Here is a 57,671-nt window from a genome sequence, read left to right as displayed (position 1 = left end):
GCGGCGTGGTGACCGAAGTGTTCTCCACATTGTCCAGCGACACGCGCAGCTGCGCCGTCGGCCCTGCGCCGACGTTGCTGATGAACACCTTGCCGTCCGGCCCGGTCACCGCCGGCCGCTCGGCGCCTTCCACAAGGACGTTGCGGACCGGCTCGTCGCCCGCGTCGAACAGGCCGTTGCCGTTGTGGTCCAGGAAGGCTTCGAACAGCACCGCCCCGCCGGAGCCCGGACCCGGACGCGTCATGGCGTAGCGCCGCCGCGCCGGATCGAAGTTCAGGCCGAAGCTCAGCTGCGCGCCGGCTCGCCAGGACCGGTCGCCGTTGTTGTAGTCGGCGGTCAGCGCCAGATCCGCGAAACGCAGCCTGAAGATGGATGCCGCCGTGAAGTTGACGTTCTTGAAGTCTTCGAGCGATTGGCCGACCCCGAACCGCAGGGACGCGGTTTGCGACAGTTCCCGGTCCACCGTCACCGCCAGGGACTGCGCCACCATCTCCGGCAGCAGCTGGTAGTCCAGGGTCGAGCGGATCTGCCAAGTGTAGCTGCGATAGGTGGATCCGGCGAAGAAGCCGCCCAGCCGCTGGGTCGCATCGCCCGTGCTCGACACGATGCGCGAGTATTCCAGGCCCGTGGACACCAGGATCGCGCCCAGGCTGGCCGAACCGCGAGCCGATCCGGCGTACTCCATCGCCCCGTCCACATAGACGTTGCGCAGCGCACGAAGGGTGATCGGCAGCACCTGGCCAGCGAAGGCGATGTTGCTGTCGAGGGTGGCTTCCGTGCGGCTGGACAGCAGGCGCGTGATGTCCGATCCGGCGCCGTTCTCGTCCACGAAGCCGCCGCGGAAGCCCGCGTGCCGCAGAACGACGGTCGAGCCCAGCAGTTGCCCCGCCATGCCCACCGAATAGCCGCTGCCCCCGGCGTCGTCGTAGGCGCCGTCCAGATTGGTGGCGAAGCCGAAGATCGAGGTGCGCGCGCCCGCCGTGTAGATCTGCCGGGAATCGCCCGCCAGGGTCGGCAGCAGCGCGGCGCCGGCCGAAACCGTCAGGTACTGGGTGACGCCATAGTTCACCTGGGCGACGGCCCGCACGCCCGACGGAATGCGGTCGAACTCGTCGTCGTCGCCGATCGGGCGCAGCCGGATGATCTCTTCGTCCTGGTCCACCACGCCCAACTCGAACGTCGCCTGGCCTCGGCGCAGCAGGCCGGCGCCCACATTGACCACGCGAACGTCTTCGTTGCGCTCGCCGCGCGGCCCGTAGGTGACCACGCGGATCACGTTGACGCCGGGTGTCAGCGGCACCTTCAGGAACTCGTAGCGGCCCTTCACCGGCGTGTTCTGGCCGCCCCGCAGGACGTCGTTCACATAGAGCTCGACGTCGTAGCCGAGCGGCAGCTCGCCGCGCAGGTCGATCTGGTTGAAGACGTTGGTCTCGTCCAGCGGCACGGTGGACAGCGAGATCCCGCGCCCGCTCATGCCCCGCGGCCCGATGGTCATGGCCGGCGTGAACACGTCACCGAGGCTGACCGTCCGCGCCTTCAGCGGCCCCAGCAGCCGCCCCTCGACGGAGGTGCGCTCGAACAGGATGCGCGCCGTGCGCGCCCGGCCGGTCTCATCGGATCCGACATAGCCCTGGAAGCCCGAGTAGAGCAGGTCGCCGGCCGCCCGGATGTCATAACGGAACGGAACGGAGGGCGACTGGCCGGTCTGGTAGCCGGCGCCCAGCTGGACGTCGAAGGCGGGTAGGGTGAACAGCCGATAGCCGCCCGGCGCGCGCATGACCTCCAGCGCCGCGCCGCCGCCTTGCGTGGCCTCACGCATGCGGGCCATCCGCTCCAGGCGACCTTGGATGGGCAGGGGCTCCGTCGCCGAAAGCCGGACGCTCAGCGCGTCAGGCTCGACCAGCACCTTCAGCGGCAGCAGTTTCTCAACGGCCGAAGCGCGCAGGTAGATGTCCGTCGGGCCCACCACCAGGTCCTCGGCGGCCAGGGGGACCACGCGCGGCCCATCCCGGGCCGTGCGGCTGGCGGCGTCAACTAGCAGGGCTCGCCGCGCCTCGCCCAGGCGGCCGACAATGCGCCCTTCCTGCGGAGCGACGTCCACGTCCAACTCGAGCAGGCGGGTCAGCTCGCCCATGGGAAGCAGGGGGTCGGATGGATCGCCATAGGCTGAGAGGCCGTCTGTCAGCGTCAGGTCGTCCAGCTGGACCGAAAGCAGCAGCAGATTGACCGGATCGAGCTGCGCCGCTGCATCCAGAGACGCTTCAGCCGCAGGCGGCGCCTGCGGCTGGGCGGTAAGCGCGAAAACTGAGGAAGCGGGAAGAACTGTAAGCGCGGCTGTGGCGTACCACGTCAGGCGCTTACAGCACCTGCTTCGCAAGCACCTTGCCCGGCGACGCATCATCGTCCGTGAACGTGATCTCGAGCTTCTCACCAGCGGAGAGCTCGCGTTGCAGGGGGATCCTGACGACCCGGCGGTCGATCTCGGTGTAGACGCCGACGCCGCGGGCGACGCCGATGACTTGCGACTGCTTGCCGGTTGTCTTCGCTTCGATGTTGCCGAACAGCGAATTGGGGCCGCTGCGCACCAGGTCCATCACCAGTATGGGCGTGCGGCGCGGCGGGGCCGCGCCGTCCGGCGAGATGTCGGCGTGCTCAATGCGGGCGTTCTCGACGCCGGCTTGCACCTGCACCGCACCGGTGCGGACGATCGCCGGAATCGAAAGGCCGAACACCGAGGTGATGTCGAAGCGCAGTTCGTTGGATTGGGCACCGGCGGCCGACTCGGCGGTCACGCCGCTGGTGGCCGGCGGAATGGTGGTGATGGTCAGGTGCGTGCGGAACTCGGACGCATCCGCGCCTTCCGGCAGGTTGGCCATGCGCAGGCGGATGGTCTGGCCCTGGCCGGGCGCCAGGGTGGCGCGGCGCGGGGAGACCAGCACGACCGACTGCGCCGACTTCACCTTGTCGGCGACCGCCTTCTGCTCAGGCTTGGCCTGGGCGTCGCTCACCGCGACGATCTGGCCGTCGGGCAGCATCACCCGGTCGATCATCGAGATGTCGAAGGTGCCGGGACCGTTGCCCTGGTTGTAGATGTAGACTGTCGCGGAGCGCCGGTTACGATCCAGGGTCACCCGCTTGGGCGAGATGTTGAGGTTCGCGCCCACCGTGGTGACGGTGGTGATCGGAGCAGCAGGGGCGGCCGGCTGAGCGGAGGCCTGGCCGGCGAGCGCTGCAAGGGCGGCGACCGCCGCGAAGGTGATGATCCGGTTCAATTGTATTGCACCACGAGCAGGAGCAAGCCCGCGTAGGGCCCCGGGACGAGATTGTCCCCGCCGGCGAGATCGATATCGCCGCCGACATTGATGCTCATGGTGTCGCCGCCCAGGACGCCCCCGGCATCCGAATTGGTCGTCACGATGAAGGCTTCGCTGCCCCCAGCGCGAACCACCGTGAACGTCTCAGGCACGGCCATGGACATCGCGGCGCCAGCTTGGCCGCGAATGGTTAAAGTGGCGTTGCTCGCGGTGACGGAGCGGGCGGAGGCGGCGGTGCGCACCGACTGCGCGGCGCGGGTGCTCACCGCGCGAACCGCCACGCGCGGAATGACGAAGGGGGTGACGAGGTTCACCCCGGCCGAGTCGCGGATCACCGCGGTGATCGTGGCTTCCCCGGTGCGCGTGTCCGCATGCGCGGCGGCGCTGGGCAGCGCAGCGGCGAGCGAAACGGCGAAGAAGGCGGGAAGCAGTCTCATCTCGACCTAGATTGAACGCGGCGATGTTGCGGAGAGGTGAACCGTCACCTCTCCGCCGATCGTCTCTTACTCGTAGTTGACGGTCAGGCTGATCGTACCCGCGTAGACCCCATTGGCGGTCGCATCGCTGACGGTGAACGAACCGCCGTACTTCAGCTGGTGAGTGGCGGCGCTGGTGACGATCTGCGTTCCATTCGGGTTGGCGGAAGCGTCGAAAGCCCAACCGGCGAGGGTGGTGATCGTGCCTTCGACGGTGGTGTTCGGCGTGATCTTCGTGCCGGCCGGCGTCGTAACCGTAAAGACCGCCGGGGTCGGGGTGGCGCTGCCGCTGGCGCGGACCGCGCCGCCCGACAGAGCGCTTGGCCCGGCGGCCGTGATCGCGACGGTGCTGGAGCCGGACTGCGGCTTGATGATCGTGCCAAACACCAGGTTGCTGGTGGTCGCGACCGTAATCGGCGACTGGATGGTCGCGCTGATCGTGGCCGAGCCGGTGGCCGGCGAGGACTGAGCCGCCGCGGCGCCTGCCACGGTCATCGCGATGGTAGCGCTCACAGCGCCGAGAAGCAGGTTGCGGAGGGTGGTCATGGTTGCCCCGGTGGTCTGAAGTGGATTGTGATGGAAACTGACACTTGGTCTTGGCGAAGACTTTGATCTTTCCCAAACCCGTTGTTCGTGTGTCTCGGACACTTACGCGAGTTCAGGTGGTAGTCTTCGTCTTAACCGCTGATTAGCCGCGCCCCTCTAGAACCGTGGTATGCCACTGTCAAGGTTGTTTCCAGTGGGCTAACCATGCTCGTCAAGGTTTGCGGTCGGCCGAACAGTACTGCGGCCTAGGCGTTCAGATCGGTCGATGTTCTCCCAAGTCGATCCTGACCCGGCCTGCTCTGCAACGGCTGTGCCAGTGTTTTCCCTCCGTTGCGCCCTTGAGAGTCCCGGCTTCGAACAGCCGATCCTCTCCGACGCGAGCCGGTTTCCCCTCCCGCTCGGCGGCGCGCCCTCTGTTAACCGAAGCGTCGTCGCCTGTTCCGATCTGGCACACGGCCAAGGTTGCTGGCCACCAGTTCCTGCCGGCGACCGGTGATCTGCGACAATACGCGCGATGAAGACCATCATGAGTATTTGTGAGTAAGACGGCGCTCCCGGGCCGGTTGCGCGAAATTCTTGGCCGGCGCTCGGAATGCGGGTGCTTGGGGGCGGTAGCGGTCACGCTTGCCGGGTCTTTTCTTATCCCCTAACCCTCGCCGTCCTGAATCAACACGAGACGGAGCCGCTCATGAGCCTCGCCTTCATCTTCCCCGGGCAGGGCAGCCAGGCTGTCGGCATGGGCGCCGACCTCGCCGAAGCCTTCGCTCCCGCGCGCGAGGTGTTCCAGGAGGTCGACGACGCCTTGGGCGAGCATCTACTCCGCCTGATGCGTGAAGGACCGGAAGACCAGCTCACCCTGACCGAGAACGCCCAGCCGGCGCTAATGGCCGTGAGCCTTGCGGTCACCCGCACGCTGGAGCGCGAGTTTGGCGTCTCGATCGACAAGGCCGCGTTCGTGGCCGGTCACAGCCTCGGCGAGTACTCGGCTCTGGCCGCTGCCGGCGCCCTGTCCCTGTCCGACACCGCGCGCCTGCTAAAGCTGCGCGGCCAGGCGATGCAGCGCGCCGTTCCGGTCGGGGCAGGGGCGATGGCCTCGCTGATCGGCCCCAAGACCGATGTCGCTCTGGCCGAAGCCGCCGCGGAAGCTGGCGCGGAGCTGGGCGTTTGCGTCGTCGCCAACGACAACAACCAGGGCAACGTGGTCATCTCCGGCGCCAAGGCGGCGGTGGACCGGGCCATCGAAAAGGCCAAGGAGCTCGGCGCCCGCGCCATTCCGCTCAACGTATCCGCGCCCTTCCATTGTCCGCTGATGCAGCCGGCCGCCGACGAAATGGCCGAAGCGCTCGCCGCCGCCGCCATCTCCGCGCCGCGTGCGCCGGTGGTGGCCAACGTCACGGCCCGGCCGACCCACGATCCGGAGGAGATCCGGCGCTTGCTGGTCGAGCAGGTCACCGGCCGGGTGCGCTGGCGCGAAAGCGTCCTCTGGATGGCCGGGGAGGGCGGGGTCACCCGTTTCGCCGAGGCCGGCTCCGGCAAGGTGCTTTCGGGCATGATCAAGCGCATTGCGCCGGACGCCGAGGCCACGCCGCTGAACGCGCCGGCCGACCTCGAAGCCTTCGCCAAGTCTCTCTAAGGAACAAGGAAGCCCAATGTTCGATCTGACCGGCAAGACCGCCCTCGTCACCGGTGCGACCGGCGGCATTGGCGCCGAGATCGCCCGGGCGCTGCATGCGCAAGGCGCGCATGTGGTGCTGTCCGGCACGCGTGAGGCGGTCCTGCAGGAGCTCGCTTCCGAGCTCGGCGAGCGGACCTCCGTGGCCGCCGCCAACCTCTCGGACGCCGCCGCCGTCGACGGCCTGGTGGGAGCCGCCGAGGCCGCCGCCGGGGCGCCTCTGGACATCCTGGTGGCCAACGCCGGCATCACCAAGGACGGCCTGCTTCTTCGCATGAAGGACGAGGACTGGGAGACCGTGATCAAGGTCAACCTGGAGAGCTACTTCCGCCTCTGCCGCGCGGCCACCAAGGGCATGATGCGCCGCCGCTCCGGCCGCATCATCGGCATCACCTCGGTTGTGGGCGTGATGGGCAATCCGGGCCAGGCCAACTACGCCGCTTCCAAGGCCGGCATGATCGGCTTCTCCAAGGCGCTGGCTCAGGAAGTCGCCAGCCGCGGAATCACCGTGAACTGCGTCGCACCCGGCTTCATCGAAAGTCCGATGACCGACAGCCTGAACGAGCAGCAGAAGACCCAGATCATGTCGACCATTCCGATGGGGCGTCTGGGCGCCGGCAAGGAGATCGCTTCCGCCTGCGTGTTCCTCGCCAGCAGCGAGGCCGCCTATGTCACGGGGCAGACCCTGCACGTGAATGGCGGCATGGTGATGATCTGACGCTCGCCTCGCTGGGAGGACTGTGCTACCCGGCGGCCGAACCGCTGCGATGGTTGACTCGAAGGTCGCCGTCGTCGAACTAAAAGCCTGACTAAGCCCTGAGGGACCTACCTAATGTCCGACGTCCTTGAACGCGTCCGTAAGATCGTCATCGAGCACCTCGACGCCGATCCCGAAAAGGTCACCGAGAAGGCCAGCTTCATCGACGACCTGGGCGCCGACAGCCTCGACAACGTCGAGCTGGTGATGGCCTTCGAAGAAGAATTCGACATCGAAATCCCCGACGACGCGGCTGAGCACATTCAGACCGTCGGCGATGCGGTGAAGTTCATCCAGGAGCGCCTGGGCGCCTAAGCCCAACAATTCGCTCAGCAATTTGGCCGCCGCGTCGCTTAGGGAAGTCCCCGAGCCGCGGCGGTCTTCGTTTGAGGATCGTTGATGCGTCGAGTCGTTGTCACCGGCATCGGCCTGCTGACCCCCCTGGGACAGGGCCGCGAGCATAGCTGGAACGAAATCCTGGCCGGCAAGTCCGGCGTGGGCTCCATCACGGCGTTCGACGCCACTGACTACGCCTGCCGCGTGGCGGCTGAGGTGCCGCGGATTGACGGCCGCGGCGGCGGCGGTCCGGACGTTCCGGGCTCCTTCGATCCCGACCAGACCATGAGCGCCAAGGATCGGCGCCGGGTCGACGACTTCATTCTCTACGCCATCGCCGCCGCTGACGAGGCGATCGCCGACTCCGGCTGGAAGCCGGAAGCCGACGAGGATCGCGAGCGCACCGGCGTGATGATCGGCTCCGGCATTGGCGGCCTCGGCCCCATCGCCGAGAACGCGATCGAGCTGAAGGAGAAGGGGCCCCGCCGGATCAGCCCGTTCTTCATCCCTTCGGCCCTGATCAACCTGGCCAGCGGCCAGGTATCCATCAAGCACGGCTTCAAAGGTCCGAACCACGCGGTGGTCACGGCCTGCGCGACCGGCGCCCACGCCATTGGCGATGCGGCTCGCCTCATCAAGTACGGCGACGCCGACGTGATGGTCGCGGGCGGGGCGGAGTCGGCCGTGGTGCCGATCGGCATCGCCGGCTTCATCGCCTGCCGCGCCATGTCCACCGGCTTCAACGACGATCCGCAGAAGGCCAGCCGGCCCTATGACAAGGACCGCGACGGCTTCGTCATGGGCGAGGGCGCGGGCGTTCTGGTGCTCGAGGAGTACGAGCACGCGAAGGCGCGCGGCGCGAAGATTTACGCCGAAGTGGCGGGCTACGGCCTGGCCGGCGACGCCTACCACATCACCGCTCCGGCCGAGGACGGCGACGGCGGCTTCCGCGCCATGAAGGCGGCCATCAAGGACGCCGGCATCGATCCTTCCCAGATCGACTACATCAACGCCCACGGCACCTCGACGCCGCTGGGCGACGAGATCGAGCTGGGCGCCGTGGAGCGCATCCTCGGCAACGCGGCCGGCAAGACGACCATGAGCTCGACCAAGTCGGCCACGGGTCACTTGCTGGGCGCCGCCGGCGCCATCGAGGCGGCCTTCACCTGCCTGGCCATCCGTGATCAGGTCGCCCCGCCGACCATCAACCTCGACAACCCCTCCGTCGAGACCGCCATTGACCTGGTGCCGCACAAGCCCAAGCCGATGGAGATCAACGTCGCCATGTCGAACAGCTTCGGCTTTGGCGGCACCAACGCCTCCGTGGTGTTCAAGAAGGTCTCGTGAGCCCCGCCCGCCGCAAACGCCGCCGCCCCGTCCGCAAGGAGCAAGGCCCGCTGCGTATGGCGGGCGCGGTTGCGACCACTCTGATCGCACTGGCCGTTCTGGCCGGCGGCTGGGTCATCTGGAACTACGGCGGGCCCGGGCCCCGGGCGCGCGAGGGCGAGGTGACGACGGTGGTGCTGGAGCGCGGCTCCGGCCTCGCCGCCATCGCAGGTCAGCTCAAGGACGCCGGCGTCATCCGCAGCCAGGCTCTGTTCGTCGTGGCCGCCAAGCTGACCGGCGCCGCCAGCAGCCTGAAGGCCGGCGAGTACGAAGTCCGCAGCGCCGCCTCCATGGGCCGCATCCTGGCGGATATCCGCGCCGGTCGGGTCGTGCGCCACATGATCACCGTGCCCGAAGGCTGGACCAGCGAAATGGCCGCCGAGGCGGTGAACGCCCAACCCGTGCTCGTCGGGACCGCCGTCGCGCCGCCGGAAGGTTCGCTGCTGCCCGACACCTACCAGGTGCAGCGCGGCGACGACCGCAGCGCCGTGATCGCCCGCATGCGCCGGGCCCAGGAGCAGCTCCTCGCCCAGCTCTGGCCGAACCGCCAGATGGGCTTGCCCTTCACGACCCAGCAGGAGGCCCTGACCTTGGCCTCCATCGTGGAAAAGGAAACCGCCGTCCCGGCCGAGCGGCCCCGCATCGCCGCGGTCTATATCAACCGCCTGCGCCAGGGCATGCCGCTGCAGAGCGACCCCACAGTGATTTACGGTGTATCGAAAGGCCGCGCGCTCGGCCGCGGCATCACCCGCTCCGAACTCGACACGCCGACCCCCTACAACACCTACCGGGTGCCCGGCCTGCCCCCCACGCCCATCGCCAACCCCGGCCGCGCCGCCATCGAGGCCGTGCTCAATCCGCCCAGCACCAATGAACTGTATTTCGTAGCCAGCGGAGACGGCGGCCACGCCTTCGCTGCGACCTACGAACAGCACCAGCGCAACGTCGCTCGCTGGCGCGCCATCGAACGCCAGCAGGCCGCCGCCGCTGCGCCTGCCGCCGGCCGCTGAGGAGGTCCGAGTGCCGATTTCCGGGATGACGGGCTTTGGTCGCGCCGAGGGCGCCCACGGCTCCTGGACTTGGGCGGTGGAAGCCCGCTCGGTCAACGGCCGCAACCTGGAGGTCCGCTTCCGTGGGCCGCCCGGCTTCGACGGGCTCGAGCGTACGGCTCGCGAGGGCGCCCAGGCCCGCTTCCAGCGCGGCCAGCTGACTGTCGGAGTCCAGGCCAAGCGGGCGGAAGGCGCCGGGGCGGTGCGGGTCAACGTCCAGCAGCTGGAAGCCTACCTGAAGGCAGGCGGCCCTTACGTGGCCACCGGCATGGTCCGCGCCCCAAGCCTGGACGGACTGCTGTCGCTGCGCGGCGTCATCGAGGCGGACGAAACGGCCCTGGAGGCTGAGGCTCTCGCCGAACTGGAAGCGGCCATCGGCGCCTCCATTCTGTCTGCGCTGGACGGACTGGCCGCAGCGCGTCGGGAGGAGGGCAGCAGTCTGACGGGCGTGCTCACTGGCCTGCTGGACCGCATCGCCGCCTTGACGGCGCAAGCCGAAGCGGAAGCTGGCGGCCAGCCGGCCATCATCAAGGAACGTTTCGAGCGCCGCCTTACGGAGCTCGCCGGCGAAGCGGCCACGCCTGAGCGCATCGTGCAGGAGGCCGCAGCCCTCGCCGTGAAAGCCGATGTGCGCGAGGAGCTCGACAGGCTGGCCGGTCACATCGAAGCGGCCCGCGCGCTGGTCGGCTCGGATGCGGCGGTCGGCCGGCGGCTGGACTTCCTGACCCAGGAGTTCATGCGCGAAGCCAACACGCTGTGCTCGAAGTCGGCCCTCTCAGCGCTGACTGCTGTCGGCCTGGAACTGAAGGCCACGATCGAGCAGTTCCGCGAACAGGTTCAGAATGTGGAGTAGCAAACGATGAGCGGCGCCGACGATCCGTCAGCCAAGCCTTGGGAGACGGTCCGGCGCGGCCTGCTGATGCTGGTCTCAAGCCCGGCAGGCGCAGGCAAGACCTCGCTGTCGCGCCGCCTGGTCTCGGACTATTCCGACCTTACCCTGTCGATCTCCGCCACCACCCGTGCGCCACGCCCGGGGGAGGAGGAGGGCCGGGAGTACTTCTTCAAGACGCGCGAGCAGTTCGAGGCGATGATCGCCGCGGGCGAATTGCTCGAGTGGGCGACGGTGAACGGCAACCTCTACGGCACGCCCAAGGCGCCCGTCATGGCGGCGCTGGAGGCCGGTCACGACGTCCTGTTCGACATCGACTGGCAGGGCGCGCGTCAGATCGCCGAGAGCGCGCCCGACGACAGCGTGCGCGTGTTCATCCTGCCGCCCTCCTGGCTTGACCTGCAGCGCCGTCTGCGCGCCCGGGCGCAGGACAGTGACGAAGTCATGGAAGCGCGCCTGCGGCTCGGCCACGAGGAAATCAACCACTGGGCCGAGTACGACTACGTCATCGTCAACAAGAACTTCGACCGCGCCTACGCCGACCTCAGCCACATCTACCGGGCTGAACGGATGAAGCCGGGGCGAAATCCCTGGCTGCCAGGCTTCGTCCAGGCGTTGCAGGCCGAAGAGCTCTAGGGATGCCGGCGCGGTTCTCGCGCCGAGCCCTCCTGGCCGCAGCCGCAGGGCTGACGGCCCAGCCGGCATGGGCGCAGTCGCCGGTGAGCAGTCTCACCGCCCGGCCGGCGGCCACCTGGAGCGCCTACTACACGCGCCTGACGGCGCGGCTTGCGGATGCGGGAGGAGGTCGCTTCGATGCGGCGAGCGCCCGTGCGCTGTTGGAACGGTCGAACGCTGCCCGCGCTGCAGCCGGCGCGGGAAGCCTGATCTGGCACGATGAGCTGGCGCGCACCGCACGCGCTCACGCCGCCGACCTGGCCCAGCGCGTCTATGTGGAACATCTCTCGCCCGAACGCTTCGATCCCACAGATCGGCTGAACCTGATCGGCCGCACGACGCTCGGTTCGACGAGCGAGAACATCGCCTACCACCGCGGGGAGCAGCCGGGCACGCCTGATCGGCTCTTCGCGATCTGGCGCCGCAGCCCGCCCCATTGGACCAATCTCCTTCGCCGCAAGCACACGCACGCGGGTTTCGCAGTCGTGCGCAAGGCTGATCGCGTCTATGCCGTCGGCCTCTATGCCCGACCCGACGGGGTGCTCGCCGAGGCCGTTCCCTTCGAGGTTGGGGACGCGGGACTGCTGGCTGGGCCTGTGAGCGGGCTCGCCGTCGGCTTGCGGCCGCAGGTGTTCGACGCTACCCGGTCAGGCGGGCGCGCGTTCCCCCTTGAACGGATCGAAGAAGCGCCAGCGGGCGTCTATCAGCTGCAGGTGGGGCTGCCGCTCGACGCGCGGGTCGTGGAGTATCTGATCGGACCGCTTTTCGCCTGGCGCCCGGCCTAGAGGATCCAGCCCGCAGGCAAGGTCGCCAGCTTCACGCCGGCAAGCACTAGGCGATCGCCGTCTCCGAGGTCTACGACAGTGTCGGTGCCCGAGTCGATCAGGCTGTAGCCCGCGCCGGCCTCGATCCGCACACGGTCGCCTTCGCTGGCGTTGAAGTCCAGCACGCGATCCACACCAGCGCCCTTGAAAATGTTGAACAGGTCGCCGCCCGAGCCGCCGGAGAGCATGTCGCTCCCGCGATCGCCGCTGATCCAGTCCGCGCCGCCGCCGCCATAGATCACGTCGTCATCCTGCCCGCCGCGCAGGATCTCCGACCCCGAGCCGCCGTTCAGCGTGTCCGCGCCCATGTTGCCGTAGAGGATCGCGCCGCCGGCGCGGGCGGTGATGACGTCGGAGCCCTGACCCCCAACCAGCCAGTCGTCCCCGCCAGAGCCGCCGTCTATGCGATCGTCCCCCTTGTTGCCGTGCAGGTCGTCGAACCCGGCGCCGCCCATCAAGGTGTCGTTCCCGTCCTCGCCACGCAGGTAGTTGGAGCCGCCGCCTCCAGAGAGATTGTCGTCGCCTGCGCCGCCGAACAGGCGATCGGCGCCGCCGCCGCCCACGAGGGTGTCAGGGGCGGCATGGCTGAACGAGAAGGGCATGTCGTAGCCGCCGAAGTTCGTAAGGTAGGTCACGACGGTGGTGCCGTAGCCGTCTTGGGGCACGCTGGTCCCGCCGGACTCCAGAAAGGATTTCAGCGCCCACACCCCGACAAGGTGCGTCCCGGCGTAGAGACCGGACCCGGTGATGGCGACCCCATTCAGCGTCTGGCCTTCGTACTTCTCGAGGCCGAGCTGGTGGATGTCGTTCTCGACGTACTTGAACCAGGACTCCAGGGCTGCGTCCTGCGCGGCGGGTGACGCCAGGAAGCTCGCCTTGCTGTTCACCCCGAAGCTTGCCGCGAGCGGCGTCCACGCGCCGATATAGTCCCGAGCGGCGGTCGCATCGCCCTGGTAGAAGCCTGCCGCCTTCAGGCTTTCCTCGCTGAACTGCCAGCGGCCGAGATACTGGAGGCTCGAGACGAAGGCGTAGTTGTTGCCGCTCTCATATTGGCCAAGGGCGGTCCTGAAGGCCGCGTAGTTGCCGACGCTCATGTGCGCTCTCCCGTCTTCGGATTCGGCAAAGCTGGGCCGCTGGGCGGCAATGTGGCGGAGCTTGGCCTTGGGACAGGCGCGCCCTTGGGAACGCTGGCAAGAGCGCGGTTTTGCCGCGCCCGGCGCCGGCTCTTGTCGCCGGTCGAAGGCGGTGCTTTGGTCAGGCCAACAAGCGGGAGGGAATTGGAATGCGGCTGCGCGGAATATGCGCCTTGGCTCTGCTCGCGCTGGCGAGCGCCGTCTCCGCTGCGCCAGCCCGACCGCCCATCACAGGCGTTTCTCACCTGTCCGTCTATGCCGCCGATCTCGCCAAGGCAGAGCACTTCTACGTTCACGATCTCGGCGCAGTGAAGAGAGCGGACCCGGAGAACCCGCGCGGGGCTCGCTACCATTTCAGTCCGACGCAGTTCGTCGAAGTCCTGCCGCTGCCCGATGGCCAGACGTCGATCAACCGCCTGGATCATGCCGCCTTCACGACCACAGACGCTGAAGGTCTGAGGGCCTATCTGGCGTCGAAGAAGATCAGCGTGCCGGCGCGTGTGGAGCAGGGCGCCGATGGAAGCCGCTGGTTCCACGTCACCGATCCGGAAGGCATGCGCATCGAATTCGTGCAGGCGCCCGCTCGCCTGCCGCAGGTCGCTGCGAACCCGCTTTCCAGCCGCATGATCCACGTGGGGTTCATCGTTCATGATCGGGCGCGGCAGGATGCCTTCTACAAGGACGTGCTGGGCTTCCGATCCTATTGGGCCGGCGGCATGCATGAAGACCGTCCCACTTGGGTTTCGCTCCAGGTGCCGGATGGGCGCGACTGGCTGGAGTACATGATCGTCGGCACGCCCGAGGGCCGCGGCATTCCGTCCGACATGAACCAGGCGACGCTGGGCGTGCTCAACCACTTCGCCCTGGGCGTACAGGATATCCGGACCACCTATACGACGCTGTGGAACGAGGATCGGATCCACGACCAGAAAGGGCTGCCGCAGATCGGGCGGGACGCCAAATGGCAGCTCAACCTTCTCGACCCGGATGGGACGCGCGCCGAGTTCATGGAATTCAAAGCGATCGGAAAGCCTTGCTGCTCGCCCTTCATGGCGCCCGATCCCGCGCCTTAACGGCGCCAATCGCAGAACAGACACCATCAGGTCCCGCCAGAGGGCCCAGGAGGATACGTCCATGACCGATCCGATCTCACGCCGGACTCTCTTCGAAATGACCGTGGCGGGCGCCTCCGCAGCCGCGATGGCCAGCTCAGCGACCGCGCAGTCGGCGCAGCGTCCTGCGGCGTCTTCGCAGTCGTGGACCACCTATCCAGAGGGCGAGAAGGTGGGGTACGCGATCGTCGGGCTTGGCAAGCTGGCGCTGGAGGAGATCATCCCGGCGTTCAAGCACGCGCGAGGCTCCAAGCTCGCCGCGGTGGTGAGCGGCGATCCCGCGAAGGCGCGTCGCGTTGCGGCCGAAAACGGCCTGCCTGCGAGCGCCGTCTACAGCTATGCGGACTACGAGCGCATGGCGAATGATCCACGGATCCAGGTCGTCTACATCGTGCTGCCCAACTCGATGCATGCCGAGTACACGATCCGCGCTCTGAAGGCCGGCAAGCACGTGCTGTGCGAGAAACCGATGGCGACCACCATCGCCGACGGTGAGGCGATGATCGCGGCTGCCAAGCAGGCCAACCGCAAGCTGATGATCGCCTATCGGTGCCACTACGAGCCGTTGAACCTGGAGGTTATGCGACGGGTGCGGGCCGGCTCCATCGGCAAGCCGCGCATGGTGGTGACCAACATGGGTCGCCAGGCCGACCCCAACACGCCTTGGGATTCCTGGCGCCTGGACATGGGCATGAGCGGCGGCGGAGCGCTGGCCGACATGGGCGTCTATGGCATCAACGCCGCCCGCTACCTGCTGAACGAAGAGCCGACGGAAGTGACGGCGTGGTCGTACACGGATAGATCTGACCCGCGGTTCAAGACCACCGAAGACCTCATCGCGTGGCAGTTCCGCTTCCCCTCGGGTGCGATCGCCAACGGCTCCACGTCGTTTGCTTACTCGGCGACGGTGTCATTCCAGGTGATCGGCGAGACGGGCCGGCTGGTGGCCGATCCGGGCGCCTTCTACGGCGGCAACCGGCTGACGGTGGAAGGCCAACCCGGCGAGCGAAATCCGCAGATCGTCGAAATCGATCAGTTCGCACGGGAGATGGACTGGATGTCCGACGTCGTGCGCGGCAAAGCCCCGATGGTCGCGCCTGGCGAAGAGGGCCTGCAGGACTTGCGGCTGATGAAAGCCATCATGGACAGCGCAGCACGGGGCGGCGCTCCCATCAGGACCGACTGGGGTTATCGGCGGCCGGTGGACCCGGCTGCGGTCGTGGACGTCCCCCGCCGCGCCTGAACGAGCGCCAAGGTCACGCTTCATCGACCGTTCAGCCAAGCTACACTGATACTGCGAGCCTCAATTGGAGGCTGAAGCCATGACCACGCCGATGATGAAGACCTTGGCCTGCGGACTTCTGGGTCTGGCGCTTGCGGGGGCCGCGGACGCGCAGGGCTACCGTGCCGGCGGTCGGGGCGCCGCCGCCACCTTGTTCGAGGGCCCAAACTTCACGGGCCGCAGCGTCACGATCAGCACCGAGACGGCGAACCTGTCGAACTATGGCTTCAACGATCGGGCGCGCAGCATCCGGCTGCAGGGCCTCTGGCGGCTCTGCGAGCATTCCGACTTCGGCGGACGTTGCGTAGAGCAGCAGGGCGATGTGCCGGAGCTGAACACCATGGGCCTGGCCGAACGCATTACCTCCCTGCAGCCAATCGGTGGGCGGGGCGAGGGCGGTCGCGGTCCCGATCGCGGCGGCGGCGGCGGTTGGGATCGGGATCACCGGGATGCGCGGGGGATCGAAGGCAGCGGCAGCGTCTTCTTCCCGCGCCCGACGGTGCGCGGCATCGATGTGGCGGCGGGCTCCAATGGCGCCAACACCTTCTGCCGCAGTCAGGGGCTCGGGCCGGCTCTCTACTTCGACTCGAGCACGCGCGCCGCTCAAGCGGTGGCCCCGGAAGGACATGTGATCGGTCGGTCGACGGTTCTGCGGGACCTGCTCTGCCGACGCTAGTCAGGCGATCCTGCGGCCGGAGCCGTGCTCCAGCCGCAGAGCCTGATCAGACTAGCGGGTCGTCGGTGGTCAGCGGCTGACCGATGGTCAGCAACACCTCGTCGCCGGCGAAGGTGTCGGTGTCCGGCGCCGGGTCCGCAGCAGGCTCGGGCAGGAGTTCTGGCTCTGGTGCGGCCTGTGCGGCAGCGGGGTGGTGCTGGGTGTAGCCCTCGGCCCGCCCATGGGTGACGTACCAGTACTTGGCGTAGTCCTCGACCGTCTCACCGCCGACCCGGTCGGCCCAGGCGCATGAGTGGCGGTCGTTCTTCTCGCCGTAGTACTGCTCGAAGAAGGCGCGGAAAACATCGGGCCGCTCGTCCAGCAGCTGCTGGACATTGATCCCCTCCGCCGCCTGCTTCTCGGTCTGGGCGTAACCTTCCCAGCGGCCATACTTCTCGTACCAGTAGCGGGCGTAGTCTTCCGGCGTCTCGCCGCCGACCCGCTTAAGGAAGGCGTCCGAGTTCCTGTCGTTCTGGACGTAATAGGCCTCGTAGAAGCCGCGCAGGACGTCCGGACGCTCCTCCAGGATGCGCTGCAGCGAGACGTTGTCCTGCGCCGTCATGGCGCCCTGGTTGTAGCCTTCGTACTTCCCGTAGCGGCCGTACCACCAGGTGGCGTAGGCCTCGGGCGTGGCGGCGCCCACCCGCTCGGCCCAGGCAGGCGAGTCGCGGTCGTTGTTGTTCCCGTGGTAGGCCTCGTAGAAGCTCTTCAGGACGTCGGGGCGGTCGACAAGGATCTGGTCCGGCAAAATGACCCAGTTGTCGCGCACCGGCCCGGCCGCCTCCTTAGGGGCGGAGACGGAGTCGCTGACCGGCGGTGGCGGCGGCGATTCCTGCACCGGCTGGGCGGCCCCGCCAGCTCCGAGTTTGATCAGGTCCTCAAGAACCTCCGGGGAGAGGTCTGGCAGTGCGTAGTCGTCAGCAGCTGTCGGCAAGGTCGTGTTCCAGCATCGGAGGTCCGGGTTGCTGGAATGGCCGCGTCGTGCGCCGACGGGCAATCATAAGGAACTTATAAGCTCAAGTTGCTGACCTATAAGGATTCCATAGGTCAGAGCCGCGCCGGGACGGGCGTATCCTCCCACCGCAGGCGCTTGAGGACGTAGCCAAGCACGCCCGAGACGGCTGCGAACCCGGCCAGGACGTACAGGCCGCCGGAGTAGCTGCCGGTCGCTTCCTGAGCCCACCCGACCACATAAGGGCCGATGAACCCGCCGAGGTTTCCGACGGAGTTGATCGCGGCGAGGGCGGCCGCTGTGCCGGCGCTGGCCAGCATCATCGGGGGCAGGGCGTAGAAGCACGCGGGCTGGGAGTAGAGCCCGATCGCCGCCGCGGAAATCGCAACCAGGGCGATCGTGGACGGCCCGATCAGGCCGGCGGCGAAGAGCCCGGCGGCGGCAAGCACCATGGTCAAGATGGTGTGCCAATGCCGCTCGCCCGTCCGGTCCGAGCTGTAGCCCCACAGCAGGGCGCCGACCGTGGCGACTGCGAACGGGATCACCGACAGGAAGCCGCTCTGCGTGTTCGACAGCCCCATGCCTTTGAGGATCAGCGGCAGGAACAAGCTGATCCCGTACATAGCCGTGGTGCGGCCGATGTAGATAGCCGACAGCAGGGCGACGCGGCGGTTGGCGATCAACTTCAGCTGCTGCTTGGGCGAGGCGTGGACCTCGGCAGGGCCGCACTGCTTGGTCAGCCAGGTGCGTTCTTCCTCGGTAAGCCAGGCCGCGTCGCGCGGCTTATCGGTCATCACCCGCAGAACCACGAAGGCGAGCAGGACCGAGGGCACCGCTTCGAGGATGAACATCCATTGCCAGCCATGCAGGCCCATGAAGCCGTCCATCTTCAGCAGCGGCGCGGAGAGCGCCCCCGCAACCGCGAAGCTGAGCGGCTGGGCGACCAGGAACAGCGCGATGGCTCGCGCGCGGTACCGGGGCGGGAACCAGTAGGTGATGTAGAGGAGGATGCCGGGCACGAATCCCGCCTCCGCCGCGCCGAGGAGGAAGCGGACCACCAGGAAGCTGGTGTGGTCGACCACAAAGGCCGTCGCCCCGGAGATGACGCCCCAGGTGATCATGATTCGCGCCATCCAGAGACGTGCGCCGACCCGCTCCATGATCAGGTTGGAGGGGATCTCGAACAGGAAGTAGCCGACGAAGAAGATCCCTGCGCCCCAGGCGTAGCTCAGCGCGGTCAGGCCGAGGTCCTGGTTCATCGTGAGGGCTGCGAAGCTGACGTTCACCCGGTCCAGGTTGTTCACCAGGAACATGATGGCCATGAGGGGCGCGAGGCGCGTCATGACCTTGCGCATGGTCCGCCGCTCGATCGCGCTCTCGGCGGCGCCGTCCTGCCCGGCGTAACCCGTGGCGAGAGTGTCGGTCATGCTTCCTCCGGCCGTCTTTGCGGCTTCTCGTAGATCTCTGCGACGGCGGTGCCGTCCTTCATCTCGTTCCCCGCCGCGCTCCAGGCGTGGTAGCGGGCGACCACCTGCTCAATCAGCGGCAGCTCCAGGCCAAGCTCCTCGGCGAAGCCGGCGAGGTTCTTCAGATCCTTGTCGAGCTGGCGCGCATAGCCGCGGGGTGGATCCCAGTCGCGTGCCGCCATTTGAGGATAGATGCGCTGAAGAGCCTGGCTGTCAGCAAGCCCGCCTGCCAGAGCGCCTGGCAGCTTGGCGGGGTCGAGGCCTGCAGCCTTGGACAGCGCCAACGTCTCGGCCATGAGCATGTAGGAAGCGCCGACGATCGCTTGGTTGACGATCTTGGCCGTCTGGCCCGCGCCTAGCGGTCCCAAGTGCGTGGCGTTGGCGGCGATGTCGGCGAGCACCGGCCAGGCGGCCTCGACGCTTGCTGTATCCCCTCCGACAAGCGCGGTCAGCTTGCCCGTCCCGGCCAGGGGAGGGCCGCCGGAGAGCGGCGCGTCAACCCAGTCCATGCCGGCTTGCGCCTTGAGCCGCGCCGCGAACTCCCGCGCCTTATCCGGATTGATGGTCGAGGTGTCGATCAGCAGGGTGGCTCCGCCTTCCGCCTGCGCAAGGCCGTCCGGGCCGAAGCAGCAGGCCTCCACCGCCTTGGCGTCGAGGACGCAGAACAGGACGATGTCCGACGCTGCGCGCACTTCGGCAGGGCTGCCAACAACGACAGCGCCAGGGACTTCGGCGTAGCGTTCGGGCTCGAGGTTCCACACTGTGACGGACCAGCCCTGCGCCAGCAGGCGGCGGGTCATGGGCGCGCCCATCAGACCAAGGCCGACGAACCCCAGGCGCTTGCGGTCTGTCATGCGGCGACTCCAGCCTCGATGCGATAGAAGCGGCGGGCGTTACCGGCGAACAGCGCCGCTTGTACACTGTGGCCAAGGTCGTCGGTCGCGGCTGCGAAACCGTCGAAGATGGTGCCCAGCCCGCCCACCAGACTGTCCACCGGATAGTTGCTGGCGAACATGCACCGCTCCGCGCCGAAGATATCGATGGTCTGCCGGATGATGTCGCGATTGCGCGCCAGCGACCAGGGCGTGCCGGGCTCGCCCAGGCCAGAGATCTTGACGGCCACATTGGGCGCGGCCGCGAATTGCGTCATCGCCGCTCGCCAGCCGGAGAGTCCATTGGCGCTGCGATCCGACGGCAGGCCGGTGTGGTTGAGAACGATCAAGGTCTCGGGGAAATCGGCGTTCAGCTGGGCCGCTTCAGTTAAGTGCCACCAGGGCGTCTGAAGGTCGAAGGAAAAGCCATGGGCGGCGAGTTGGGCGTAGCCACGGCGCCAGTCCGGATCGCTCATCGATCCCGGTGCGCCAGGCTCCATGGCGTCAGGCGCGGGGGCAGCAGTTGGCTTGTGCCGCACGCCGCGGACGAGCGGGAACGCCGATTGACGGGCGAGCACGGCGTCTGCATCCGGCGCGTTCAGGGCCGCGTGACAGACCATGACGGTGGGCAGGCCCTCGCGAGCGGCGAGGTCATGCACCCAGCGGGTCTCCCCCACCGGATCGCGCCGGTCCCATTCGGTTTCGACAAACACCGAGCCTGCCAGCGAAAGGGCCGCCGTGTCGCGACGATAGTCGGTGGGGAGATAGTTGCGGCGGATGGCGCTGTAGTCGCCGTAGCGGAACGAGATCTGGGGCTCGTCGGACAGCCACGGGAGGTAATTGCGCTCCAAATCCCAGAAATGCTGGTGCGCGTCGATGACGGGCAAGTCGAGCAGGGCCGTCTCCCGGGAACGTCAGGAGACTCCGGTCCCAATCGTATGCGCGCTTGTCAACGCTCAGGCTGCAGCGGGTTGACGTCCCAGGCGGTCGGCAAGCTTGAACACGAAGGGGTTGAGCACGATCGACAGCAGTGCGGCCGCAAGGATCAGGTCGTGAGTGGGCCGGCTCAGGATCTGGAGCTTCACCCCGACGCTGGCGAGAATGAATGAGAATTCCCCGATCTGCGCGAGGCTCGCGGCGATCATCAGGGATGGGCCTCGCTCCATCTTGGCGACCGACGTGATCGCCAGGGCGGCGACGGACTTGCCGACGACGATGATCGCGAGAACCGCCGCCACTGCGCCCGGCTGCTCGATGAGCACCGTCCAATCGAACAGCATGCCGACCGAAACGAAGAACAGCACGGCGAAAGCGTCGCGCAGGGGCAGGGAACGCTCCGCTGCGTTGTGGCCGAGGGGTGTCCCGTTCAGCACCAGGCCTGCGATGAAGGCCCCAAGAGCAAAGGACGCTCCGAAGACCGCGTAGGCCAGGTAGGCGATGCCCAGCGCGATCGCGAGCACGCCCAGTGTGAAGAGCTCGCGCGAGCGGGTATGGGCGATGCGCACCAGCAGCCAGGGGAGAACGCGACCGCCGACCAGCAGCATCAGCGCCACGAACACGCCGACGCTGAGCAAGGTCGTTCCGATCTTCAGTCCCACTGCGCCGAGGTTGGGTGTTGCGCCAGCGGACGCCAAGAGCGGCACGATGACCAAAGCCATGACCATCACCAGGTCTTCGACGATCAGCCAGCCGACGGCGACCTGGCCTGCCTCGCTCTTCACGGCCTTGCGTTCTTCAAGGGCGCGCAGCAGCACGACAGTTGACGCGACGGACAGGCAAAGACCCATCAGGGCCGCCTCGGCGTCTCCCATGCCGAGCAGTCGCCCGACGCCCCAGCCGAGCACCGTCGCCAGGGCGATCTGCGCCACGGCGCCCGGTACGGCGACCTTGCGCACCCTCAGCAGATCGGCGGGGGAGAAGTGCAAGCCGACCCCGAACATCAGCAGAATCACGCCGACTTCGGCGAGCTGGCCGGCCAAGCCGGTGTCCGCAACCCAGCCTGGAGTGAAGGGGCCCACCACCACGCCGGCCAACAGGTAGCCGACGAGGGGCGACAGCTTGAGCCTCAGGGCCAGCATGCCGAACACGAAGGCGAGCACGAAGCCGCCGACGAGAGTGAGGATCAGGCTGTCGTCGTGCGGCATCCGCGTCCTTGAACCATGTGCGTGAGCTCCCGACGTGGCTTTCCGGAGACCCAAGGTCAAGGCGCGGGCGGCGTGTTTCTGAACCTGCACCTTGCCAAGCCGACGTAGCGCCGCTCTCGTTCAGCCAAATCCAGGGAGATGCCGATGATCCGCGCCAGCCTTCTGCTTGCCTGCCTGTTGGCCACCAGCGCCGGCGCCCAGACCGGCGCACGCTATGCCTTGCCCGCGGAGGTTCGCCACCCGGAGGGCATTGCGTATGACCCGGCGCGTGGGATGATCTTCACCGCAAGCGCTGTGGACGGCACCCTGGCGGTCGTGGACGCTCGCACGGGCGCTGCACGCGCGATCGCCGCGCCCGAGATCGCCCGCCAGATCGGCGAAACCTTCCCTGGCGCACTCGGGATGAAACTCGATCCTCGAGGCCGGCTTTGGATCGCCGGCGGGCGGACGGGCAAGGTGTTCGTCGTCGATCCCACGAGCGGGCGCCTGATCCAGACGCTCGACACCACTGGATCAGGCGCCGGTCTGATCAACGATCTCGTGTTCGTGGGCGATCGCGCCTACCTGACCGACACCTTCCGGCCGATCCTCTGGACGGTGGCGGCAGGCGAGCGGATCGGCGCTGCGCCTGAACGGTTCGTGGAGTTTGCCGGCACGCCGCTGCAGTACGGCGAAGGCGCCAATCTGAACGGTATCACGGCGACGCCAGACGGGCGCACGCTGCTGGTCGGTCAGATGAACAAGGGACTGCTGTTCCGCATCGACATCGCCGATCGCAAGGTCTCGCCCATTGATCTCGGCGGGGAGACAGCGCCCGGCGCTGACGGTCTGATCCTCAAAGGTGACCTTCTCTATGTGATCCGCCAACCGGCGGCCGAGATCGTGACGGTGCGGCTCGCTCCAAACCTGTTGTCCGGAAAGGTTCTCGCCCGCACCCAATCTGCGGGCCTGCTCTGGCCAGCGACCGGCGTCATCGTCGGCGACGAGCTGGTGGCGGTAAACAGCCAATTCAACCGTCGCAACTCGGGCGAACTCGAGCAGCCCTTCACACTGCAACGTGTGCCGCTGGCGGACCTCGGCCGCTAGCCGGGGATGGATGGGGGCTCTTCACGCGTCGTGATGAGCCCCGAGACGGTTTCCCAGTTACGGATCGCGAGGCTGCGGATGCTGTCCCGCACCGTCACGAGCTCCTGGTAGGCTTTGCAGGTCAAGAGCAGGTCGTTGCCTTCGCGCACGATCCAGCCAGCTTGGGTCAGCTCCGTAAGCTTACGGCGCACGGTTTCTTTCGGAATGCCCGTCGAGTCCGAGATCGAGCGCGTGTTCGTGCCCAGGCTGGGCAACACGCCGACAGGGTTGTTCTCGAGCTCGTCGTTGGTGAGTTCGCTGAACCGCTGATCCTGCGCAGTCCGTACGCCGATCACCAAAAGGATGAGGAACTTGTCCGCATCGTCGCCGCAGGCCTTGCGCGCCACCTGCATGAGTTCTGCCAGCGGATTAAGCAGGTCCTTGGCGACCGCTGGATATTGTTCGGCGAGAAGATCGACGACGAGGTTACGCAACTGAACTCTTCCCGAAACGGCTATGGCCATGAGGGGCCGGGATATCGCTCCCGGCAGGCGGTCCGCTCCCTGCCGGGGCCGGCGTAGCGGACTGCGGTCGATTGACGGCTCTGGCCCGCTTGCCGGCCACCCCCCGCGGGATTTGGCGTCCGATAGGTAGCAGACGCGGTTCCTCCGACCGGAAGGAAGTGGCCCGATTTGGGCCGCTCAACCGTGGCTATTCGTCGCCGACGTAAGGTTCGAGCAGGCGCTCCGCGAGAAGTTCGGCCTCGACCTGGGCTAGCGCGAACGCCTGCCAGCCAAATCCGGGGTGGCGAAGGCAGAGCACTTGCACGCCAGGCTGGCCCTCGCACCACCAAGCCGGGTCACGCAGCGTGGCAATGCGCGCAGGCGGCTCCAGTGTCTCGGGAACGGCGTCGGCCATTGCGGCTCGTACAGCGCCCAAAGCCCGGATCAACTCGTCCAAATCCGCCGCATCGGCCGCTCCGCTCACGCTGAGGCCGCTGGGATCAACAGCCTCGATCATCGCTGTGAGGCGGTCCTCGTCGAGGGTGAGGTTGAGGGTCAGACTGGGCATCTGATCTTCCAACGGCGAGACCCGATCAAGGCTCCATCGCTGGAGACGAGGTGGGCTGCGAGGGAAGGGGGGGGGCCGGCTCCACGCCTCAAGTCAGGGGGTGCATGTGAGTATGCGGGAGCCGGCCGGACCGCCACGGTCGGGGGGGGCTGCGTGGCGATCGCAGCAAGGAATGCGCGCCCCGGCGCCAGGTTCCAGGCCAGCGCCGATCATTCGCGGAAAGTGCGCTCAGGTCAGATGCAGCCGCGCGCTAGCGGAAGGTCCAGACCACGGCGGCGGTCAGCACGAGCAGCAGCCCCGAGAGGATGCGGTAGTTCTGAAACCACGGCCTCGATCTCAGGACTTCCGTTTCCGCGCGCCAGTCCGCGAGCCGGAAGGTCATGGGCCCGACCCGCTCCACGTCCGGCGGCGCCGTCATCAGGCTGACGAGCGCCAGCGCGGCGAGGCTGAAACCGAAGATCACGCCGGCTGCGATCAAGAAGTGCATCGGCAGCACGTGGAACACCTGGATGGCGAGAAACAGCGCCGCGCCCGTGAGCGCGCCAACCGACAGGGCCGCCGCTGCGCCCGAGGCGTTGGCTCGCGGCCAGAAGATGCCGGCCACGTACAACGCTGCGATGGGCGGCACCGTGTAGGACAGCATGCCCTGAAGGTACTGCATGAGGCTGCTGGACGCGTGCTCCAGAACCGGGACCCAGGCCACCGATACGGCCGCGAACACGGCTGTCGCCCAGCGGGCCGTCTGCACTAGCGCGGCCTCGGAGGTCTTCGGCCGGAAGCGGGCCACGAAATCCATCGCCAGCAGAGTGGAGGCTGCGTTGTACGTCGAGGCCAAGGTCGACATCATCGCCGCCAGGAAGCCCGCGATCACCAGGCCCATCAGCCCGTGAGGCAGCAGGCCGAAGATCAGCCGCGGATAAACCTCGTCCGGGTGGCGCAAGTCCGGGAAGATCAGCAGGGCGGCGGCGCCCGGCAGCACCATGAAGACCAGGACCGGGAGCTTCAGGAGCGCGGCGAACAAGCTGCCCCAGCGCGCCTGGTCCAGGGACTGCGCCGAGAGCACCTGCTGCATCATGAACTGGTTGGAGCACCAGAAGTAGAAGCCCATGATCGGGATGCCGATCACCAGCCCCGTCCAGGGCATGGCTGGATCGTCCGCGGGGCGGATCAGGCTGAGTTTCTCAGGCGGCACGCGGGTCATGACTTCGTGCCAACCGCCGGCGTGCTGAAAAGCGAAGACGGTGATGACGAGGCCGCCGACCAGCAACACCACCGCCTGGACCACTTCGGTCGCCAGCAGCGAGCGGAGCCCGCCGGTGACGCTGTAGAGCCCGGTGATGCCAGCGAGAACGGCGGCGACCTGCCAGAGCGGAACCTCGGGCGCCAGCATCCGGAACATCAAGGCTCCGGCGAACAGGGTGCCAGCTGTGTCCAGCAGGACGTTGAGCAGGATCGTCAAAGCCGAGAAGTAGGTCCGAGCGAATGGCGCGTACCGGCGCTCCAGGAATTCCGGCATGGTGAAGATCCGCGCGCGAAGGATCACCGGCATGACCAGAGCGCAGGACAGCACGATCATCGGCGCCGCGGTCCATTCGTAATTGTAGACCGAGATCCCGTTGGCGTAGGCGGCGCCTGCGAGCCCGACCAGCGTGGAGGAGGAGATGTTGGCGGCGACCAGCGCCAGGCCGATCACTGGCCACTTGCTGGCCCGGGAGTTCAGGAAAAAGGCTTCGGTGCCCGCGCGTCGGCGGGCGACCAGCAAACCGACACCCACGACGCCGATCAGGTAAAGGCCGATGACGGCCTGATCGAGGCCGGTGAGCAGCTGGATTCCGCTGTCCATTCCCTATTGGGCCGCGATCACGCCCGGCGGCTCAGCGGGGCAGTGTTCGCGAAGGAACTCGTCGTGGGTCGGCAGCGTGTCGACAAAGGCGGCCAGCCGCGGCCCGGCTTCGTCCAGCGTGCGGCGGATAACCTCGAACGGCATACGATCCACCAGCTGATCGTAGCGCTTGGGCGTGACCCCCATGCCGTCCAGCACAGACTGCCAGCTCGGATTGCGGAACAGCTCGTCCAGCCCTTCTCGCATCAGGCCGCTTTCGCGGTAAAGCTCGATGCGCTCGGTAAGGGATGCAGGCGGAGTGATCGCCTTGGCCGCGCGCCAGAACGGTGTGTCTTCCCGCTCGGTAACGCAGTAGTGCAGCACGATGAAGTCGCGGATTTCCTCATAGTCCGCAGTCATGCGGCGGTTGTACTCGGCGGCGAGCGCAGGCGCGCAGTCCTGGTCCGGCATGTAGCGGAACAGCATGTCGATCGCGCGGTAGACTAGGTGGATGGCCGTAGATTCCAGCGGTTCGATGAAGCCTGACGCCAGGCCGACGGAGACCACGTTCTTGTCCCAGATGCGGTGACGCACGCCGGTCTTGAACGGGATCACCATCGGCTTGGTCAGCAGCTCGCCATCCACCTTCGACAGCAGGACCTCGGTCGCTTCCTCGTCGGAGATGAACTTGCTGGAGAAGACGTAGCCGTTGCCGGTCCGGTGCTGCAGCGGGATGCGCCAGCGCCAGCCGCTGTCCTGCGCTTCGGCGACGGTGAAGGGCGTGGTCGCGCCGCGGTTCTCTGTCTGCACGGCGACGGCCCGGTCGCACAGCAGGACGTCCGACCAGTCATGGTAGCCCACGCCCAAGGTCTTCTCGATGAGCAGGGCGCGGAAACCCGAGCAGTCGATGAACAGGTCGCCGGTGACCTCCTCGCCAGTTTTCAGCACAAGCTTTTCGACGAACCCGTCGGACGGGCGGGTCTTCACCTCAGTGACGATGCCCTCGGTGCGCTTCACGCCTTTGGCTTCCGCGAACCGGCGCAGATATTGGGCCACCAGCCTGGCGTCGACGTGCAGCGCGTAGTTGGCCCCGCCGATCAGGGTGCGCTGCGCCTTGAAGGGCAGCATGAAGCGGCCCTTCTCGGCCATCACAGAGGCCGGGGCGAAGTCCTGCAGGTTCGAAGGATGGTTCTCTGTCAGCTTGGCCTTCAGCCAGCACTGAAAGAACTCGTGGATGTCGATGGCGCCGCCGATCGAGCCGAAGGGATGGAAGTAGCTTTCGCCTTTGCGCAGCCAGTCCCGGAACGAGATCCCCAGCTTGAAGCTCGCTTGCGTCGCCTGAATGAAGTGCTGCTCGTCGATGCCCAGGTTGCGGAGCAGGGTGATGAAGGGCGGGATCGTCGACTCGCCGACCCCGATCGTGCCGATGTCGTCGGACTCGACGAGTTCGATCTGCGCCATTCGGCCTTGGAGGTGGTGACCCAGCATTGCCGCCGTGACCCAACCTGCGGTGCCGCCGCCGACGATGACGATCTTCTGCAAGCGTGACATGGCGCTACCCTATCCGACCGCAGCGGCTTCAGCGCGCGCGGTCTGCTGGAGAAATTGAGTGTGCGGCGGGGCGGATGCGACGGCTCGGGCGATGGCCTGACGCATGTCCGCGAGCCTTGCCCGGAGCGAATTCGGCTCCACCGCATCCACACCGGGGTCCCAGACCTGCGGCAGACATTCGAAGCCGGCGTAGATCGCCAGCCAGCTCGCCGGCTGGAACATCTCCCACCGGTACCGGACGAAGTGACCTCTCGCCCGCCAGAGGTCGATCTTGTGCTGCAGGCTGTCGGGCACGTCCATCTCGCGCGCCTCGCGCCAGAAGTCGGAGTCCGTTCGGCCATTCAGCTTGTAGTGCAGGATGATGAAGTCGCGCGTACGCTCCATCTCGCGGCGCGACCAGTCGTTGAACTCGTCGCGCAGGGCAGGGTCCATGCTGCGGTCCGGAAACAACTGGCGCAGCTTCTCGATACCCGTCTCGATCAGGGCGATGGAGGTGGACTCCAGGGGCTCCAGGAAGCCGGAGGCGAGGCCCAGGGCCACACAGTTGCGGCTCCAGGCCAGCTTGCGGCGGCCCGGATGAAAGCGAATGGCGCGCGGCTCATGCAGCAGCCGGCCCTGCACCGCACCCGTCAGCAGGCGCAGCGCTGTCGGCTCGTCCATGTGGCGGCTTGAGAAGACATGTCCATTGCCGTCGCGATGCTGCAGCGGGATCTTCCAGCGCCAGCCCGCTGGCTGCGCCGTCACTTCAGTGAAGGGCGCGGGATCGCCCGCGCTTTCGCTCTGCACCGCCAGGGCGCGGTCGCAGAACAGCCACTGGCTCCAGTCTTCGTAGCCGGCGCCGAGCGCCTCCTCGATCAGGAGCCCGCGAAAGCCCGAGCAGTCGATGAATAGCTCCCCTGTGACAGTCTCACCGCTGTCGAGCTCCACGCCTTCGATGAAGCCGTTCTCCGGCCGCAGCTTGACCTGGCGGACCTTGGCGTCGATGCGGCGCACCCCCAGCGTCTCGGCATGACGTCTCATGAGCTGGGCGAACAGGCCGGCGTCGAAGTGCAGGGCCCAGTCGAAAACCGCGAGCGGGGAGGGCGGATTGCGCGGAGGGAGGTTGAAGCGGCCCGCTGCCGCCAGGCTGGCGCCCAGCGAATACTCGCCCAGCTCAGCAGCTGCTCCCAGACTGCGGGCGCGCAGCCACCAGTGTTGGAATTCGATCCCGTTCAGCTCGTGGCCGAAAAGGCCGAAGGGATGGATGAATGAGCGGCCCGGCCGGCTCCAGTCGGTGAAACGGATGCCGAGTTTCGCCGTGGCCTGGGTCGCACGCATGACTTCGGCGTCGGAAAGGCCGAGTGCGCCGTAGAAGCTGCGGATGGTCGGAATGGTGGCTTCGCCGACCCCGATGGTGCCGATCTCGGAGGACTCGACGAGGGTGATCTTCAGCGGCGTGCCGCGAAAGTGCTGCGCCAGGCGGGCGGCCGCCATCCAGCCGGCGGTTCCACCGCCGACGATGACCAGGCTCTGGATGCGTCGGTCGTTCATTGGCGTCCCAGGTCTTCCCTGCGGAATCGACCCTCAGCCTAACCCGAAAAAGAATGGCCGCCGTGCACGCACGGCGGCCATTAAGGGGGGTCTTGTTACCAGCGGGCGCGGACGCCCAGGGTGTATCGGGACTCGAATTCGTTCTGCCAGGCGTACTGGTGGACGTCGTCGGTGAAGCGGAGGAAGTAGTCCTCGATCTCACCCGTGACGTTCGAGCCGTTGGCGTAGAGCGTGATGTTGTCGTTCAGCGAGTAGCTGACGTTCACGTCCACATAGCCCGTGGAGTCCTGGAACACCGGCAGGCCGCTCGCCATCACGCCGTTCAGGCGCTCCGTGCGGTAGTTGTAGGCGACGCGCACCTGCCACTTGTCGTCCTGGTACCAGCCGATGAGGTTGTACTGGTGCTTGGAGTTGTCGACGAAGGGCAGCTTGTCGCCGGCCAGGTCGGTGCGTTCCTCCTCGCTGGGCGAGAAGGTGTAGTTCGTGTCGACGCCGAAGTTCCGCAGGAACGGCGTTTCGATGAGGTCGCTCAGCGCGATCTTCGCCCCAATCTCGACGCCATCAACGGTGCCGCCTTCGCCCTGGACGTTCAGGCTGACCGGCACATCGCGCCGGATCACGCCGTCCTGGTCGGGGAACCGGCCCGTGGTTTGGCCGGAGGTGACGAAGCTTTCGATGTCCAGGCGGAACACCGAAACATTCACCATGCTGGCGCGGCCGAAGTAGTACTCGACCGCCGCGTCATAGTTGTTGGAGCGCCACGGATCGAGCTCGGGGTTGCCGGCCGAGCTGGCGCCGGTGACGATCCGAATGCCGAGGCCCGGGTCATCCGCAGTGAAGATCGACAGACCGCCGCCGTAGTTCATCAGGTCCAGCGGCTGCATCGTGCGGCTGAAGGCGAAGCGGAATTTCCAGTTGTCGCCGTAGTTGTAGACGAGGTTCAGCGACGGCAGCCAATCCGTGTACTTCCGACGGGTGACGACGTCGCCCGCATCGGCGTTGGTGTCGCCGTAGTTGCGCACTTCGCCGGTGAGGTTCTGCTTCACCGTCATTTCGGTCTGGATGACCTTCAGGCCGAGGTCGCCGACGAGGCCGCCCCACTCGAAGGTCGCCGCGCCGTAAGCGCTGCTCTCGTTCAGATCGACGTCGAAGGTCTGGCCCGGAACGATGCCGCGGGTCGTTTCACCGAACACCCGGTTCATGAAGGCTTCGGCGTCGTCGAAGTCACGCGGATCGGCCGCCCAGACGCCAGGCAGACCGGAGGTGATGCCGCCGAAGTTCTCGAAGAAGATCGGGTTGTTGTACTTATCCAGGCGGGTCGGCGCGTTCACCGTGTAGCCTTGGAACACCATCTGGCCGGTAACCGGGTCAGGCACCATCTCGCCCGCCTGGCACTGGTTCTGGTTCATGACCACGTCGATGGCCTTCCACTGCGCGGAGCAGCCGGCCGGATCCGACGCTCCGTTACCGCCGTAGAAGTTCGAGAACAGGTGGAACTGCTCGACGTTGACCGAGCGGTCGCTGCGGCGCACGCCGCCGTCGACCTTGGTGATCAAGCCGAACAGCGGCGCGTCCTGGAACTGGTAGTGGACGTCGACACGCATGACCGACAGGTCGGACTTGGCTTCGTTATTGCCTTCAGACGAGAAGGCCCCGACGGCATAGCTGTCCAGATTGGCCATGTAGTCGCGCAAGGTCTTGCCCGCGCCCAGGCCGCCGGAGATCGGACGGTCGAAACCGCTCCACACGGGGCTGCCGCCCGCGATGTTGTACGTCAGTTGCGGGTTCTCGCCGTAGCCGAGCGGGTTCGGGTCGACGAACCGGCCGCCGTTGCTGCCCACGATGTTGTTCGTGTAGCGCGACGCAGGGAACTGGCTGGCGATGTTCGCGGGGTAGAAGGTGCCGCGGGTCCGATCGTTCGGGTCGCGGAACAGGGTGAAGCGGCCCGGCCCATAGCGCCAGTTGGAAAGGTCGCCCTGAACCTGACCGTTCATGCTCAGACGCTCGGCGCTCGCGCGGATCGCACGGGCCTCGAAGGTGAGGGCGCCGCCGTTGTCATAGTTGAGCTGCAGGTTGTAGTTCTTGGACTCGGACTTGTTGGTCCGGTTCACGCTGAAGGAGTTCACCCACCAGGCGTCGACAGCGTACTCGTCCACGGCCAACCACGGGCGGCCGTTGCTGCTCAGGCCGGTGTTGGTCGACTGCGTGGGTTGCACCCACTGACCGAATGCGTCGCCAGACCAGCGGTTGGAGATGTTGAGGCCGACCGCCCGGTTGTACTCGTCCAGCTTCGCGTAGAAGCCTTCGGCCAGCAGGGTGAAGCCTTCGCCAAGGTCGAATTCCACTGCAGCGTTCACGCCGATACGGTCACGCTGCACGACGCGGTTGAAGCTCTCGTAGCCGTGCGGCGAGATGAAGTTGTTCGGCGCCGAGCCGCCCCAGTCGTTGTTGCCTGACAGGCCGCCCATGCCGCCCGCGGCGATGCCGGAGTAGTTGTTGCCGAGGTTGGCGCTGCTACCGGCGGCTGAAACCAGGACGCCGACGCGGTCGTTGCGCCAGCTGACCAGGCCGTTCAGCAGGTAATCGTTCTCTTTGGTCTGTTCGCCGCGCTGATACTCAGCCGCGCCACTGGCCGTGAAGCCCATGGGCATGGAGGACGGGCGCCGGGTGCGCAGGTCGATCGTGCCGGAAATGCCGGACAGGGCGTTGCGAGGGTCGGTCGACTTGAAGACCAGCACCGAGTTCATCAGCTGCGACGGAACGTCGGCGAGGTTCGGTTGGGCCTGACCCAGGTTGCCGGCGGACAGGTACTGCTCGCCGTTCAACAGGGTGATGACCTGCGACAGGCCGCGAATGTTGACGGTGGTCCCTTCACCGGCGTCGCGCTTTATCTGGATGCCCGTCACGCGCTGCAGCGAGTCGGCGATGGTGACGTCCGGCAGCTTGCCGATGTCTTCGGACGAGATCGCGTCCACGACCGCCGTCTGGCTGCGCTTCACATCGACCGAAGCCATCTGCGATGCGCGGACGCCGGTGACGACGACTTCCCCGATTTCCGTGCCGTCTTGCGCGGCGACATCCTGCGCCAGAACCGGCGAGGCGAGCACCAAAGGCGATGCGCCGGCCACGAGGGCCAGAGCGAGATTGCGCGTAAACGCGCGCTTACGTGTGAAGTTCGACACCGTTTCCCTCCCGTATCGATCCCTATGAGCGATTGTCCCGCTCGCACTGGGCAAGCGGGCAACACCCGGTTTTTGGCTGCTCTCCGCTTCGCCATTGGCGAAGCCGATTTGCCGCGGTGGACAAATGACAGCGTTGTCTCAGGTCGCCAAGATCGTCAAATGTCCTGTCCGTGTCAACAGCAGTGACCTTCGCTGTCATCTAGTGGCGGTTGTTCTGGACGTCATAACTCCTGAGGCGGGAGTTTGGATTGCGACCGGTAGCGGTCACATTTCAGAAGCGGCTAGCGTACTGGGAACGCTAACATTTCCGACAAACCAGGGATTTGTGCTCGGCAGGCTGCGTTCACATTGAGGTAGTCAAGCTCCTGCGCCCGACGGGTCCGCCCGGCCATCCGGCCATTCTGAAAGAGCGGTGGAATGTCCATCGTTGGACAATTGCGACGCCCAGGATGTCCTGCTAGCTCTGCCAAAAAGCGGACAGCCGCAGCCGTACCGCTTTGGATGGTGCGGCCCGTTCGGCTACAACGGTGACGAAGATCGGGGTTTTCTGAGTTCGATGGCGACGATTCGCGATGTGGCGCTGAGGGCGGGCGTCTCCGTGAAGACCGTGTCTCGTGTGCTGAACGAGCACGAGAGCGTTCGCGGACGAACGCGCGACAAGGTGCGGCAAGCCATGCAGCTGTTGGGCTATTCGCCTAGCGCCGCGGCCCGGCACCTGCGGTCACAGGGGTCTTATTCCGTCGGCGTTCTGATGGGCGACCCGAGCTCAGGCTATCAGTCACGCTTCCACCATGCGCTGTTAAGCGCCTGCATGGAGACCGGCCGGCATCTGTCGGTCGAACTCTTCGATGAGCCGGACCTCGGCTGGCAGGACCGCATCGTCAACTTCGTCACCGCGAGCGGCGTGCGGGAGATGATCCTTTTGCCGCCGCTCTGTGACTTCACGCCCCTGAAGAAACTTCTGCGCGAGCACGATGTGCGCTGCGTCTTGATCTCCCCCTCCAGCCCGGACCCGATGTCTCCGGCCGTCGAGATGGATGACCGGGCGGCCGCGCGCGAAATCGTCGAGCACCTATTCAGCCTTGGGCACGAGCGGATCGGCCATATCGGCGGCCATCCCGACCACGCCGCCTCGATCCTGCGGCGCAACGGCTACCTGGAAGCCTATGCTGCGCGGGGGCTCGGGCGGCCGGGACCAGAGCTTTTTGCCTCAGGCGACTTCCGCTTTAGGTCAGGCGTCGAGGCCGCTCAGGCTTTGCTGGACACGCCTAACCGTCCGACCGCGATTTTCGCGGCCAATGATGAGATGGCCGCCGCGACCTGCATGGAGGCCCAGCGGCGGGGGCTTCGCATTCCGGCCGATCTTTCGGTCGTCGGCTTCGACGATGCACCGATCGCCAGCTCCATCTGGCCGACGTTGACCACGATCCGGCAGCCGTTCGAGGAGATGTCGCTGCGGGCAATGCAGGCCTTCGCGGCTTGGCCGACGCACGCGGACGCTCCTGCGCCTTCGCATCTGGCGCGCCATCGGCTCATCGTTCGGGAGTCGAGCGGGCCGGCGCCGGGCCGCGACGCCTGATCGTTGCGCCAGGGCCTTGTCTGCGGAATAGCAGTCCAGCTCAGCAGCGCAGGACAAGAGCGTGATCGAAATCGGTGTGGACTTCGGCGGCACCAAGATCGAAGCGGCCGCCCTCGCTCCTGACGGGGCTTTCCTGTCTCGCGTGCGAGCGCCGAACCCCGGCAGCTACGATGCCGCCATACGCGCTGTCCGTGAGCTCGTGGAAGAGGCGGAGGGGCAGGCCGGCGGGCAGGGGACCGTCGGCGTCGGCGCTCCCGGTTCTGTGTCCCCGCGGACGGGCCTGATCCGCAATGCGAACTCCACTTACCTGAACGGTCGCCGCTTTCGTGAGGATCTTGAGACGGCGCTCGGCCGCCCGATCCGCCTGGCCAATGACGCGAACTGCCTCGCCCTATCGGAAGCTGTGGACGGGGCGGCGGCTGGCGCCGCCTCCACCTTCGCAGTCATCATCGGCACAGGCTGCGGGGGCGGGCTCGTCGTGAACGGGCTTGTGGTGGATGGCGCCAACGGGATTGCGGGGGAGTGGGGCCACATCTCGCTGCCCTGGCCCAAGCCGGACGAGGTCCCAGGTCCAAGCTGCTGGTGCGGACAATGCGGGTGCCTCGAGACCTGGATCTCGGGCACGGGCCTGCAGCACGACTTCGCCCGGGTGAGCGGACGCGAGCTGAAGGGCGCGGAGATCGTGGCGGCCGCGAAGTCCGGAGACGCCGATGCGGCGGCGGCCTTCGAGCGGTACGTGGATCGTCTTGGCCGGGCCCTGGCCATGGTGGTCAACCTGGTGGACCCAGAGGCGTTCGTGTTCGGCGGCGGCGTTTCAAACGCAGAGGATCTCTACGCGCGTCTGCCAGCCGCCATCTCGCCTTACGTTTTCGGAGACGCCTGGACGGCGACCCTGGCGCCGGCGAAGTGGGGCGACTCTTCCGGTGTCCGCGGTGCGGCCCGACTCTGGAGAGCCGGGCAGAAGGTGAGCTGAATCCCTACTCCACCATCTGGGCGAGGGCATCCCAACGCTTGACGCGGAAGTGCCGGCTGCCGTCGAATTCGACCACCGAAGCGCTCTGCAGTTGCGTCAGCATGCGCGAGACCGTCTCGATCGTAAGGCCAAGGTAGTCGGCCATGTCCTGCCGGCCCATCGGCAGGGACACTTTCGTAGAACGGTCGCTCTGCGCCCGCTCCATCAGGAAGCTGGCGACCTTTTCGCACGCCGTTTTGCGGCCAAGTACCAGGAGGTGGTCCTGGGTCCGCTCCAGCTCCCGGCGGGTGGCTTCCCAGATGGCGCGATCGAGTTCGCCGTCGCCAGCGAACGCCTTCAGCGACGAGCGCTTCACCACCAGGACCGTGCAGTCACAGAGCGCTTCGGCTGAGAACCGATGCGCAGGACCGGTCTCAAGGCCGACGAGGTCGCCAGCGTAGTAGAACGCGCTGACCTGGCGACGGCCGTCGCTGAGCAGACGTGTCGTGCGGACCGCGCCTGAGGTGACCATGTAGATGAGGTCGGCGTCATCATCCTGAGCATAGAGCTCCTCATCCTTTGCGAACGTCATCCGCAGTCCCAGGCGCTCCATCAGCTCGGAGACGCGGCTCGGGGCGGCGTGGGTGTCGACGTCGTAGGCGAGGGTCATGTGTCGTCCTCCAGGATCAACACATGCTGGCCTCAGCTCCGCTTTGGCGACATTCGGGAGCTTTCCCTAAGTAGTCATACGGAGGCGGGGACGACGAGCGCCGGCTCGGCTCCTAGCGTCGAGATTAAGCTGAGCGAGAATCGCCGGCGGGTGCTAATCGCCTCCGCGCCGAGAGCGATGCCTGTCTTCCGAGACCGGCGGGAGCGCTCGGTTCGGCGGAGACGCGCGCTGGGGCTTTGGTTTCCGGTGCTGGCCGTCCGCAGTCAGAACCCGCGGTCGAGGCGAGAGCCCCGGTCGCGGGTTTTCTTTCCTGCGGCCCCCGAACGCTGAGCCTCGTTCTCAGGGCAGCGGCCGAATGCCCTCTGCGCGGACTTTCCATCCCGTCTGCGGAAAGCCCGGAGCGGCCCCTTTCGACCCCTCCCATCCGGCCGCCATCATCCCAACCGCCAGCAGCAACGATCCGTTGGACGGGAAGTAGGTTTCCGCCGCTCGGCGGTAACCCGGCCCGTCGGGGCCTACGTCCGCAGAGGCCGTAGGGGTGAAGGCGTCGGCATGTTCGTCCAGATGCACCCGCGGCGTCATGCCGGAGACGCCCCACTGGTTGTTCTTGAGGTCTGCGAACAGCCAGTCGACAGCCTTCTCCGGCTCGCCGAGGCGCGCAGCGGTCATGGCGATCATGGGAAAGTCCCAGCCCCAGGTCTGGCGGATGTCCCAGACGTCCTCGGTCGCGCGGAAGGTCCGGCGCATGGTCTCAGGGTCGATCCGGTCGGCGCCGATCAGGCCGTAGGCCATGAGGAACGAGGGATGGTCCCGGTTCAGGCACTCGCCTGTGGCATGCGTGCGGCACGCCGACGTGGCCGCCTGCTTCCAGAAGTCAGGTCCGCTCTCGACCGGGAGGTAGAGGCCGTCCTGCTGCGGCGCCGGCGACATCCGTGCAATCACCTCGTCCCACTTGGGCTCGCGCGGCAGGCCGCGCCGCTGCCGCCAGGCCTGCGCCGTCTGCAGGCCCCAGCGGAAGTACTCCACTTCGAACGTCGGGTTGATGGTCGAGAGCGGCGGATGGTTCTCCTGCACCGGGATGATCGGCGGGCCGAGGACGTATCGGCCCTTCCCCCCGTCCCAGAGCGGCCACGAGGCAAGCAGCCGGGCGGTCTGGTCCACAACCTCGCCATAGGTCTGCAGCGTCTCGGCGGACGGCTGCGCACGATAAAGTAGTTCGGCCAGGTAGATCGGGTGCGGCTGCTGCCACATGATGAACGGGTTGATGGTGCTGGGACTGTTGCGCCCCTCCGGTCCGCTCATCTTTGGCCACCAGGCGCCCTCGACCTTGTGGCGCGCCGCCTCCTTGCGCGCCTCGGGCAGGTGAGCGGCGTACCACCCCATCATGCGCTGGAGTTTCTCGGGCCTGCCCCAGGCTGCGAACCAGCCCGAGTGCCAGACGGGCATCTCCAGGTGGAATTTGCCGTACCAGCTGTTCGAGAAGAGGCCCTCTTCCTGAGGCGGCAGTTCTCCGGTCCCGTTCAGCGCGCTCAAATATTGGGAAAGGACCACGCGCCGTTCGAGCTCGGCTGCGCGCGGATCGGTGCTCCCGGTGAAATCCACCATGCCGCCCTTGCTCCAGAAGCTGCGCCAGGTCTCCGTCACGGCGGTTCGTGCTGTGGACAGCGCGACGGGCTTCAGGGCTTCGGCTTGAGGTGCATAGGCCACCGCCACGACCAGCCGATCGCCGCGCGCGGGCATCACGCGGAAGCCATGCGGGCCATCAGCGCTGATGGCGGCGTTCGGCGCCTCGATGGCGCTGGCGTAGGTGGTATCGTCGAGCTTGCGTCCAAGCACCCAACGGGAGGCCGTGCGGCTCAAGACGGTGGTGGCGTGCCGCTCAGGCCGGCTCCAATCGGACGGGTCTCCGTTCACCGCGTCGGTGACGTAGGGGCAGCGCACCGAAACGCCCAGCCGCTTCTGCGCCACCAGGGGCGAGCGGATCTCCACCAGCACCACGTCGTCCTCGGGGAGCACCCGCGTTTCCACCGTCACCGGCTGGCCTTCGAAGACGAAGCGGCTGGTGAGGGCGCCGGTCCAAAGGTCCAGTGTCTGGCTCGTCCGCGAGAGGTCTGCGAAGGCGGCCGGCCGGCCGTTCCGCCGGCGCAATTCGAGGGAGATCCGGCCGAGCGAGAACCGATGCGGATTGGCGCGCAGCCAGGTGAATGCCGGGTTCTTCTCAGCTTCGGACCAGCTGCGCATCCAGGCGTAGGGCTGCGAGCCGCGGCCGGGGACCTCCACCTGGGTGAGGCCGTCCGCCTCGGTATAGCCCTTCGGGTCCGGGAAGCTGTGCCAGGACCACTGGGCCATGGTGAGCAAGGGCGCGAGCTTGGAATACTGCTCAGGGAAAGTCTGCAGGCCGGTGATGTCGGCGGTGAAGCCCAGGTCGCCGTTGCCGACCATCAGGGGCGCGTGCGGGTCGATCTCCGACAAGGTGACGTTGTGCCGGCTGACCAGGGCCTGCCTGTCGATCGGCTGGGCCAGCGCCGGCGTCGTGAGAAGGACGGCGGAGGCGAGGGCGGCGAAAACGCGGCGAACGGCAGCCATGGCTTCATCTCCCTGGCGGCGCGTGGGGAGCGGGCGGGCCGCTCCTCCGGTTTCAGGACCGCGCCGCTCTGTTGTCGGTGACCGGCGCCACGACCAGCCGCACGCCCGCCCGCTCCACATACTGGGCGCAGGCGTCGGGCAGGCGGTCGTCGGTGACGAGGGTCGAGATCTCTTCGAGGTCGCAAAGCACGTGCCCAGCCGGCGCTTCGAACTTGCTGCTGTCGACCAGCAGGATGATCTCGTCGGCGCGCTGCAGCAGCCGTCGCTCGGCCTGGATCAGCAGCATGTCGGCCTGCATCACCCCGTGGCGGCCTACGGCGGCGGCGCCGAGGAACATCTTGGAGGCGCGGAAGCGACTCGCGCCGTCTTCCTCGAAGGCGGACAGCACGATGTTCTGTTCTCGAAATACAGTCCCCCCGGGGATCGTCACCCGGGTGCTTGGCTGGGGCAGGAGGGCGCTGACGATGTGGAGGGAGGTGGTCAGCACCTGCAGGCCCAGGTCGGCGAGGTGAGGGCACATCTGCAGGGTGGTCGAGCCGCCGTCGATGATCACCGCCTCGCCGGGAGCGCAGAGGCCAGCGGCGGCGCGGCCAACCGCAGCCTTTTCAGCGGGATGGCGGCCGATGTTCTCGTGGAACGGGACGCCGGTCAGGTGGCCTTCGTCGGACTTGCCTTCGGGCAGGCGGGCGCCGCCGCGGACGCGGACGATGCGGCCAGTGCCAGCCAATCGATCAAGGTCGCGGCGCAGGGTGGCCGGGGAGGCGGCCACGCGCTGGTCCAGCTCCTGGAAGCCGATGAAACCACGCTCCTCGATGATGCTGAGGATGAGTTGCTCGCGTTCGGCCGAGTGCATGGCTAGTCCTGATCGCTGGAGGCGAGAGGCCTTTTCAGCAGGTTGTGCCAGCTGTGCAACCAAGAGATTCTCAAATCCGCTCAGACGATGCCGGCGCCCAGGCCCACCGGCCGGCGCTCCTGGGCCTTGCGCTCGCGCCAGCCGCTGTCGCGGTAGGCAAAGATCGGCTCGGCCGCGCCGCCCGCCTCCATGCGGGCCATGGCGAGAATGGGCGTTACGTCCGTGCGGTAGGCCTGCCGCAGCGCCTGGAACGCCAGCATGGTGTCGTTCGCCGCCTGGGCCGCGTGCAGGGCCTCGCGATCAACGATGAGCGCCTTCGCATAGGCGCCGACGATCGCCTCGGCCGACGAGAGCATGCTTTCGATGGGATCGGTCACGTTGTGCGACTGGTCGATCATGTAGGCCGGATCGAAGCCGTCGCGGGGGGAAAGCTCGGCCTCGACCAGCTCGTTGAACACCAGGAACAGCTGGTGCGGATTGATGCTGCCGCTGTCGAGATCGTCGTCGCCGTACTTGGAGTCGTTGAAGTGGAAGCCGCCCAGCTTTCCGAAGCGATGGAGGCGAGCCACGATCTGCTCGATGTTGACGTTGGGGGCGTGGTGGCCGAGGTCCACCAGGCACTTGGCCTTCGGGCCCAGCTGCTGGGCGGCCAGGATGCTGCTGCCCCAGTCGGAGATGACGGTCGAGTAGAAGGCCGGCTCGTACATCTTGTGCTCGAGCAGCATGCGCCAGTCGCCGGGGAGGGCGGCGTAGATCTCGGCGGCGGCTTCAAGGTAGCGGTCGAGCGAGGCGCCCAGGTCCTGCTGGCCGGGGAAGTTGGTCCCATCGCCCACCCACACGGTCAGGGCTTTGGAGCCCAGCTCTTCGCCGATGCGGATGCAGTCGATGTTGTGCTCGACCGCCTGGGCGCGGACGCCTGCGTCCGTCGCGCTGAGGCTGCCGTTCCTATAGCTGTGCGGCTGACCCGGCTGGTCCTGGAAGGTGTTGGAGTTCACGGCGTCGAAGCCCAGGCCGAGCTCGGCGGCTTCCTCGCGCAGCGCCTTGTAGTCGCTGACGTGGTCCCACGGGAAATGCGGCGACACGCGGGGCGTCGCGCGGCCGAGCTGTTGGACGACGGCGCAGTCCTCGAGCTTCTCGTGGATGTTGGTCGGCTCGCCCGGGATCGGGAACTTGGCGAAGCGGGTGCCGCCGCGGCCAGAGCCCCAGGTCGGGGTGGCCACGGAGAACGCGCCCACCCGCGCCTTGATCGCATCGATGGCGACGCCGCGGCGAGCAAGGGCGCGGCCGAGGCTGTCGTACTCGTCCTGCAGGGCCTCGAGCCGTGCGGCGTTGTGGCTTTCGATCTGGTCGGCCGACAGGGGCGCTCCAGCCATAATGTCACTCCCGATACGCGCCTCGTGCATTGCGAGGCGATTGTTGTTGAGGCTCAGCGCGAGAAGGCCTGGGCGTTGCCTGCGTCGACGTTGATGATGTTGCCGGTGGACTTGCTGGAGGCGTCGCAGGCCAGGAAGTAGACCGACTCGGCCACGTCCTCGGGCAGCACGCTGCGCTTCAGCATGGAGCGCTTGCGGTAGAACTCCTCGAGCTCTTCGCCGGCGTCGATGCCGTAGGCGCCAGCCCGTTCCTTGCGCCATTCGCCGTCCCAGATGCGCGAGCCGCGGATCACCGCATCCGGATTGACCACGTTCACGCGGATGCCGAACTCGGCGCCTTCCAGGGCCAGGCAGCGGGCCAGGTGCAGCGACGCGGCCTTGGCCGAGGCGTAAGCCGAAGCGCCCGGCGTGGCGGCCACGGCGTTCTTCGATCCGATGAAGACGATGGACCCGCCGCCTTGCTGCTTCAGCAGGGGGAAGGCGGCGCGCGCGGTCAGGAAGTAGCCCTGCGCCAGCACGTCGTAGTTCTTGCGCCAGAGCTCGATGGTGGTCTCTTCGATCGGGGCGGCCGAGGCGATGCCGGCGTTAGCCACCAGGATGTCGAGACCGCCGAACTCACGGGCGGCGGCGTCGAACGCGGCCTGCACCTGAGCTTCGTCAGTGACGTCGCAGACGGCGGCCCGGATGAGGTCTTTCCCGAACTGCTGCACCAGACCCTTGCGGGCCTGTTCGAGCGCATCGCCGTTGAAGTCGGCCAGCAGCACGCACGCGCCTTCCGAGGCCAGGCGGGCGGCGGTCGCCGCACCGATGCCGCCGGCGGCGCCGGTGACCAGGGCGATGCGGCCGACCATCGGCTTGGGCTTGGGCATACGCTGCAGCTTGGCTTCTTCCAGCGCCCAGTACTCGATGGCGAAGGCTTCGCTCTCGGGCAGGCCGATGTAGTCGCCGATGGCTTCAGCGCCGCGCATGACGTTGATGGCGTTGCCGTAGAACTCGCCCGCGAGACGCGCCGTGGTCTTGTCGAGCGCGAAGGTGAAGCGGCCGACACCGGGCAGCAGCACGACCACCGGGTTGGGGTCGCGCATCTTCGGATCGGCGGGGCCGGCGCACCGCTCGTAGTAAGCCTTGTAGCCCTGCCGGTACTGCTCCAGCGCCTCGGCGAGATAGCCGTCGTCCTCGATCCGCGCGGGATCGAGCGGCAGGGGCGCGATTTTGGTGCGCAGGAAGTGGTCGGGGCAGGAGGTGCCGATGGCCGCGAGGCGCAGGAAGTCGTTCCCGCCGACGAACTCCAGGGCTTCCGGATCGTCGGAGAAGTGACCGACCTTGGGCCGCTCTCCGGTCATCAGCCCGCGCAGGCGGGGCATCAGGACGGCCGCGATCCGGGCGCGCTGTTCGGTCGGCAGCGGCTTGTAGGCAACGCCGCCGAAGGCCGGCTTGCCTGCCAGCGCCGCATTCAGATAGGCGGCGGCCCGAGCGATCAGGTCGATGGTGTTTTCGTAACAGGACTTGGCGTCGTCGCCCCAGCAGATCAGGCCGTGGCCAGCGAGCACCACGCCGCGCAGACCCGGATTGGCGGCCACATAGTCCCGCAGGCGCAGGCCGAGGTCGAAGCCCGGGCGCTTCCAGCCAAGCCAACCGACCTCGCCGCCGTAGATCTCGCGGGTGGCCGTCTCGCCATTGGAGGACGCCGCCAGGGCGATCACAGCGTCCGGATGGACGTGATCGATGTGGGCGAAGGGGAGGTAGGCGTGCAGCGGGGTGTCGATCGAGGCCGCACGCGGGTTCAGGTTAAAGGTGCAGTGGGGCAGAAAGCCCACCATCTCGTCCTCGAACTCCACGCCGCGGTAGAGCTTCTCCAAGACCAGCAGCTTGTTGAGGTAGAGCGTCGAGAAGCCATCCAGCTTCATGGAGCCGATGTCGCCGCCCGAGCCCTTGACCCAGAGCACGGTGACGGCTTCGCCGGTGAGAGGATCGGTCTCGACCACCTTGGCGGAGGTGTTGCCGCCGCCGAAATTGGTGACCGTGAGGTCCGAACCCAGCAGGTTGGAGCGATAGAGCAGCAGCTCAGGCTGCGAGAGCGCGGCGGCGGCTCCGTCGGACCAACGTGATTCGGGTACGGCGAAGGGCAGAGCGGTCTCTGACACAGGCGCGGGGGGCGAGCTGATGATCGACATAGTGGAAAACCTAGACCCGAGGTTCGTCTTCAGCAATCATGTTCGATAATAATCTATCAAAATAGATCGGAAACGCGGGTGGAGACGGGCTGCATCGTGGTGCTGGACGTTGGAAAAACCAACGCCAAGCTGAGCCTCTGGAATGGTCGCGGCGTGCGGCTTGCGCGCGAAGTGAGGGCCAACGCCGTGGCGCAGGGGCCGGGCTATCGCGCGCTCGACGTCCACGGCCTCGACGCCTGGATCGCGGAAACCTTGAGCGAATTCGCCAAGGTGGTGCAGATCGCCGCCATCGTGCCGGTCGGCCACGGGGCCGCGGCGGCTCTCGTGTCGGACGGGCGGCTCTTCACTGCGCCTTTAGATTACGAAGACGATGTGCCGCCGGACATGCGCCGCGCCTACGACGCCCAGCGCGACGCCTTCGCGCACACGGGCTCGCCCGCCTTGCCGCAAGGACTGAACCTCGGGGCGCAGCTTCACCGCCTCGAAGCGATGACCGGACCCTGGCCTGAGGATCTGCAGATCCTGCTCTGGCCTCAGTACTGGGCTTGGCGCCTCTGCGGCGTGGCGGCGAGCGAGGCCAGCAGCCTCGGCTGTCATACGGACCTTTGGCGGCCGCACGAGCGGCGGCCGAGCGAACTGGCGGTCGCGCGGCGCTGGGCTGCGCGTTTGCCGCCTCTGCGCGGAGCAGGCGAGGCGCTGGGCGTGGTCACGCCGGAGTGGCGGGAGCGGGCGGGCTTGCCGGCGGAGTGCCAGGTGATCTGCGGCCTGCACGACAGCAACGCCGCCCTGCTGGCGGCGCGGGGCCATCCGGAGATCGCCGCACACGACGCGACGGTGCTTTCCACCGGCACGTGGTTCGTGGCGATGCGTTCGCTGGCGCCGGGTGCGACGCGGGACCAGCTGCCCTCGTTGGACGAGCGGCGCGATTGCCTGCTGAACGTCGACGTGGCCGGCCAGCCGGCGCCGTCCGCGCGCTTCATGGGCGGACGGGAAGCCGAGCTCATCGCGGGCCTCGACATCTACCACCTCACGGAAAACTACGATCCGCAGCGGCTGATCAAGCGACTGCCAGAGCTGATCGCCGAGCGCGCCTTCGTTCTGCCGAGCTTCGTCCCGGACGTCGGGCCGTTCCCAGGCGGGCAGGGCGCCTGGATCAACGAGCCTGCTTCACCGTCCGACAAGCGGGCCGTGCTGGGGCTCTATCTGGCCCTGGTCGCCGACGAGACGCTGCGCCTGATCGGCTCGCGCGAGCGCCTCCTGGTGGAGGGACGATTCGCCGAGGCGCAGGTGTTCGTCCGCGCATTGGCGACGCTGAGGCCGGACATGCGCGTCTACACCTCGAACGCGCATGACGACGTGCCGTACGGCGCCCTTCGTCTGCTGCGCCCCGAGCTGCCGCCGCAGGCGCCGCTCGTCTCCGTTGAGCCGCTGGCGGTCAGCCTCGACGCTTATCGTGACGCCTGGAGAGCCCAGCTGCTGCAGCCCGCCAGCTGACGGAGTCTGCGAGCGGGTCTGACGGCTTTGCTCGCGAATGCGTCAAAACAAACCATTTGCGTTCAAGACGGATCACCGGCAGGGTGTCTCCAAGAACGCCGTTTGAGCGTTCATCGGAGGAAACGGGTATGGTGATCGAGATCGACGCCACGCCGCCCGGGGTGACCGCCCCGTCTCTCGGCTCGCTGCGCGGGCCGCTGGCGCTGGCCATCTCGTGCTTCGTCGTCTGGGGCCTGGCCTATGGCCTGCTCGACGTTCTGAACAAGCACGTCCAGGACACCCTCAGCGTCGGCAAGGCGCAGTCCACCTGGCTGCAGATCGCCTACTTCGGCGCCTACCTCCTGATGAGCGTTCCAGCCGGCATGCTGCTGCAGGCGCGCGGCTACAAGTTCGGGATCGTCTTCGGTCTGTGCGTCACCGCCGGCGGAGCCCTGCTGTTCATCCCGTCGGCCGGCGCGGCGAACTTCAACTTCTTCGTCGGCTCGATGTTCGTGCTGGCGTCCGGCCTGTGCGTGCTGGAGACGGCCGCGGACACCTACGTCAACGTGCTGGGCCCGCCGGAGCACGCCTCACGGCGGCTCAACCTCGCGCAATCGTTCAACGCCCTGGGCGTGTTCATGGGCCCGCTGATCGGCGGGGCGGTCTTCTTCGCGGAGGGCGAAGGATCGGCCGCCGCGAGCGCCGACCAGAGCGGCGTGCAGATGACTTATCTGGTTATCGCCCTGGCCGTCCTGGCTTTCGCCGCCGTGGTGGCCCGCTCGCGCCTGCCGGAAATCCGCGACGCCGCTCATGGCGACAGCAAGAGCGGCGGGGCAGGGGCTTCTCCCTTCGCTCAGCGGCACTTCGTGTTCGGCGTGGTGACGCAGGCGCTCTACATCGGCGCCCAGGTCGGCATCGGCGCCTTCTTCATCAATCTGGTGACGGAGACCTGGCCGGGCTTCGGCTCGCGCGAGGGCGCCTTCATGCTTGCGGTCGCCACGGCCGCCTACCTGATCGGTCGCTTCGCCACCACCGCGCTGCTGCTGCGGTTCGCGCCGCGCACCATCCTGACCGTCTACGGCCTGATCAACGTGGCCCTGTGCCTGGTGGTCGCGGCCGGGCTGGCCAAGGTCTCGGCCATCGCCCTGGTGGGCGTCTTCTTCTTCATGTCGACCATGTTCGCGACGATCTTCACCCTCGGGGTGGCGGATCTCGGCCCCGCCACCAAGCGCGGCGCCTCGCTCATGGTCATGGCGATCGGCGGGGGCGTGCTGCTGCCGTACCCGATGGGCCGCATCGCCGAAGCTTACGGCACACCCGCCGCCTTCCTGCTGCCCGCCGCCTGCTTCGTCGTCGTCGCCCTTTACGGGTGGCGCGGCGCCCAGGTTTCGGCCGCCCGAGGAGGCCGCGTCACCCCCTAGTACCGCGTCCATCGCAATCGCGCCGGCGTCCCGCCGGCGATCACAAGAACCAGACCGGGAACGTCCGGCGACCATCCTCGGGGAGGCTAAGATGCAAACGATCACCCTCAACAGCCGGCGTGCGCGCCTGCTCGGCGGCGCCAGCCTGGCGGTCGCGAGCCTGCTGCTCAGCGCCACGTGCGCCCACGCCCAGGCCGCCCAGGAGCCGCAGGAACTTGAGACGGTCGTGGTCACGGGCTCGCGCCTCGCCCAACGCGGGTTCGACGCGCCGACCCCGGTGGCGGTCGTGGACTCCGAAGAGTTCCGGCTGTCCGGCACCCAGAACGTCGAAGAACTGCTGAACGACACGCCACAGTTCGTCGGCTCGCAGAACAACGGCGCCACCGCCAACACCGTCCCGGGCGGCACCGCGACGCTCAACCTGCGCGGCTTTGGCGACAAGCGGAACCTGGTGCTGGTGAACGGCCGCCGCTTCGCCATCTCCGGTCCGGACCAGACCACCGACATCAACACCATTCCGGCGGCGCTGATCTCGCGCACCGAGGTGGTGACCGGCGGCTCGTCGGCCGTCTACGGCTCGGACGCCATCACCGGCGTGGTCAACTTCCTGATCCGCGACGACTTCGAGGGCGTGCAGATCGACGCCCAGCGCAGCTGGGACAGCCCAACCAACACGCCGACCTATTCGGTGGACCTGACCGCCGGCGGCAACTTCGCCGACGGCCGCGGTAACGCGGTGGTGTCGCTGAACTACATGGATCGCGGCTCGATCAGCCGGGGCGAGCGGGGCGACTGGGCCTTCTATTCGCTATCCGACGGCTGCGTGACGCCAGCGTCGCACAGCTCCGACAGCCCGGGCGTGCCCGTGGCTGTGCCCGGCGGGCAGAACTGCCTGCAGGCCGGCGGCGTGCCGGGCCTGATCGCCGGCGGCAGCGGCGACATCCCGAACGGCCGGTTCACCGGCGTTCCGCTGCCCGGTTCGGCGCAGTCCAACCCCGGCCTGAACGCCGCCCTGGCGGCGGCGGGCCTGTCTGGCCTGGGCTCGCGCGGGTTCACCTTCGACGACGCCGGTCGCCAGGCGCGCCCGGCCCTGACGCCGCAGGACGACTTCAACCTGGGTCCCGACAACTACCTGGTCATTCCGCAGAAGCGCTGGATGATCAACGCCTTCAGCCACTACGACTTCAACTCGAAGGCGACGGGCTATCTCGAGCTGCACTACTCCAACAACGTCGTGGACATGCAGCTGGCGCCCACCAACATCAACGGGCCGTTCCTGTTCAACACGAACAACCCGTACCTGAGCCTGGCCATGCAGGAGGTCCTGCGGCAGCTGGATCTGCGCGAGACGGGGACCACCACGGTCGTTTCCGGCACCGCCACCCGCACCACGACGCCGGGCGACGGGCTGGCGGTGCTGAACGTCGGCCGGCGCCTGCGTGAGATCGGGCTGCGCCGCAACACCTCCGAGCGGAACGTCTTCCGTACGGCCATCGGCCTGCGCGGCGATCTGGGCGACCTTTCGGATGGCTTCCTGCGCGAGCTGCGGTACGACGCCTACTACACCTACGCCCGCACCTCGCAGACCGACCGGCAGGAGGGCAACGCGTCCCGCAGCCGGTTCGCCGCGGCGCTGCTGTCCAACAACGGCGCTGCGCCGGTGCTGAACGTGTTCGGCCCGAACATCTCGGAAGAGGGGGCGCGGGCGATCCGCATCGGGGCCACCAACATCACCGAGTCGGAACTGCAGGTGGCGTCGGCGAACATCACGGGCGTCGCCTTCAACATGCCGGCCGGCCCGGTCGATTTCTCCACGGGTGTGGAGTGGCGCTACGCCAACACCAACTACAATCCGGACGAATTCCTGCGCTCCGGCGACGTGGTCGGCTTCAACCCCGGCCAGCCCACCGGCGGCAGCGTGACGGTGAAGGAGTGGTACGGCGAACTGCGCGTGCCGCTGCTGGCCAACCTGCCGTTCGTCGAGAACCTGAACGCCAACGGCGCCTATCGCTATTCGGACTACAACCTCGGCGGCGTGGGCGCGGTGAAGACCTATTCGGTGGGCCTGGACTGGAAGATCAACGCCGACATCGCCCTGCGCGGTCAGTTCCAGCACGCCATTCGCGCGCCCAGCGTGGGCGAGCTCTACGGCGGCCTGGCGCAGAGCTTCGATGCGGCCACCGATCCCTGCTCCGATCGCCAGCCGGCCGGCCAGCGCACCGAGCAGGTCCGCCAGGTCTGCGTCGCCACCGGCGTGCCGGCCTCGCAGGTGTTCACCGCGGGCGTGCAGTCGAACAACATCATCGGCAACCTGTTCGGCGGAAACCCGAACGTCGGCGAGGAAGAGTCCGACACCAAGACGCTCGGCGTCGTGCTGCGGCCGCGCTGGGTTCCGGGGCTGGCGGTCAGCGTCGACTGGTTCGACATCAAGCTCGACGGCGCCATCGCCCAGCTGGGCGGCGGCCTGCAGAACACGCTGAACCTCTGCTACAACGTGATCCAGGATCCGAACTCGGAGTTCTGCCAGGCGATCGCCCGCAACCCGGTGACCGGCGAAATCGCCCCGCCGTACTATGCGACGATCACCAACGCGAACACCGGCGGGCTGAAGACCTCCGGCGTCGATTTCGAAGCGCGCTACAGCCGCGACCTGGCCTGGGCCGTGCCGTACCTGGGCGGCGAGGACAGCACCATCGGCGTGTCCACCTACTGGACGTGGCTGGACGAGTTCACCTCCACGCCGGTGCAGGCCTTCCCGAACGTGAAGAACTACTGCGTCGGCGCCTTCGGCCCGACCTGCGGCCAGCCGATCCCCGAGTGGAAGGGCGTGACCCGGGTCACCCTGAACTCGGGCCCGCTGAGCCTGAGCGTGCGTCACCGCTATATCGGCGAGGTGACCATCGATCGCTACCTGCTGCCGCAACGGGCCGGCGGCACGGTTCCGCAGTTCGACCTGCTGGTGAACCCGACGCTGGAGGCGCAGCACTACTTCGACGCCTCCTTCACCTACGACGTGACGGACTCCGTGCAGTTCTACGGCGGCGTGAACAACCTGACGGACCGCGACCCGCCGATCCTGGGCAGCGCGGCGCCGTCGGCCAACACCTACACGGCCACCTATGACGTGCTGGGCCGGACCTTCTTCATCGGAGGCACGGTGAAGTTCCACTAGGCGCGAGCGATGGCGCTGGCGGGCGGGGTCCTGGTTGCCCGGCCTTCCGAAGCGCCGTCACTTACTGGCGCGGGCGCGCGTGCCGGCGGGCTTCCTCCCCTCCGCTGCACGCGCGCCCATCGCTTGAGAGGCGAGGTTGAGTATGACGATGCGTGCGACGGGCCTGGCGATCCTGGCGGCCCTGACGGCGGTTCCGCTAGGCGGCTTCGCCCCGGCGGCGCAGGGGGCGGGCGTTTATCGAAACCCCGTGCTGTTCGCGGACTATTCGGATCCGGACGTGATCCGCGTGGACGACGCCTACTACATGGTGGCCTCCACCTTCCACTTTTCGCCCGGCCTGCCGGTGCTCAAGTCGCGGGATCTGGTGCACTGGACGATCATCGGCCACGTGCTGCCCAAGCTGACGTTCGCGCCGGAGTACGACCTGCCGGGGCCGGTGCCGACCAACGACACCGGCGCGCGCATGCCGCGCGAGCAGCGGGCGGTGGGCCAGCGCTACGCGGGCGGCGTCTGGGCGCCGTCGATCCGGCATCACAACGGACTGTTCTACGTCTACTTCGCCACCCCGAATGAGGGGATCTACATGGCGACGGCCGAGGATCCGGCGGGCCCCTGGAGCGCGCCCGTGGCGGTGAAGGCCGAGGCGGGGCTCGAGGACCCTTGCCCGTTCTGGGACGACGATGGGCAAGCCTACCTCATGCACGGCAAGGTTGGGGCAGGGCCCCTGGTGCTGCACCGGATGTCGGGGGACGGCGCGCGCGTGCTGGACGAAGGCAAGGTGATCGTCGAGGACCCGAAGAACCTGCCGGTTCTCGAGGGGCCCAAGCTCTACAAGCGCAACGGCTGGTACTACATCTTCGCCCCCATCGGCGGGGTGGAGACCGGCCCACAGGTCGCCCTGCGCTCGCGCAACATCTGGGGCCCCTACGAGCACCGCGTGGTGCTGGAGAAGGGCGCCACGGCCGTGCAGGCGCCGCACCAGGGCGGCTGGGTGGAGACCCCGTCCGGGCAGGGCTGGTTCCTGCACTTCAACAGCACCGGCGCGTTCGGCCGGATCGTGCACCTGCAGCCCGTCGCCTGGCGCGACGACTGGCCGATCATGGGCGAGCCGATCCCGGGCTCGACGGCCGGCCAGCCGGTGATGGAACATGCGATGCCCGACGTCGGTCGGCGCTTCCCGGCCGTGTTCCCGCAGACGTCCGACGACTTCGCAGGCGCGAAGCTCGGCGTGCAGTGGGAGTGGAACCACAATCCCGACGACGCGCGCTGGAGCCTCACCGAACGGCCGGGTTTCCTGCGCCTGAAGTCCGCACCGGCGCCCAACCTCGTCAGCGCCCGCAACACCCTGACCCAGGTGCAGCAGAGCCCCGCGTCGCACGTGGTGGCGCGCATGGACGTCCGTCGGATGGCTGACGGGCAGAGGGCGGGCCTTTCCATGTTCGGCACGGGCCCCAGCTGGATCGGCGTCGTGCAGCAGGGCGGGGTCCGACACATCGCCACCTCGGTGGCGGGAGCGGAGACCCTGGGGCCGCAGATCTCGGCCGGAACGCTGGACCTGCGCCTCACCGTGCTGCCGGACCAGAAGGCGCGCTACGCCTACAGCACCGACGGCGGGCGGACGTTCACCGCGGTCGGACAACCGGCGCCGTTCCGGTTCAGCTGGTGGAAGGGCGCGCGACCGGCCGTCTTCACCTACGGCGCGGCTGGCGGCTACGTGGACATCGATTTTGTGCGGGTAACCAAGCTGCAGCCTTGAGGAACGCCGCTGGTCTGACACCGGTAGCAATGCCAAGGTGGTCGCAAGGAGAGGCCGGATGCGGCCCGTGAGGAGGATCTGAAGATGACCCAGGAACGAGGGCCCAGACTCGACAGGCGCGCAGTCGTCGGGGGCGCAGCGGCGCTCACCGCCGTGGCGGCCGGCGGAGCGGCCCGTGCGGCCGCGCCACGTCGCAAGTACGCCATCGTTGGCACGGGCCATCGCTCGCGGATGTTCCAGGACGCGATCTGGGGGCCGCACAAGGATGCGTCCGAGCTGGTGGCCGTCTGCGACCTCAACCCCGGCCGGGTCGCCTATACGCAGCGCCGGTCCCGAGAGGCCGGAGCCAAGCAGCCGAGAGGTTACGTCCACACCGATTTCGAGCGGATGATCCGGGAAACGAAGCCGGAAACGATCATCGTCACCACAGTGGACGCCACCCACGACAACTACATCGTCCGCGCGCTCGAGGCGGGCTGCGACGTGATCACCGAAAAGCCGATGACAACCACGGCGGCCAAGGCCCAGCGGATCATCGACGCGTGCCAGCGTACCGGCCGCAACATCCGGGTGACCTTCAACTACCGCTATTCGCCGCCCCGGACGCAGATCAAGGACCTGCTGATGAGCGGGGAGATCGGCGACGTGCTGTCCGTCGACTTCAACTGGCTGCTGAACACCAATCATGGCGCGGACTACTTCCGCCGCTGGCACTCCAACAAGGCCAACTCCGGCGGCCTGATGGTGCACAAGGCCACCCACCACTTCGACCTGGTGAACTGGTGGCTGAGCGCCCTGCCGCAGACCGTCTGGGCCTACGGCAAGAGGGAGTTCTACACGCCCACCATGGCCAAGCGTCTTGGCCTGAAGGGGGCGCACGAGCGCTGCCGCACCTGCCCGGAGAAGGACAAGTGCAGCTTCTACCTGGACCTGGCGGCCGACCCGAGCCTGAAGGCCCTCTACATCGATAACGAGAAGTACGACGGCTACTTCCGCGACCAGTGCGTCTGGCGTCCCGAGATCAACATCGAGGACACCATGAACGTCATTGTGAAGTACGACACCGGAGCGACCCTCAGCTACTCGCTGAACGCCTGCAACGCCTGGGAAGGCTACAACATCGCCTTCAACGGTACGAAGGGTCGCATCGAGCACTCCATCGTCGAGCAGGTCTATGTGGCCGGCGGCGACATGGTCCAAGGCGGCATCCAGCCGGGCGGCGTCACCACCCGTGTCATGCCCCTGCGCGGCGCGCCACGGATCATCGAGCCCTGGACCGGCACGGGCGGCCATGGCGGCGGCGACGACGTGATGCTGGCGGATATCTTTGCGGCGGAGGGCGCGCGACCGGACAAGTACTTCCGGGTGTCCGACCAGAACGGCGGCGCCTATTCCATCCTGATCGGCGCGGCGGCGAACCGCTGCTTCGAAACGGGTGGTCCGGTGAATATCGCGGAGATGGCGACCGGCCTGCGCCGGCCCGCCTATGCGCCCATGCCGACGCGCAATGACCCGGTGCCCATGCCGCCGCGCAAGGCCTGAGCCAGGGACGCGGCTGAAGGTTCAGCCTTCAGCCGCGCCTCACTACTCAGGCGTTGATGTCGACGTCCTTCGTCTCGCGCACGAAGAGCATGCCGATGACAAAGGTCACGGCCGCCACCACCACAGGGTACCAGAGGCCGTAGTAGATGTTGCCCGTCGCCGCGACCATGGCGAATGAGGTGGTGGGTAGGAAGCCGCCGAACCAGCCATTGCCGATGTGGTACGGCAGGCTCATCGAGGTGTAGCGGATCCGCGTCGGGAACATCTCCACCAGCATGGCTGCGATCGGCCCGTAGACCATGGTCACGTAGATCACCAGCAGGGTGAGGATGCCGACAACGGCCACCTTGTTGACCTTGGCGCTGTCCGCCTTGGCGGGATAGCCGGCCGCCTTCAGCACCGACCCCATGTTCTTTTCCCAGGCGTCCCGCTGCGTCTTGAACTCGGCTGCGGGCAGCAGCTGACCGGGGAAGGAGGTGATCACTTGGTCGCCGACCTTCACCTGGGCCACCGATCCGGCCGGAGCGGCCAGGTTCTGGTAGGTGACCCCGGCGCGGGCCAGATAGGACTTGGCGATGTCGCAGCTCTTGTTGAACACCGTCTTGCCCACCGGGTCGAACTGAACGGAGCAGTCCTTCGGATCGGCGATGACGGTGACCGGCGAGGTCTGCGCGGCCCGGGCGAGGTCCGGGTTGGCCGACCAGGTCAGCGCCTTGAACAGCGGGAAGAAGGTGAGGGCGGCGAGCAGGCAGCCGGCCAGGATGATCTTCTTGCGGCCGATCTTGTCCGACAGCCAGCCGAACAGGACGAAGAAGGGCGTGCCGATCAGCAGCGACAGCGCAACCAAGGTGTTGGTCAGCGCGCCATCCACCTTCAGCATCTTCTCCAGGAAGAACAGCGCGTAGAACTGCCCGGTGTACCAGACCACGGCCTGACCGGCGGTGAGGCCGACCAGCGCCAGGATCACGATCTTCAGGTTGCCCCAGTTGGCGAAGCTTTCCTTGAGGGGCTGGGTCGTGCCCTTGCCCTCGGCCTTCATGCGCTGGAAGGCCGGGCTTTCCTGCAGCTTCAGGCGGATCCACAGGGAGACGCCGAGCAGGAAGATCGAGACGAGGAAGGGCACACGCCAGCCCCAGGAGCCGAAAGTGGATTCGCCGAGCGCCGTTCGGGTCGCCAGAATGACCGCCAGGCTGAGGAACAGACCGAAGGTGGCGGTCGTCTGGATCCAGCTGGTGTAGAGCCCGCGCTTTCCGTGCGGCGCATGCTCCGCCACGTAGGTGGCGGCTCCGCCGTACTCACCACCCAGGGCGAGACCCTGCACCAGGCGCATGATGATCAGGATCGCCGGCGCCGCGACGCCGATCTGCGAATAGGAGGGCAGCAGGCCGACCGCGAAGGTCGAGAGGCCCATCAGCAGCATGGTCACCAGGAAGGTGTTCTTGCGTCCCCACAGGTCACCCAGCCGGCCGAACACCAGGGCGCCGAACGGGCGCACCGCAAAGCCGGCCGCGAAGGCGAGCAGCGCGAAGATGTAGCCAGTGGTCTCGTTCACCCCCGAGAAGAAGTGGGTGGTGATGTAGGTCGCCAGCGAGCCGTACAGATAGAAATCGTACCACTCGAACACCGTGCCGACGGAGGAGGCGCCGATCACGAGTCGATCGTCGCGACCCACTGTGCGCCCCGCCTTCCCCTCGGCCGCGCTCGCAGTCGCGTTGGCCATGCTTTCCTCCCGATACCCCGCCTTGAGGCGTGTTGCTTCTACGGAAGGCAGCCCCTCCGTTCCTGAACCTTCAACATGCATGCAAGGACGAGAGTCTGCGAGTTCGACCTTCGCCTTCGGCGCAGAAAGGCGCTCAGAAACTGAGCTGAGCCCCCAGTTCGACCACCCGGGAGGGCGGGATGCGGAAGTAATCCGTTGCGCGGGCGGCGTTGCGCATGAGGAAAACGAACAGCAGGTCCCGCCAGCGTGCCAGGCCAGCGCGTCGACGCGGGATGAGGCTGCGCCGGCTGACGAAGAACGAGGTCCGCATAATGTCCAGCTTCAGGCCTGCGGCTCGAGCAAGGGGAAGGGACCGGGCGACGTCAGGGTTTTCCATGAAGCCGAACGCGAGTGTCAGGGCGAAGACGTCCGGAGCCAGTCGGCGCACCGTCACCCGCTCCCCATCCGGCACGCGTGGCCGGCGCACCATCTGAATGGTCAGCAAGACCACCTGTTCGTGCAGCACTTGGTTGTGCTTGAGGTTGTGCAGCAGGGCCGCGGGAGCGACATCCGGATTGGCCGTCAGGAAAACAGCCGCGCCTCGAGCTCGCATTGGCGGGCGCGCTTTCAACGTGATGAGCACGTCTTCGATACGAGGCGCGTCCGCTTCCGCCGTCTTCAGGCGGCGGGCGCCCTGCATCCAGGTGGCCATGATGCAGATCAAGGCGGCGGCGATCAGCAAGGGTACGTAACCGCCATGTGCAACCTTGGTGAGGTTGGCGGCGAGGAAGCCGGTCTCCATCGCCACGAACGGCAGGAAGGCGACGATCGCCGCCCAGATCGGACGCCCCTTCAGCCGACGGATAGCGAACACCGCCAGGATCGAGGATGTGATCATCGCGCCGACAACCGAGATGCCGTAGGCGGACGCCAGCGCACTCGATGAGCGGAAGGCCAGCACCAGAGCGGCGACACCGGCGAGCAGGATCCAGTTGATCTCCGGCGAATAGATCTGGCCTTCGTGCGCTTCCGACGTCGGCTTCAGCGTGAGGCGCGGCAGCAGGCCAAGCTGGACCGCCTGCTGAGCCAGGGAGAAGGCGCCAGAGATCACGGCTTGGCTGGCGATCACCGTTGCGGCGGTCGCGAGCAGCACTAGGGGCAGTTGGAACCACTCCGGCGCGAGCAGGAAGAACGGGCTCGTCGCCGCTTCCGGCGCGCCAAGCACCAGTGCGCCCTGACCCAGGTAGTTCAGGGTCAGGCACGGAAACACCATTAGGAGCCAGGTCACTTGGATCGGCTTGCGACCGAAGTGGCCCATGTCGGCGTACAGCGCCTCTGCACCGGTGACCGTCAGGAACACCGAGCCCAGGATCAGGGGCGCGAGGGTCGGATGAGCCAGAAGCGTGACGATCCCTCGCGTCGGATCCAGGGCGGCGAGAACCTGGGGCGCGCGCACGATCTGGAGCAGGCCAAGCACGGCGATAATCAAGAACCAGGCGATGCAAACGGGACCGAACCAGCGGCCGACGCCGCCGGTCCCATGACGCTGCACCAGAAACAGGCCGACGAGGACCAGCAGGGCGAGAGGCACGATGAAGGGCTCGACGTGCGGCCCCACGCCTTTGATGATCTTCAGGCCTTCCACCGCGGACAGAACTGAAACCGCCGGCGTCAGAACGGCGTCGCCGAAGAAGAGGCCCGCACCGATCATGCCGATCAGCAACACTGCACGCGCGCCCCGACCGCCGGCCTTTTGAACCAGGGCCATGAGGGCGAGCGTGCCGCCTTCGCCGCGGTTGTCGAAGCGCATGAGGATCAGGACGTACTTGATCGTCACGATGATCATCAGGGACCAGAACATCAGCGACAGCACGCCCAGAACGTCGGCGGTCGCGAGGCCGCCGTCTGTCCGGACCAAGTGGCTGATGCTCTCCTTGAAAGCGTAGAGCGGGCTGGTGCCGATGTCGCCGTAGACGACGCCAGCAGAGCCGAGCGCGAGGCCCAGGAAGGTCTTGAGGCGGGCGGACGCCGCCGGATGGGCGGGGTCGAGAGCGGCGGAGCTTGTCATGGCCGGGCTTGTCGCGCCGACCGACATAAAGATCCCATGTGGTTGTGAGGTCCGGCTCGTGGCGGAGCCTTGCAATGCGACAGCAGCGGAGCCTTCTTTCCGCCGAACCGTCGCCGGAGGCTGCTGATGAGCCTGGACATCGACCCGCCGCTTCAGGAGCGCCGCCCATTGCCGGCCTGGGTGCGCCTTGGCGTGAGCCTGCTGCTCGTCGCGCTGGCGCTGGGCCTGGCGCTGCTCTTCGAGCGTCAGGTGCGCCCCCCGAACCTTTCGCTGGTGTTCGTCCTGCCGGTGGTCCTCGCAGCGGTAAGCTTCGGCTGGAGCGCCGCACTGGCGGCGGCGGCAGCCGGCGTGCTGGCTTACAACTTCTTCCTGATCGAGCCGCGGTACACCCTGGCCGTCGATGGCCGCGACAATGTCTGGGCGCTGCTGCTGCTGCTCGCCGTGGGCGCAATCGTGTCGGCGGTTGCGGCCGAGTCCCGCCGCCGCGCGCTCGTGGCCCAAAGGGCGGCTGATCAAGCCTTGACGCTCCAGGCCCTCGCCCGGGCGCTTGTCGGGGCCGGCGACAGATCGCAGATCGGCGAGCTTTGCGCAGAAGCGCTTTCGAGGCTGTTCAGCGCCCCGGCCGTGGTGCTTGCCAGCGAAGACGGAGAACTGGCGGTGATCGGCTCCTCCGCGCCGACCCAGCTCAACGCGGCGGATAGTGAGGCCGCCGCCTGGGCGCTGGCTTCCCGCAAGGCCTGTCGGGCGCAGACCTATCCTGCGGATGGCGCGAGCTTCGACTTCTGGCCGGCTGCGGCGCCTGGGCGAGCTGTCGCTGTCATTGGCCTCAAAGCGGCCGAGCGACCGGCCGACGCAGAACCGCTGGTGGAAGTCGTAGCCGGGTATGTTGCTGTGGCGCTGGCTCGCGAGGACCTGATGCGGCGCTCGGTGGCCCTGGAGATCCAGCGCGCGAGCGAGCGTCTCAAAGCTGACCTGCTTGCAGCCGTCTCCCACGACCTCAAGACGCCGCTCTCCACCATCCTCTTCACCCTGCAAAGCCTGCAGCGTTTCCAGGGCGAGCACGATGCTCAGGCCCAGTTGGATCTGCTGGCCCTGGCGGAAGCTGAAACGGCCCGGCTGAGCCAGCTCGTGGCCAACCTGCTCGATATGAATCGGCTGGATGCCGAGGCGGTGACGGTCCGCGCCGAGCCGGTCTTTGCATCGGAGCTCGTGATGACCGCGCTCCAGCGCTCGCAGGCCGCGCTGAAGGACCATCAGGTGCGCAACGAGGTGGGCGGGCGTCACCCGCGCCTGGAGGCCGACCCGCACCTGACGGAGACGGCGCTCGCGAACCTGCTGGAGAACGCCGCGAAGTACAGCCCTCCGGGTTCTACGATTTGTCTTCGCAGCGGAGCTGATGGCGGAACTGGCTGGATCGAGGTCGCCGATGAGGGGCCGGGTTTTGGCGGGCTGAGCGAGCCCCTGTTCGGTCGCTTCGTTCGCGGGGTGCAGGGCGACGGCCGGCCGCCCGGCACCGGGCTCGGCCTGTCCATCGCCCGTGGCTTCGCCGAGGCGCAGGGCGGGACGGTGGAGGCGAGCGATCGACCCGACCGTCAGGGCGCCGTGGTGCGGCTGGTGCTGCCGCTCGCCGCGGCGGAGGCCGTGGCATGAGCGGGCAGGGCGATCCGGCCACCATCCTGGTCGTGGAGGACGACCCCAGCCTCAGCGCCGCCTTGATCGCCACCCTCAAGGCGGCGGGACACCGGCCGGTGCCGGCGCGCACCGCGGCCGAAGGCGTGCGGTGGCTGGCGCACTACAGGCCCGATCTGGTCCTGTTGGATTTAGGCCTGCCGGATCGCGACGGGCTGAGCGTGCTGCGCGATGTCCGAGGGCGCGGCGCGACGCCGGTGATCGTGCTCTCCGCCCGTCATGCCGAGGCGGTGAAGGTCGAGGCTCTCGATCTGGGGGCGGACGACTATGTCGCCAAGCCGTTCGGAGTCGACGAACTGCTGGCCCGGATCCGCGCCGCCCTGCGCCATGGGGTGCAGGTCAAGGGCTCGGCCCCTGTCGTGGTGAGCGGCGACCTGGTGATTGATCTCGCCCGCCGAACGGTCAGCAAGGCCCGCGAGCCGGTGAAGCTGTCTCCGAAGGAGTACGACCTGCTGAGCGAGCTCGCCCTGGCGATCGGCCGGCCGGTGGGGCACGCGGCCCTGCTTGAGGCCGTTTGGGGCAGCGAGCGAGCCGACATTCAGTACCTGCGGGTCTACATCGGCCAACTGCGGCAGAAGCTTGGGGCCGAGATGGTGCTGTCGGAGCCCGGCGTCGGTTATCGGCTGGCGCAGATCTGACTGGGAAGGGCAGGGCGAACGAAAAAGGCCTCCGCGAATGCGGAGGCCTTTTTGGTGTCGTGATTGGAAGGGTTGAGATGATCCGTTTTGTAGACCTGGCGGCGACCTACTCTCCCGCGCCTTAAGACGAAGTACCATTGGCCCGGAGAGGCTTAACGACCGAGTTCGGGATGGGATCGGGTGGGGACCTCTCGGCATAGCCACC

Annotated in this window: 44 protein-coding genes and 1 rRNA gene (1 of these 45 running past the window's edge); 21 read left to right on the top strand and 24 right to left on the bottom strand. The window is 67.4% G+C overall.

All coding sequences use genetic code 11. From position 1 onward, the window contains the following. The 4 genes from DJ018_RS16940 to DJ018_RS16925 form a co-directional block, all read right to left on the bottom strand. Positions 1–2,377, bottom strand: partial view of a fimbria/pilus outer membrane usher protein gene (locus tag DJ018_RS16940; RefSeq protein ID WP_111516170.1) — the 5' portion only. The gene continues 404 nt to the left of window position 1, outside the view; only the first 2,377 of its 2,781 coding nucleotides appear in the window; it begins with the start codon at positions 2,375–2,377; its stop codon lies beyond the left edge, outside the window. Continuing rightward, positions 2,358–3,272, bottom strand: coding sequence for a fimbrial biogenesis chaperone (locus DJ018_RS16935; protein ID WP_111516169.1), 915 nt, complete (start codon positions 3,270–3,272; stop codon positions 2,358–2,360). The genes DJ018_RS16940 and DJ018_RS16935 overlap by 20 nt, the downstream gene beginning before the upstream one ends. Beyond that, a complete protein-coding gene (locus DJ018_RS16930; RefSeq protein ID WP_111516168.1) occupies positions 3,269–3,751 on the bottom strand; it encodes a DUF4402 domain-containing protein in 483 nt (160 codons plus the stop codon). The genes DJ018_RS16935 and DJ018_RS16930 overlap by 4 nt, the downstream gene beginning before the upstream one ends. Positions 3,752–3,817: 66 nt before the next feature. Further along, positions 3,818–4,336, bottom strand: a complete 519-nt coding sequence (locus DJ018_RS16925; RefSeq protein WP_111516167.1) for a DUF4402 domain-containing protein — start codon at positions 4,334–4,336, stop codon at positions 3,818–3,820. A gap of 688 nt (positions 4,337–5,024) precedes the next feature. Between DJ018_RS16925 and fabD the strand changes: the two genes are divergently transcribed. From fabD to DJ018_RS16885, 8 genes are all read left to right on the top strand, one after another. Continuing rightward, positions 5,025–5,969: an ACP S-malonyltransferase gene (fabD, locus tag DJ018_RS16920; protein ID WP_111516166.1), complete on the top strand. Its 945-nt coding sequence runs from the start codon at positions 5,025–5,027 to the stop codon at positions 5,967–5,969. 16 nt (positions 5,970–5,985) lie between these two features. Continuing rightward, the gene (gene fabG / locus DJ018_RS16915) at positions 5,986–6,726 is read left to right on the top strand and encodes a 3-oxoacyl-[acyl-carrier-protein] reductase (protein WP_111516165.1); all 741 of its coding nucleotides are present in this window, start codon (positions 5,986–5,988) and stop codon (positions 6,724–6,726) included. A 114-nt stretch (positions 6,727–6,840) separates the two neighbouring features. After that, positions 6,841–7,080 carry an acyl carrier protein gene (locus tag DJ018_RS16910; RefSeq protein ID WP_012522113.1) on the top strand — a complete coding sequence of 80 codons (240 nt, stop codon included), beginning with the start codon at positions 6,841–6,843 and terminating at the stop codon, positions 7,078–7,080. Positions 7,081–7,164: 84 nt separating this feature from the next. Further along, on the top strand, positions 7,165–8,448 hold the full coding sequence (gene fabF, locus DJ018_RS16905; protein ID WP_111516164.1) for a beta-ketoacyl-ACP synthase II: 1,284 nt from the start codon (positions 7,165–7,167) through the stop codon (positions 8,446–8,448). After that, positions 8,445–9,497, top strand: coding sequence for an endolytic transglycosylase MltG (mltG, locus tag DJ018_RS16900; protein WP_240609591.1), 1,053 nt, complete (start codon positions 8,445–8,447; stop codon positions 9,495–9,497). Before fabF ends, mltG begins: the two co-directional genes overlap by 4 nt. A 10-nt stretch (positions 9,498–9,507) precedes the next feature. After that, a complete protein-coding gene (locus DJ018_RS16895; protein WP_111516162.1) occupies positions 9,508–10,389 on the top strand; it encodes a YicC/YloC family endoribonuclease in 882 nt (293 codons plus the stop codon). Positions 10,390–10,395: 6 nt separating this feature from the next. Continuing rightward, a complete protein-coding gene (gmk, locus tag DJ018_RS16890; RefSeq protein ID WP_111516161.1) occupies positions 10,396–11,061 on the top strand; it encodes a guanylate kinase in 666 nt (221 codons plus the stop codon). Between the two features lie 2 nt (positions 11,062–11,063). Beyond that, a complete protein-coding gene (locus DJ018_RS16885) occupies positions 11,064–11,885 on the top strand; it encodes a CAP domain-containing protein (RefSeq protein ID WP_111516160.1) in 822 nt (273 codons plus the stop codon). Here DJ018_RS16885 and DJ018_RS16880 read toward each other — a convergent pair. Continuing rightward, complete coding sequence (locus tag DJ018_RS16880; protein ID WP_111516159.1) at positions 11,882–13,018, bottom strand: calcium-binding protein; 1,137 nt, start codon at positions 13,016–13,018, stop codon at positions 11,882–11,884. The two genes, DJ018_RS16885 and DJ018_RS16880, sit on opposite strands and share 4 nt — an antisense overlap. Before the next feature lie 212 nt (positions 13,019–13,230). Between DJ018_RS16880 and DJ018_RS16875 the strand changes: the two genes are divergently transcribed. The 3 genes from DJ018_RS16875 to DJ018_RS16865 all read left to right on the top strand — a co-directional run bounded on the left by DJ018_RS16875 (position 13,231) and on the right by DJ018_RS16865 (position 16,127). Continuing rightward, on the top strand, positions 13,231–14,130 hold the full coding sequence (locus DJ018_RS16875) for a VOC family protein (protein ID WP_240609590.1): 900 nt from the start codon (positions 13,231–13,233) through the stop codon (positions 14,128–14,130). A gap of 61 nt (positions 14,131–14,191) precedes the next feature. Then, positions 14,192–15,412, top strand: a complete 1,221-nt coding sequence (locus DJ018_RS16870) for a Gfo/Idh/MocA family protein (protein WP_111516157.1) — start codon at positions 14,192–14,194, stop codon at positions 15,410–15,412. A 79-nt stretch (positions 15,413–15,491) separates the two neighbouring features. Next, positions 15,492–16,127: a beta/gamma crystallin family protein gene (locus DJ018_RS16865; protein ID WP_111516156.1), complete on the top strand. Its 636-nt coding sequence runs from the start codon at positions 15,492–15,494 to the stop codon at positions 16,125–16,127. Positions 16,128–16,173: 46 nt separating this feature from the next. On the opposite strand, the gene DJ018_RS16860 is transcribed toward DJ018_RS16865, so the two are convergent. The 5 genes from DJ018_RS16860 to DJ018_RS16840 form a co-directional block, all read right to left on the bottom strand. Next, positions 16,174–17,100: a hypothetical protein gene (locus DJ018_RS16860; RefSeq protein WP_111516155.1), complete on the bottom strand. Its 927-nt coding sequence runs from the start codon at positions 17,098–17,100 to the stop codon at positions 16,174–16,176. Between the two features lie 113 nt (positions 17,101–17,213). After that, positions 17,214–18,545: an MFS transporter gene (locus DJ018_RS16855; protein WP_111516154.1), complete on the bottom strand. Its 1,332-nt coding sequence runs from the start codon at positions 18,543–18,545 to the stop codon at positions 17,214–17,216. Further along, complete coding sequence (locus DJ018_RS16850) at positions 18,542–19,438, bottom strand: NAD(P)-dependent oxidoreductase (RefSeq protein ID WP_111516153.1); 897 nt, start codon at positions 19,436–19,438, stop codon at positions 18,542–18,544. The genes DJ018_RS16855 and DJ018_RS16850 overlap by 4 nt, the downstream gene beginning before the upstream one ends. Next, complete coding sequence (locus DJ018_RS16845) at positions 19,435–20,343, bottom strand: amidohydrolase family protein (RefSeq protein ID WP_205853802.1); 909 nt, start codon at positions 20,341–20,343, stop codon at positions 19,435–19,437. Before DJ018_RS16845 ends, DJ018_RS16850 begins: the two co-directional genes overlap by 4 nt. Positions 20,344–20,412: 69 nt before the next feature. Beyond that, complete coding sequence (locus tag DJ018_RS16840) at positions 20,413–21,600, bottom strand: cation:proton antiporter domain-containing protein (protein ID WP_111516151.1); 1,188 nt, start codon at positions 21,598–21,600, stop codon at positions 20,413–20,415. A 144-nt stretch (positions 21,601–21,744) separates the two neighbouring features. Between DJ018_RS16840 and DJ018_RS16835 the strand changes: the two genes are divergently transcribed. Beyond that, positions 21,745–22,686, top strand: coding sequence for an NHL repeat-containing protein (locus DJ018_RS16835; RefSeq protein ID WP_111516150.1), 942 nt, complete (start codon positions 21,745–21,747; stop codon positions 22,684–22,686). Here DJ018_RS16835 and DJ018_RS16830 read toward each other — a convergent pair. From DJ018_RS16830 to DJ018_RS16805, 6 genes are all read right to left on the bottom strand, one after another. Beyond that, on the bottom strand, positions 22,683–23,159 hold the full coding sequence (locus DJ018_RS16830; RefSeq protein ID WP_111516149.1) for a hypothetical protein: 477 nt from the start codon (positions 23,157–23,159) through the stop codon (positions 22,683–22,685). The two genes, DJ018_RS16835 and DJ018_RS16830, sit on opposite strands and share 4 nt — an antisense overlap. A 217-nt stretch (positions 23,160–23,376) precedes the next feature. After that, on the bottom strand, positions 23,377–23,736 hold the full coding sequence (locus DJ018_RS16825; protein WP_111516148.1) for a hypothetical protein: 360 nt from the start codon (positions 23,734–23,736) through the stop codon (positions 23,377–23,379). A 250-nt stretch (positions 23,737–23,986) separates the two neighbouring features. After that, positions 23,987–25,579 (bottom strand): sodium:solute symporter, encoded by a 1,593-nt coding sequence (locus tag DJ018_RS16820; RefSeq protein WP_111516147.1) that lies wholly within the window; start codon positions 25,577–25,579, stop codon positions 23,987–23,989. A 3-nt stretch (positions 25,580–25,582) separates the two neighbouring features. Beyond that, positions 25,583–27,109 (bottom strand): tryptophan halogenase family protein, encoded by a 1,527-nt coding sequence (locus tag DJ018_RS16815; protein ID WP_111516146.1) that lies wholly within the window; start codon positions 27,107–27,109, stop codon positions 25,583–25,585. 9 nt (positions 27,110–27,118) lie between these two features. Beyond that, positions 27,119–28,639 (bottom strand): tryptophan halogenase family protein, encoded by a 1,521-nt coding sequence (locus tag DJ018_RS16810; RefSeq protein WP_111516145.1) that lies wholly within the window; start codon positions 28,637–28,639, stop codon positions 27,119–27,121. A 95-nt stretch (positions 28,640–28,734) separates the two neighbouring features. After that, positions 28,735–31,821 carry a TonB-dependent receptor gene (locus DJ018_RS16805; protein ID WP_111516144.1) on the bottom strand — a complete coding sequence of 1,029 codons (3,087 nt, stop codon included), beginning with the start codon at positions 31,819–31,821 and terminating at the stop codon, positions 28,735–28,737. Between the two features lie 556 nt (positions 31,822–32,377). Between DJ018_RS16805 and DJ018_RS16800 the strand changes: the two genes are divergently transcribed. Both DJ018_RS16800 and DJ018_RS16795 read left to right on the top strand, forming a co-directional pair. Then, positions 32,378–33,400: a LacI family DNA-binding transcriptional regulator gene (locus DJ018_RS16800; RefSeq protein ID WP_111516143.1), complete on the top strand. Its 1,023-nt coding sequence runs from the start codon at positions 32,378–32,380 to the stop codon at positions 33,398–33,400. 61 nt (positions 33,401–33,461) lie between these two features. Continuing rightward, the gene (locus DJ018_RS16795; RefSeq protein WP_111516142.1) at positions 33,462–34,373 is read left to right on the top strand and encodes an ROK family protein; all 912 of its coding nucleotides are present in this window, start codon (positions 33,462–33,464) and stop codon (positions 34,371–34,373) included. A gap of 4 nt (positions 34,374–34,377) precedes the next feature. On the opposite strand, the gene DJ018_RS16790 is transcribed toward DJ018_RS16795, so the two are convergent. The 5 genes from DJ018_RS16790 to DJ018_RS16770 all read right to left on the bottom strand — a co-directional run bounded on the left by DJ018_RS16790 (position 34,378) and on the right by DJ018_RS16770 (position 42,008). Then, positions 34,378–35,022 carry a helix-turn-helix domain-containing protein gene (locus tag DJ018_RS16790; RefSeq protein WP_111516141.1) on the bottom strand — a complete coding sequence of 215 codons (645 nt, stop codon included), beginning with the start codon at positions 35,020–35,022 and terminating at the stop codon, positions 34,378–34,380. A 339-nt stretch (positions 35,023–35,361) separates the two neighbouring features. After that, on the bottom strand, positions 35,362–37,608 hold the full coding sequence (locus DJ018_RS16785; protein ID WP_111516140.1) for a hypothetical protein: 2,247 nt from the start codon (positions 37,606–37,608) through the stop codon (positions 35,362–35,364). A gap of 52 nt (positions 37,609–37,660) precedes the next feature. After that, positions 37,661–38,461: a DeoR/GlpR family DNA-binding transcription regulator gene (locus DJ018_RS16780; RefSeq protein WP_111516139.1), complete on the bottom strand. Its 801-nt coding sequence runs from the start codon at positions 38,459–38,461 to the stop codon at positions 37,661–37,663. Positions 38,462–38,541: 80 nt separating this feature from the next. Then, on the bottom strand, positions 38,542–39,834 hold the full coding sequence (gene rhaI, locus DJ018_RS16775; protein WP_111516138.1) for an L-rhamnose catabolism isomerase: 1,293 nt from the start codon (positions 39,832–39,834) through the stop codon (positions 38,542–38,544). Between the two features lie 53 nt (positions 39,835–39,887). Then, entirely contained in the window at positions 39,888–42,008 is a 2,121-nt protein-coding gene (locus tag DJ018_RS16770) for a bifunctional rhamnulose-1-phosphate aldolase/short-chain dehydrogenase (RefSeq protein WP_111516137.1), read from the bottom strand. A 78-nt stretch (positions 42,009–42,086) separates the two neighbouring features. On the opposite strand from DJ018_RS16770, the gene DJ018_RS16765 reads away from it, so the two are divergent. From DJ018_RS16765 to DJ018_RS16745, 5 genes are all read left to right on the top strand, one after another. After that, positions 42,087–43,502 carry an FGGY-family carbohydrate kinase gene (locus tag DJ018_RS16765; protein ID WP_111516136.1) on the top strand — a complete coding sequence of 472 codons (1,416 nt, stop codon included), beginning with the start codon at positions 42,087–42,089 and terminating at the stop codon, positions 43,500–43,502. 128 nt (positions 43,503–43,630) lie between these two features. Beyond that, complete coding sequence (locus DJ018_RS16760; protein ID WP_111516135.1) at positions 43,631–44,902, top strand: sugar MFS transporter; 1,272 nt, start codon at positions 43,631–43,633, stop codon at positions 44,900–44,902. Between the two features lie 91 nt (positions 44,903–44,993). Further along, entirely contained in the window at positions 44,994–48,074 is a 3,081-nt protein-coding gene (locus DJ018_RS16755) for a TonB-dependent receptor domain-containing protein (RefSeq protein WP_111516134.1), read from the top strand. 142 nt (positions 48,075–48,216) lie between these two features. Then, entirely contained in the window at positions 48,217–49,830 is a 1,614-nt protein-coding gene (locus DJ018_RS16750) for a glycoside hydrolase family 43 protein (protein WP_111516133.1), read from the top strand. Positions 49,831–49,914: 84 nt separating this feature from the next. Then, positions 49,915–51,372, top strand: a complete 1,458-nt coding sequence (locus DJ018_RS16745; protein ID WP_111516132.1) for a Gfo/Idh/MocA family protein — start codon at positions 49,915–49,917, stop codon at positions 51,370–51,372. A gap of 46 nt (positions 51,373–51,418) precedes the next feature. Here DJ018_RS16745 and DJ018_RS16740 read toward each other — a convergent pair whose 3' ends face one another. Together DJ018_RS16740 and DJ018_RS16735 are read right to left on the bottom strand one after the other, a co-directional pair. Further along, positions 51,419–53,092, bottom strand: a complete 1,674-nt coding sequence (locus DJ018_RS16740; protein WP_111516131.1) for an MFS transporter — start codon at positions 53,090–53,092, stop codon at positions 51,419–51,421. Between the two features lie 133 nt (positions 53,093–53,225). Beyond that, entirely contained in the window at positions 53,226–55,139 is a 1,914-nt protein-coding gene (locus DJ018_RS16735) for a potassium transporter Kup (RefSeq protein WP_111516130.1), read from the bottom strand. A gap of 126 nt (positions 55,140–55,265) precedes the next feature. Between DJ018_RS16735 and DJ018_RS16730 the strand changes: the two genes are divergently transcribed. Further along, the gene (locus DJ018_RS16730) at positions 55,266–56,789 is read left to right on the top strand and encodes a sensor histidine kinase (RefSeq protein WP_111516129.1); all 1,524 of its coding nucleotides are present in this window, start codon (positions 55,266–55,268) and stop codon (positions 56,787–56,789) included. After that, a complete protein-coding gene (locus DJ018_RS16725) occupies positions 56,786–57,466 on the top strand; it encodes a response regulator transcription factor (RefSeq protein WP_111516128.1) in 681 nt (226 codons plus the stop codon). Before DJ018_RS16730 ends, DJ018_RS16725 begins: the two co-directional genes overlap by 4 nt. A 93-nt stretch (positions 57,467–57,559) precedes the next feature. Here the strand turns inward: DJ018_RS16725 and rrf are convergent. Next, positions 57,560–57,671 (bottom strand): 5S ribosomal RNA (gene rrf, locus DJ018_RS16720); the annotation flags it as partial.

It is taken from the genome of Phenylobacterium deserti (genome assembly GCF_003254705.1).
GTDB lineage: Bacteria > Pseudomonadota > Alphaproteobacteria > Caulobacterales > Caulobacteraceae > Phenylobacterium > Phenylobacterium deserti.
Note: the sequence above shows the minus strand (reverse complement) of the source record. Positions and strands in the feature narration are given on the sequence as shown.

Bases quoted from the DNA above. Each gene is read 5' to 3' on its own strand.
- DJ018_RS16930 (WP_111516168.1), bottom strand. From the start codon at position 3,751: ATGAGACTGCTTCCCGCCTTCTTCGCCGTTTCGCTCGCCGCTGCGCTG.
- DJ018_RS16925 (WP_111516167.1), bottom strand. From the start codon at position 4,336: ATGACCACCCTCCGCAACCTGCTTCTCGGCGCTGTGAGCGCTACCATC.
- fabD (WP_111516166.1), top strand. From the start codon at position 5,025: ATGAGCCTCGCCTTCATCTTCCCCGGGCAGGGCAGCCAGGCTGTCGGC.
- fabG (WP_111516165.1), top strand. From the start codon at position 5,986: ATGTTCGATCTGACCGGCAAGACCGCCCTCGTCACCGGTGCGACCGGC.
- DJ018_RS16910 (WP_012522113.1), top strand. From the start codon at position 6,841: ATGTCCGACGTCCTTGAACGCGTCCGTAAGATCGTCATCGAGCACCTC.
- fabF (WP_111516164.1), top strand. From the start codon at position 7,165: ATGCGTCGAGTCGTTGTCACCGGCATCGGCCTGCTGACCCCCCTGGGA.
- gmk (WP_111516161.1), top strand. From the start codon at position 10,396: ATGAGCGGCGCCGACGATCCGTCAGCCAAGCCTTGGGAGACGGTCCGG.
- DJ018_RS16885 (WP_111516160.1), top strand. From the start codon at position 11,064: ATGCCGGCGCGGTTCTCGCGCCGAGCCCTCCTGGCCGCAGCCGCAGGG.
- DJ018_RS16880 (WP_111516159.1), bottom strand. From the start codon at position 13,018: ATGAGCGTCGGCAACTACGCGGCCTTCAGGACCGCCCTTGGCCAATAT.
- DJ018_RS16870 (WP_111516157.1), top strand. From the start codon at position 14,192: ATGACCGATCCGATCTCACGCCGGACTCTCTTCGAAATGACCGTGGCG.
- DJ018_RS16865 (WP_111516156.1), top strand. From the start codon at position 15,492: ATGACCACGCCGATGATGAAGACCTTGGCCTGCGGACTTCTGGGTCTG.
- DJ018_RS16855 (WP_111516154.1), bottom strand. From the start codon at position 18,545: ATGACCGACACTCTCGCCACGGGTTACGCCGGGCAGGACGGCGCCGCC.
- DJ018_RS16850 (WP_111516153.1), bottom strand. From the start codon at position 19,438: ATGACAGACCGCAAGCGCCTGGGGTTCGTCGGCCTTGGTCTGATGGGC.
- DJ018_RS16840 (WP_111516151.1), bottom strand. From the start codon at position 21,600: ATGCCGCACGACGACAGCCTGATCCTCACTCTCGTCGGCGGCTTCGTG.
- DJ018_RS16835 (WP_111516150.1), top strand. From the start codon at position 21,745: ATGATCCGCGCCAGCCTTCTGCTTGCCTGCCTGTTGGCCACCAGCGCC.
- DJ018_RS16825 (WP_111516148.1), bottom strand. From the start codon at position 23,736: ATGCCCAGTCTGACCCTCAACCTCACCCTCGACGAGGACCGCCTCACA.
- DJ018_RS16820 (WP_111516147.1), bottom strand. From the start codon at position 25,579: ATGGACAGCGGAATCCAGCTGCTCACCGGCCTCGATCAGGCCGTCATC.
- DJ018_RS16815 (WP_111516146.1), bottom strand. From the start codon at position 27,109: ATGTCACGCTTGCAGAAGATCGTCATCGTCGGCGGCGGCACCGCAGGT.
- DJ018_RS16810 (WP_111516145.1), bottom strand. From the start codon at position 28,639: ATGAACGACCGACGCATCCAGAGCCTGGTCATCGTCGGCGGTGGAACC.
- DJ018_RS16800 (WP_111516143.1), top strand. From the start codon at position 32,378: ATGGCGACGATTCGCGATGTGGCGCTGAGGGCGGGCGTCTCCGTGAAG.
- DJ018_RS16790 (WP_111516141.1), bottom strand. From the start codon at position 35,022: ATGACCCTCGCCTACGACGTCGACACCCACGCCGCCCCGAGCCGCGTC.
- DJ018_RS16785 (WP_111516140.1), bottom strand. From the start codon at position 37,608: ATGGCTGCCGTTCGCCGCGTTTTCGCCGCCCTCGCCTCCGCCGTCCTT.
- DJ018_RS16780 (WP_111516139.1), bottom strand. From the start codon at position 38,461: ATGCACTCGGCCGAACGCGAGCAACTCATCCTCAGCATCATCGAGGAG.
- rhaI (WP_111516138.1), bottom strand. From the start codon at position 39,834: ATGGCTGGAGCGCCCCTGTCGGCCGACCAGATCGAAAGCCACAACGCC.
- DJ018_RS16770 (WP_111516137.1), bottom strand. From the start codon at position 42,008: ATGTCGATCATCAGCTCGCCCCCCGCGCCTGTGTCAGAGACCGCTCTG.
- DJ018_RS16760 (WP_111516135.1), top strand. From the start codon at position 43,631: ATGGTGATCGAGATCGACGCCACGCCGCCCGGGGTGACCGCCCCGTCT.
- DJ018_RS16755 (WP_111516134.1), top strand. From the start codon at position 44,994: ATGCAAACGATCACCCTCAACAGCCGGCGTGCGCGCCTGCTCGGCGGC.
- DJ018_RS16750 (WP_111516133.1), top strand. From the start codon at position 48,217: ATGACGATGCGTGCGACGGGCCTGGCGATCCTGGCGGCCCTGACGGCG.
- DJ018_RS16745 (WP_111516132.1), top strand. From the start codon at position 49,915: ATGACCCAGGAACGAGGGCCCAGACTCGACAGGCGCGCAGTCGTCGGG.
- DJ018_RS16740 (WP_111516131.1), bottom strand. From the start codon at position 53,092: ATGGCCAACGCGACTGCGAGCGCGGCCGAGGGGAAGGCGGGGCGCACA.
- DJ018_RS16735 (WP_111516130.1), bottom strand. From the start codon at position 55,139: ATGACAAGCTCCGCCGCTCTCGACCCCGCCCATCCGGCGGCGTCCGCC.
- DJ018_RS16730 (WP_111516129.1), top strand. From the start codon at position 55,266: ATGAGCCTGGACATCGACCCGCCGCTTCAGGAGCGCCGCCCATTGCCG.
- DJ018_RS16725 (WP_111516128.1), top strand. From the start codon at position 56,786: ATGAGCGGGCAGGGCGATCCGGCCACCATCCTGGTCGTGGAGGACGAC.